This is a genomic window from Pseudomonas sp. TE12234, from assembly GCF_054061835.1.
The window spans coordinates 115,343-172,351 of the sequence record NZ_JBSSEP010000014.1; the positions used below are offsets into that span (position 1 = coordinate 115,343).

The following is a 57,009-nucleotide window of genomic DNA, read 5'->3' on the forward strand; positions in this document are numbered from 1 at the left end:
CCTGATCCTGCATGACGAACTGATTCATAACAGCGTGCTGCAGGGCATCCAGTTGTCCGGTGCGCGGCGCTTGAGCTTTGCCCACAATGACTGGGAAGCGGTCGACCGGGTGCTGAGCGATCAGCGCCAACATTTCGAACGCGTGCTGGTGGTGCTCGAAGGTATTTACAGCATGGACGGCGACTTCCCGGATTTGCCTCGTTTCGTCGAGCTCAGAAGCAAACACCAGGTATTGCTGATGGTGGATGAAGCGCATTCCCTGGGGGTCATGGGGCAGACCGGCAAAGGTATCCGCGAGCATTTCGGCCTGGCCGGTGGTGATGTGGATATCTGGATGGGCACCCTGAGTAAAAGCCTGGCCAGCTGCGGTGGATACATTGCCGGTGAGTCGGCGTTGGTGGAACACCTCAAGTTCCTGGCGCCGGGCTTTCTCTACAGTGTCGGCATGCCGCCATCGGTGGCGGCGGCAGCGCTGGCAGCGTTGCGTTGCCTGCCGGAAGATGGCGAGCGCGTCGCCACCTTGCAGGCACGTGGCCGGCAATTTCTTGAGCTTGCCAGGGAAGCGGGACTGGACACTGGCACCAGCACCGGTCTGGCGGTAGTGCCGGTCATCACGGGCAGTTCGCTCAAGGCCACCCAATTGTCCAGCGCATTGTCCCGTCGTGGCATCAACGCCCAGCCCATCCTGCATCCGGCAGTGCCCGAGAAATCGGCGCGCGTGCGCTTTTTCGTGTCGTGCCTGCACACCCCGGAACAAATCGCCGAGACCGTCGCCATCGTTGCGCAGGAACTGCGCAAGCTCTGAGGCGCGCGGCCGAAGACCAACGCAATCTTCGGCGACGTCTTCGCCGGCAAGCCGGCTTCTACGGGTTTGGCGTGTTCTGCAGGTGTACGCGTTTTTGTAGAGACCGTCTTGCTCGTCACCGGGCAAGCCGGTTCCTGCAAGGGCGGCGACCTCACCATGACAAAGCCTGCCACCCACCCCTCAAGTCCTGCGCGGCATACAGGGTGCGTTGGCTCTCCAATGTGCTGTGATCCATTGATTTTGTGTTCTATCGGCAATAGATCGCAGTCTGCGGCAGCTCCTACATGGAATGTGCTGGAGTGGTATGGGATTTAGGAAAAGTCCTACAGAAAGCTCGTTGGGTCTTCCGTAGCCTTGCGCCCTCACTCATCTGACTCGCTTCCGGGGGCGCACTTTGTCGAACAAGTCGTTACGCATTCTGATCGCCGATGAACAACATTTTAACCGGCTGAGAATCGAGCGTTGGTTCAATCAGCTCGGTTACTACCGGGTGGCGCCAGTGCAAAACCTCGACGAACTGTTGACCCTGGTGGAATACGGTTACGAGCCGTTCGACCTGCTGGTCATCAATGCCGCACTGGCGGGCGGCAAACTCGACCTGCTGGGTTTCTGCCTCGATAACCGGCAACTGGATCGCGTGTTGATCTACGATGGACAGCAGGCGCAGCTGCCACCCATTCCGGCCTGCGAGCAGCAGAAAACCCAGGTAAGTCATGCCGTGCTGCCGGATCTGGCGGCGCTCCAGCGCCTGATGACTATCATTGATCCAGGCATGCCGTTCGTCGGGACTGTCATTTCTGTCAGGTAGTCCGTCAAGGCGTTCCATGCCACAGTTTATGCGCAGCGTTGTGTCCGATCCGGGCCTTGCCCATGGGCAGCCAGTGCCCAATCGTCGTGTTTTTTTGCACAGGGAGTAGCCATGAAGTCAGTGCTGATAGTGGACGATCATCCGGTGATACGCGGCGCCCTCAAAATCGTACTCAAGCAGGAAGGATTCAAGCGAATTCACGAAGCGACCAGTGGAAACGAAGTCCTGCCGATGATTCGTAAGCACACACCGGAACTGGTGGTGCTGGACCTGAACATACCGGCGCTCGACGGCCTCGATGTGCTGGCCAGGATCAAGGCCGGTGAGGTGCCATGCCGGGTCGTGGTGTTCACTTCCCAGGAACCGATGTTTTATCAGGAGCGCTGCATGCGCGCCGGTGCCTCGGCCTACGTGGCCAAGACCAACGACCTGCAGCATTTGCACAAAGCCGTGCACGCCGTGATGTCCGGATACACCTATTTCACCCGGTTACCCTCCAGTTCAGTGTCGTTGAGCACCTTGCAACGCAGTGAAAAACAGATGATCGACAACCTCTCGGACCGAGAACTGACGATCTTCCAGCACCTGTCCCGAGGCATGACCAACAAGGCCATCGCGGAAATCATGCACCTGAGCCACAAGACCGTCAGCACCTACAAATCCCGATTGACGGAAAAGCTCAATGTGGAGTCGTCGGTGCACCTGCGGGACCTGGCCCGGCGCAATCATCTGATCTGAATGAACGCCTTCCGCCCCCTGCGTCTTCTGAAAAACTTCCTGCTGCCTGGGCTTTGCCTCTGGGCATCGAGTGTCTGTGCACAGCCACAGTCACAGACATTGACGTTGCTGGGGCGCTCCGACGTCGAAGGGTACAGCGTCGCGCTGTCAGCGGCCGACTCACGCTGGTTGCAGCAAAAGGGCCGGTTGGTACTGGGCGTCTCTGCTCCGGATTATCCCCCCTTTGACATCACCACCACCGGCCATGCACTGGAAGGGGTAACGGCGGACTATGCCGGATTGCTCGAAAAGCTGTTGCAGGTGCAGATCGTTGTCCAGCGCTATGAGTCCCGCGCTGAGGCGGTCCGGGCGCTCAAGCAAGGTGATGCTGACCTGCTGGGCACGGCCAACAGTTATGAAGCACGGGATTCGCAGTTACGCCTCTCCAGTGCCTATGCGGTTGATCAACCGGTGCTGGTGACCCGCATCGATTCGACTCAAGTGCCGGCCCCGGCGCTGGCCGGCGAGCGACTGGCAATGCTGTACCACTACTTGCCCGAACAAAGCGTGCAGCAGTTCTATCCCGAGGCGAAGGTCCAGCTCTTCCCCTCGACGCTGGCGGCGGTGGGAGCCGTGGCCTTCGGTCAGGCGGATGTCTATCTGGGCGACGCAATCAGTGCCCATTACCTGATCAGCAAAAACTATCTGAACAACGTGCAACTGACCGATTTTTCGCGCATGGAATCGGGGCGCTTTGCCTTTGCGCTGACTCACGAAAACCGGCAATTGCGGCACATCGTCAACCAGGCTCTGGCGGCGATCCCTGCCAATGAACAGATGAACATCTTGCGGCGCTGGGGCGCGGGCGGGGTGTCGATGCCGGGCACTCAGTCACTGCAATTGAGCGTGGCCGAGCAACGCTGGCTCGAACAACACCCGCGGGTCAGCGTGGCGATCAACGCGAATGTGCCGCCGATCACGTTCATCGACAGCGAGGGCAAGTATCGCGGCATCGGTGTCGATGTGCTGGCCAAAATCAGTCTGCGTACCGGGTTGCAATTCGACCTCAAGGCCATGCAGTCGGTGAGCGAAATGATCCAGGGCATACAGAGCCGCCAGGTCGACATGCTGGCCGGGATCGGCCTCAGTTCTCGACGCGAAGAAGCGCTGCTGTTTACCCGGCCCTTCCTGACCAGTCCGTCGGTATTGGTTACGCGGCTATCGCCCTACAGCCCCAAGACACTGGACGAGATGGCCGGAAAAACCCTGGCGCTGACTCAGGGCAACATCGCCAGCGACTACATTCGGGAGCATTTCCCGTTGATCCGCTTTGTCGATGCACCCTTGTCGGCAGAGGCCATGGAGATGGTCGCCCAGGGCAAGGCCGATGGCAGCATCAACTCACTGATCAGCGCCCGTTACCAGATTTCCCGGCAATACCGCGACCGTCTGCAAGTGACCAGCACCGTGGGAACCGATCCTGCCCGCAGCACCCTGGCGACCAGCCGCGAGGCGACCGAGTTGCATTCGATCCTGGACAAGGCGCTGCTGAGTATTCCCCCCGAAGAGATCGACGAACTGACACTCCCCTGGCGAAACGACCAAATGGTGGAGCAGAGCTATTGGTTGCGCTATCGGCAGAGCATTTTCCAGGCGTTCGCTGCGGCCGGCGTCCTGCTCTTGATTGCGCTCGGCGGGATGCTCTGGCAGCGCCGGCAGATTCGCCAGCGCCAGCTGCTGCTGGGGCAATTGCAGGAAGCCAAGGACGCCGCCGAACAGGCCAACCGGGCCAAGACCACGTTTCTGGCGACCATGAGTCATGAAATCCGCACGCCCATGAACGCCTTGATCGGCATGCTCGAGCTGGCGCTGAAACGGGCGGACGAAGGTGTCACCGACCGTTGCGCCATCGAGGTGGCGTCGAACGCCGGACAGCAATTGCTGGCCTTGATTGGCGATATCCTGGACATCGCCCGTATCGAGTCCGGGCATTTGTCACTGACACCGGAGCGGACCAACCTGCAGGCGCTGGTGGTCTCGGTGTGCCGGGTCTTCGAAGGTCTGGCGCGGCAGAAAAACCTGCGATGGCGGGTCGAAGTCGACGCAAACAGCGACTGCGATGTGTTGATCGATCCCGTACGTTTCAAGCAAGTACTGTCCAATCTGTTGAGTAATGCGATCAAGTTCACCGCTGAAGGCGAGGTCAGCCTGAAACTGCGGGTGGATCCGACGTCCTCGCAGCGCCTGGCGGTCAGCGTACAGATACAGGACAGCGGCATCGGCATCAGTGCCTTCGACCAGCAACGCCTGTTCAGCCCCTTCGTGCAGGCCGGCAACAGCCAGCAATCCGGCCGCCAGGGTTCCGGGCTGGGGCTGGTGATCAGCCGCACCCTGTGCGAAATGATGGGCGGCCGCCTGCAACTCGACAGTGCGCTCGGGCGCGGCACCCGTGTCGACATCAACCTTGAACTGATGGCCCTGCAACCGCTGCCCGCCAGCGAGCTGGCGCAGAGCGCTGCGCAGCTGCCCACCCGACCGCTGACGATTCTGGTGGTCGACGATTACCCGGCCAATCGCCTGTTGCTTACGCGACAGCTGAGTTGGCTGGGGCACCAGGTAATGGAGGCGGAGGATGGTCAGCAAGGCTTGGCAAAATGGCGCGAGCACGAGTTCGATCTGGTCATCACCGACTGCAACATGCCGGTGCTTAGTGGTTATGAGTTGGCGGGGGCGATTCGCGATGACGAGCGGTTACAGGGCATGGCGCCGACCGTGATTCTGGGATTTACCGCCAATGCGCAACACGAGGAAAAGATCCGCTGCATCGAGGCGGGCATGGACGATTGCCTGTTCAAGCCGATTCGGCTGGAGGATCTGAGCGGCTGGCTGGGCGCAAGGTTTTTGAGCGAAGCGCAGGACGAAGCACCGTCAGCCGCCGAGATCGATTTGAGTGGCCTGGAGCGTTATGTGGGGGCGGATCGAGAGCTGATCACCCAGTTGTTGCACGATCTGGCGGTGACCAATCGCGATGACCGCGAGCTTCTGCTGCAGGAACACGCCAGTGGCAATCACCCCGCCTTGCAGGATCTGGCGCACCGCATCAAGGGCGGGGCGCTGATGGTTCGGGCGATGACGCTGGTCGAATATTGCGAACAGCTGGAGCGTGCGTGCCGCGAGGGCAACGCCGCACTGATCGACGCTGCCGTCGATCAGTTGCAGCAAGCCATGACGCGCCTGGACCTCAGCCTTGAGCAGGGCTGACCCTTAGTCCCAGTCGGGCGCGATGCCTTTCGGGCTGGTCAGGCGATGGCCGCGATCCAGGCTGGCGATCAATTGCATGTCGGCTTCGCTCAGTGTCAGTCCGCAAGCCTTGAGGTTGCTCTCAAGGTTGGCGCGTTTTGTGGACGAAGGAATCACCGCGTATCCCATTTGCATGGCCCAGGCCAGGGTGACCTGTGCCGGTGTCGCCCGCAGGCGCCCGGCGATCTGCTGGATGGCCGGGTCCTTGAGCACCTCGCCGTAGGCCAGGGTCATGTACGAGGTGATCTGGATGCCCTGGCTCTGCGCGAACCCGACCACTGTGCGGTTTTGCAGATAGGGGTGCAGTTCGATCTGGTTGGTGGCGATGTGCTCGGCGCCGATGGCAGCGATGGCTTGTTGCATCAGGTCGACGGTGAAGTTCGACACACCGATCTGCCGGGTCAGGCCCAGGCGCTTGGCTTCGAGCAGGGCGCCCATGAATTCTTGCACCGGCACCTGATCTTCCGGCGACGGCCAGTGGATGAGCGTCAGGTCAAGGTAGTCGGTCCGCAATTTGCGCAGGCTCTCCCTGAGGCTGTCGATGAGGCGATCCCTGGCGAAGTTGGCCACCCAGATCTTGCTGGTGATGAACAGTTCTTCCCGGGCAATGCCACTGGCGGCGATGGCCTGGCCGACCTCGGCTTCGTTCTCGTAGATTTGCGCGGTATCGATGACCCGGTAGCCCAGTTCGAGGCCGGTGCGCACCGAATCGATGACCACCTGGCCTTGCAAGCGAAAGGTACCCAGGCCGAATGCGGGGATGGACATGTATGACTCCAGAGGTTGCAGTGGGAATGGCCGCGAGTATCCGTGTCTGCATCCGTGGGAAAAACCGCTGCAATGGCAAAGCAATGTTTACCGCAAATCATGAATCGGACAGTCTGATGCAGCGCGGGGGGCTGATCTGGCGGCCTATGAGTCAGATGAGTTGTTATCGTTCCACTGGTAGAACGATCAAGCTGCTTTTTACCGTCTAGCGCATCATTGGCGATGTTTTTAAGCTATGTCCATGGTTTCACTCACCTCTTCAGGAGACACCATGAAAAACATCATCGGTATCTACGCTCGTCCCAATACCCACTGGGTCGGCGACGGTTTTCCGGTTCGTACACTGTTTTCCTACGACAATCTGGCCAAACACATCAGTCCGTTTCTGCTGCTGGATCACGCCGGGCCCGTTGAATTCACCCCGACCACTGAGCGGCGTGGCGTGGGTCAGCACCCGCACCGGGGTTTCGAAACCGTGACCATCGTCTACAAGGGCGAATTGGAACACCGCGATTCCACCGGCAGTGGCGGCAAGATCGGCGCGGGCGATGTGCAATGGATGACCGCCGCTTCCGGCATTCTCCACGAAGAGTTTCATTCCGAAGGCTTTGCCAAAAGCGGTGGCACCCTGGAGATGGTGCAGTTGTGGGTCAACCTGCCGGCCAGGGACAAAATGGCCGACCCCGGTTACCAGACCCTCCTCGACGCTGATATCCCAAACATCGCCCTGAAGAACAACGCCGGCAGCCTGCGCTTGATTGCCGGTGAGTTCGACGGTCACACCGGGCCGGCGCGCACCTTTACGCCGATCGACGTCTGGGACCTGCGTCTCAATGGCGGCCAGGCGCTCACGCTTGACCTGCATGAAGGTCGTAACATGGCGTTGGTGGTCTTGCGTGGCACGGTTCAGGTCAATGGCCTTGCGTCGGTGGGGGAAGGGCAGTTGGCCCTGTTCGAGCGCAAGGGCAAGCAGCTCACCCTGGAAGCCAGCGACGAGGCCGTGGTGCTGTTACTCAGTGGTGAGCCGATTGACGAGCCCATCGTCGGGCACGGTCCGTTCGTGATGAACACCGAGCGAGAAATTCACCAGGCGTTCGCCGACTTCCAGTCCGGCCGCTTCGGCCGCCTGCACGGTTGACGGGAAGACCCGTGACATCACACTGAGCAGCGACGCGTAAATCCGCCAGCTCCCATCCTCTGTGGCAACGGGCACGCACGCTGCCACAGGTTTCTGGACGTCAGGTTCCAGCGAAATCAATTGCTCCTACACTGTGGCCAATGCGATCTTCCGTTCATTGTTCCGGGCTGGAGTTTCTTGATGTTGTCTTTGCTTACCGAACACCCGCTGGTGTGCGCCCTGGTGCTGATCCTGATCGATCTCGGGCTGTGGCGCCTGGTCACGGCCAATCGCAACGGCTGGAAGCTGCTGTTGCGGGTGGTGATTTTCTCGCTGTTCAGCCTGTTGCTGTTCAACGAAGGCTTGAACCCGATGGAGACGGCGCCCTGGGCCGACAACGTGCCGCTGCACCTGGCGGCCACGGGGTTGCAGATCGGTTGGTGGCTGTTCGGCGCGCGCACCCTGACGGTGTTGATTGGCGCGGCGATGATGCAACGGGTCGGGCATACCGGGCGATTGTTGCAAGACCTGCTCGGTGCGGTGATTTTTCTCGTCGCGGTGATCGCCGCCCTGGCGTACGTGCTCGATCTGCCGGTCAAAGGTGTTCTGGCCACGTCCGGCGCGCTGGCGATCATCGTCGGCCTGGCCCTGCAGAGCACCCTTAGTGACGTGTTTTCGGGGATCGTCCTGAACACCACCAAACCCTATCAACTGGATGACTGGATCTCCATCGATGGCACCGAAGGCCGGGTCATCGACATCGATTGGCGCGCCACGCGCCTGCAAACCTCACAAGGCAGCATGGCGGTGATTCCCAATTCGCTGGCGGCCAAGGCCAAGATCGTCAACTTCAGCCGGCCCAGCGATATTTTCGGCATTTCGATCAGTTTGCAGGTGAGCCCCCACGTCCGGCCGAACAAGGTGATCGATGCCCTTGAGCGGGCGATGCAGGGCTGTCGCATGCTGTTGAACAAGCCGGCGCCGAAAGTGGCGCTCAAAAGCTCCTCCAGCGCCGGCGTGGAATACGAAATCAGCGGGTTTGTCGCCTCGATGAACGAACAGCGCGAGGTCCGCAATCAACTCTACGATCTGGCGTACCGGCACTTGCAGGCGTCCGGGGTCAACCTGCTGTCGAGCGTGGAACCCATCGCCTCGACCAACCTTTCACGGGCGCGGGCGCTGCTCGACAGTTCACCGATTTTCTCGACCTTGCGCCAGGAAGAAAAAGAAACCTTCAGCCAGAACATGACCCTGCAAACGTTCCGCGCCGGGGAGACCATCCTGGCGGCGGGGGAGGTCAGCGATCATTTGTTCATCATTGAATCCGGGGTGGTCACGGTAACGCTGAACCGCCACGGCACGCCTTTCGAGTCCGGGCGCATGGGGCCTGGCGAGGTGATTGGCGAGGCCGGCATTCTGGACGACAGTTCGGTGCCCGCCACCTTTGCGGCGAAGACTCCCTGCATGCTTTACCGCATCGAAAAGGAGTACCTCAAACCGTGCCTGGATGCCCGTCACGACATCAACGACGCGATGCAAACCTTGCTGGATTTCCGCCTGCACAAAGCCAAGGCCCTGACTCAGGAGGTGCCGCAGGTGGTACCGAAGACCGGGTTTTTGCACTGGTTGCGTAAACGGGTATGACGGGCCGTTGCAGAGGGCGCGGGTCAGTTGAGCTGTCTTTTCGCCCGTGGAGTGGCCTCCTCGACTTCTGGAAAATTGGCTATTTGTGCAAAGCGCTCCGGGGACTAACTTAGCCACACACCCACTTGCCCTGGAGCATCCCATGCAACCACGTACTGATTTCTACACTGCCAGCCCTGACGCTCTGAAAGCGATGATCGCCCTGGAAACCGCGGTCTCCAAGCTGCCGCTGGAGAAACCCCTGATCGAACTGGTCAAGCTCCGTGCTTCGCAAATCAATGGCTGCGCCTTCTGCATCGACATGCACACCGCCGATGCGATCAAGGGCGGGGAGACTCCGCGTCGTCTGTTCGCCGTGACCGCCTGGCGTGAGGCGCCGTTCTTCACCGAGCGTGAACGCGCTGCGTTGCTCTGGACCGAATCCCTGACCCAGCTCAGCCTGACCCATGCGCCGGATGAAGACTACGAAGTGGTCAGCGCCCAGTTCACACCGAAGGAAATGGTCGACCTGACGGTGGCCATCAGCACGATCAACAGCTGGAACCGCCTGGCGGTAGGCTTTCGCAAAACCCCTCAGGCCTGATCCTCAAGTCATTGCCGATGCGCCTCAATGGGCATCGGCACTCGGCGCGGCCGGTGGTTGCACCTTGCGCATCAAGGGCACCATCGCCGTGGCGATGACGAAGCAGACCCCGATCATCAAAAACGCGTCGCCATAGGTTTGTGTCTGGGCTTCGCGGAAGGTCAACAGCCAGAGCTGATGCAGGCTGGCAGTGACCCCGACATCGCCGCTCTGGCCCAGGGCGGCGAAGTTGTTTCCGACCTGGGACAGCCACTGGTTGAGGGCCTCGTTGGTGCTGTTGAGGTTTTCCGCCAACCTTGTGAAGTGCAGGTTGGTGCGGTCGTTGAGGATGGTCGCACAGGCGGCGATGCCAATCGCGCCGCCCAGGTTGCGCATCAGGTTGAACAACCCCGAAGCATGTTTCAGTCTCGCCGGTGCCAACCCGCCCAGGGTCAAGGTCACCGCGGGCGGCACCGCCAGTTGCTGGGCAATCCCGCGCAGGGCTTGCGGCAGCATCAATTCCCTGGCCCCCCAGTCATGGGTGATCGGGCTGAAATCCCACATCGACAAAGCGAACAGCCCAAGGCCGGTCATCATGATCCAGCGCAGATCGACGCGGTTGGCCAGAAAGGCATACAACGGAATTGCCATGATCTGGAACACGCCGGTGGAGAAAACCGCCAGACCAATGTCCAGTGCGCCGTAGCCACGCACCCGACCGAGAAACAGCGGCGTCAGGTAAATGGTGGCAAACAGGCCGATGCCGGTGACGAACGAGAAGAAGCAGCCGAGGGCGAAATTGCGGTCCTTCAAGGCGCGCAGATCGACGATCGGGTTGGCCACGTTCAAGGTTCGGCCAATGAACGCCAGGCCCGCCAGGCCGCTGATCCAGGCGGTGGTCAGAATCGTGCTGTCGCTGAACCAGTTCCAGCGCGGGCCTTCTTCGAGGGTGTACTCCAGGCAGCCGAGAAACAGTGCGAGAAACACCATGCTTATATAGTCGGCGCCCTTGAGCAGCGAGAGTTCCGGCTGATCGATTTTCACCAGGATCGGCACCGCCACGGCGACAAAAATCCCCGGCACCAGGTTGATGTAGAACAGCCAGTGCCAGGACGAAATGTCGGTGATGTAGCCACCAATCACCGGGCCCAGGGTCGGCGCCAAAGACGCCACGGCGCCGATGGTCGCGGCGGCGATGACCCGTTGCTTGCCGCTGAAGAACACGAAGGCCGTGGTGAACACCATGGGGATCATCGATCCGCCGAGAAAGCCTTGCAGGGCGCGGAAGGCGATCATGCTCTGGATGTTCCACGCCACCCCGCACAACAGGCTGGTCAGGGTGAAGCCCACGGCCGAGGCGCAAAACAGCCAGCGCGTCGAGAACACACGGGAAAGCCAGCCCGACAGCGGAATGACGATGATTTCGGCGATCAGGTAACTGGTTTGCACCCAGGCGGTTTCGTCGGTGCCGGCCGAAAGCCCGCCACCAATGTCACGCAGCGACGCCGAGACGATCTGGATGTCCAGCAGCGCAATGAACATGCCGATGCACATGCTGGCGAAGGCGAAGACCTTGGTCGCTGTCGCCATGTTCGCCGCATTGAACGGTTGCGCCGGGGCGGCGAGGGCGCGGCTCATGGCGCGCTGGCCACGGCTGGCGCTTCAGGCTCCTTGCGTGTGTCCACTTCGGCGGTCACCGACAGGCCGGGGCGCAGGTGGCCGAGTACGCCGTCAGCCGGATCAAGGTGGATACGCACCGGCACCCGTTGCACGATTTTGGTGAAGTTGCCGGTGGCATTTTCTGGCGGGAGCACGCTGAATTGCGCACCACTGGCCGGCGCGAGGCTGTCCAGGTGACCGTGAAACTCCTGACCCGAGAGCACGTCGGCGTGAATCACCACCCGCTGGCCGGGCGTCATGCGCGCCAGTTGGTCTTCCTTGAAGTTGGCATCGACCCACAAGCCGCTGGAAGGCACCACCGACAGCAGTTGCGAACCGGCCTGGGCGTAAGCGCCGAGTCGTGCCCGGCGATTGCCGATCACGCCGTCGACCGGTGCACGCAGTTCGGTGTAGCCAACGTTCAATTGCGCCAGGTCACGTTCGGCCTTGGCCTGGACCAGCGCGGCGCGGGCCTGCTGTTTCTGGGTGGCGATCACGTTCAACTGCCGCTGCGCCGCCAGCAGTTCGGCCTGGGCGCGAGTGCTTTGGGCCTGGGCGGTCTTGAAGGTGGCGTTGGCCCGCTGCGCGCTTTCCACGGAAACGGCGTTGGTGCTGACCAGTTTTTTGTAGCGCGCATCGTCATCCCGCGAACGGGCGGTTTCGGCTCCGGCGGCGTCGATGCCGGCGCGGGCCTGGCCGATGACGGCTTGCTGCAATTGTTCGGTGGCGTCGAGATTGGCGAGCAGGGCTTCCTCGGCTGCTACCGCGCCTTCGGCCTTGGCCAGGTTGGCGCGGTAATCGCGGGCGTCGAGACGAATCAGCACATCGCCAGCCTTGACCTTCTGGTTGTCGGTCACCAGCACTTCGTCGATGTAACCCGCCACTTTCGGCCCGATCACCGTCACGTCGCCGCCAATGTAAGCGTCGTCGGTTGCTTCGATGAAACGGCCGGTCGTCCACCAATGCGCGACGTACACGCCGGCCAGTACCAGCGCAGCCATACCCAGCGTTGGCAGGAACAGGCGCTTGAGCAGGGGAGGCTTGGGGGTGTTCACCGGGACAGCAAGGTCGGGTTCAACGGAGGGCATGCTGGTCATGGAGAATTACCTGTCGGAAACGGCGTTTAATTACGCACGTAATATGACGCATGTAATATTTAGTGGCAAATTATTTTTGCTGCCGGTCGTCAGGTGCTGGGTTGGCTGAGGATTGAGGTCAGAAACAAAACGAAGGAGCTGCCAGCGGCAGCTCCTATCAGGTGTAACGCGGAGGAAAGGGGGGGGATCAAGCGCGTTCGAAGATCGCCGCAATCCCCTGACCGCCGCCGATGCACATGGTCACCAGGGCGTAACGGCCGTTGATGCGATGCAGTTCGTGGATGGCCTTGGTGGCGATGATGGCACCGGTTGCGCCCACCGGGTGACCCAGGGCGATGCCCGAACCGTTCGGGTTGACCTTGGCCGGATCCAGGCCCAGCTCCTGGCTGACCGCGCAGGCTTGGGCGGCGAAGGCGATGTTGGCTTCGATCACGTCCAGGTCGGCGATGGTCAGGCCGGCACGCTTGAGCGCCAGGCGCGTGGCCGGGATCGGGCCCAGGCCCATCAGTTCTGGCTCAACACCGGCGTGGGCGTAGCTGACCAGACGCGCCAGCGGACGCAGGTTGTTGGCCTGGACCGCGTTGCCGGTGGCCATGACCAGTGCAGCCGCGCCGTCGTTCAAGCCCGAAGCGTTGCCGGCGGTCACCGAACCGTCCTTCTTGAACGCCGGCTTCATTGCCGCCAGCTGTTCCAGGGACGTGGCGCGTGGGTGCTCGTCGACGTTGAACAGCTTGGTGCCCTTGCGATCCTGGATTTCCACGGTCGCGATCTGCTCGCTGAAATAGCCGTTGGCGATCGCATGGGCAGCGCGTTTCTGGTCTTCCAGAGCCAGGGCATCCTGCATTTCGCGGGTGATGCCGTTGCGTTCGGCGACGTTCTCGGCGGTGATGCCCATGTGGATGCTGTGGAACGGGTCATGCAGGATGCCCAGCATGTAATCGATGGCCTGGACATTGCCCATGCGCGCGCCCCAGCGGGCCGAAGGCATCAGGTACGGGCCGCGGCTCATGGATTCGGCACCGGCACCGATGGCGATTTCGGCGTCGCCCAGCAGCAGGGTCTGCGCCGCACTGATGATCGCTTGCAGGCCGGAGCCGCAGAGACGGTTGACGTTGTAGGCCGGGGTTTCTTTCGGGATGCCGGCGTTCATCGCGGCGACCCGGGAGATGTAGGCGTCACGGGTTTCAGTCGGGATTACGTTGCCCATGACCAGATGACCGACCAGCGCCGGGTCCACGGCGGCCCGTTGCAGGGCGGCCTTCACGGCGGTGGTTGCCAGGTCGGCCGGTGGCACGTCCTTGAGAGAACCGCCAAAGGTGCCGATGGCGGTACGGGCGGCGCTGACGACGTAGATTTCCGGAGTGTTCATGGCTGGTTTCCTTTCGGTGAATGCTTATCAGTACTGCGATTGAGCAGGGCGTTCAAGGCTGTTTTCGCTTCGTCGCTATTGAGGCGTTCGATGAACAGCAGGTTCTCTTCACGCAGGGTGGTTTGCAGTTCGGCCATGCTGGCCTGTTTCATCAGTTGTCGCGATTGGCGCAGGGCTTGTTGAGGCATTGCCAGCAGTCGATGGGCCAGACGGGTGGCCGCCGCCAGGCATTGCGCCCCGTCGTCGAACACTTCGTTGGCCAGGCCCCATGCCACCGCTTCGCTGCCGTCCAGGCTGTCGCCCAACAGCAACAGGCGCGCGGCGCGGGCCTGGCCGAGCAGGCGTGGCAGCAGCAGGCTGGCGCCGAACTCCGGGCACAGGCCCAGGTTGACGAACGGCATGCGCAGCTTGGCATTGCGGGTGACCAGCACCTGATCGCAATGCAGCAACACGGTGGTGCCGATACCGATGGCGGCCCCGCATACGGCGGCAATCAGTGGTTTTTGCAGATGGGTCACGGCGCGCATCAGGCGAAAGGCCGGGCTGTCCAGATGCGTGGGTGGCTGCTGCAGGAAGTCCACCAGGTCATTACCGCTGGAAAAACAGGTCGGGCCGCCGGTCAGGATGACCACGCCGACCGAGTCGTCCTCGTCCGCCGCGAACAACAGGTCGGCCAGGCGCATGTACATGGCGTTGGTCAACGCATTGAGCTTGTCGGGGCGGTCGATGGTCAGCGTCAGTACGCCATCGCGTTGTTCATGTTTGATCAGGTCAGTCATGGATGGCTCTTGCAGAGTCGGTTCGGTCGCCACTTTAAGCGTCAGGCAAACCCCGCAGCTATGACAAAACGGGTCAACCCGACTGATGCTTTTTGCCATGTGCCGTTGCCGGCCCGGCAGCGGCAGTCGATTCGCACACACCCATTCGGGGTATGGTGCCGCCTGGCGAATCGCCCAATAGTAGGTTCATCCGCTCATCCAGAGCCGAACTCGCTTGATAAGGTGAATGTGCAATGCGCAAGACACTGAAGGTGATTTCCAGTCTGTTTGCTCTTCCGTTGATCATCAATGCCCAAGCCGCCGAAGTGGACGACAGCCAGACGCTGCGGCTCTACAACTGGGCGGATTACATCGGTGAAAAAACCCTGTCGGACTTTGAAAAGTCAACCGGCATCAAAGTGATCTACGACACGTTCGATTCCTACGAAACCGTGCAGGCCAAATTGCTCACCGGCCACTCCGGTTATGACCTGATCGTGCTCAACGCCTCCCTCGCACCGCCGCTGATCCAGGCCAAGGTGTTCCAGCCGCTGGATAAAAAGTTGCTGCCGGGCTGGAACAATCTGGACCCGAAAGTCCTGCACGACCTGCAAGGGTTCGATCCGGGCACCGCCTACTCGGCGCCTTACACCTGGGGTAGCAACGGTGTCACGTACAACGTCGACAAGATCAAGGAACGCATGCCGGACGCGCCGATCGGCTCGCTGGCGATGATCTTCGATCCGAAGATCGTGTCGCGCTTCGCCGACTGCGGCGTGACCCTGCTCGATGCCCCCACCGAAGTCATTCCCATGGCCTTGAAGTACCTGGGACGCGACCCCAGAAGCGCGGCCCCGGCGGATCTGAAAGCGGCCCAGGATTTGTTGCTGTCGGTCAGGCCGTACATCCGCAAGTTCGACTCGGTCAATTACCTGACCAGCCTGCCCAATGGCGACGTGTGCATGGCGATGACCTGGTCCGGCGACTACGCGACGGCCATGGCCCGTGCCGAAGAAGCCAAGAAGCAGATCAACCTGGCGTACTTCATTCCCAAGGAAGGCTCGCTGATCTGGTTCGACAACATGTACATCCCGGCCGATGCGCCCCACGTCGCCAACGCCCACAAGTTTCTGGAATACCTGATGCAGCCGCAGGTGATGGCGGACGTGAGCGACTTCATCAATTACGCCAACAGCAACGCGGCGGCCACGCCATTGCTCAACGCCAGCGTGCGAAACAATCCGGCGATTTATCCCGATGACGACATTCGTCAACGGCTGTTTCCGCAGAAAACCCAGGACGCCAAAGACATGCGAGCCATGACACGCGTCTGGAGCACCGTAAAAAGCGGGATTTGATCGACCCATCGATTCGTTTGAGGTTTTTGTATGGCTACTCCAACTAAAAAAGTGTTCTCGACAGTCGACGCGGCTGAACTGGTCAAGGCCGACAAGGCCCATCACATGCACGGCTATCACGTGTTCGACGAGCATGCCGAGCAGGGTTCGCTGAACATCGTCGCCGGCGACGGCGCCTACATTTATGACACCCAGGGCAACCGTTTTCTCGATGCCGTCGGCGGCATGTGGTGCACCAATATCGGCCTTGGCCGTGAGGAAATGGCCCTGGCCATTGCCGATCAAGTGCGGCAACTGGCGTACTCCAACCCGTTTTCCGACATGTCGAACAACGTGGCGATCGAGCTGTGCGAAAAACTCGCCAGCCTCGCCCCCGGCGACCTCGACCATGTGTTCCTGACCACTGGCGGCTCCACGGCGGTGGACACCGCGTACCGGCTGATCCAGTACTACCAGAACTGCCGCGGCAAGCCGGAAAAGAAACACATCATCGCGCGCTTCAACGCCTATCACGGCTCGACCACCTTGACCATGTCGATCGGCAACAAGGCCGCCGACCGGGTGCCGGAGTTCGATTACGCCAACCCGCTGATCCACCACGTGTCCAACCCCAACCCGTACCGCGCCCCGGATGGCATGAATGAAGCGCAGTTCCTCGAGTTCCTGGTCAAGGAATTCGAAGACAAGATCCTGTCGATCGGCGCAGACAAGGTCGCCGGCTTTTTCGCCGAACCGATCATGGGCTCGGGCGGGGTGATCATTCCGCCGAAGGGTTATCTCAAGCGCATGTGGGACGTGTGCCAGCGCTACGACATTCTGTTCGTTGCCGACGAAGTGGTGACTTCGTTCGGGCGCCTGGGCAAGTTTTTCGCCTCCCTGGACGTGTTCGATGTGCAACCCGACATCATCACCACCGCCAAGGGCCTGACGTCCGCCTATCTGCCATTGGGGGCGTGCATCTTTTCCGACCGCATCTGGAAAGTCATCGCCGAACCCGGCAAGGGCCGCTGCTTTACCCACGGCTTTACCTACAGCGGTCATCCGGTGTGCTGCACGGCGGCACTGAAGAACATTGAAATCATCGAGCGGGAAAACCTGCTGGCCCATGTCGACGATGTCGGCGGTTATCTGGAACAGCGCCTGGCCACGCTCAAGGATTTGCCGTTGGTGGGGGATGTGCGTTGCCAGAAGTTGATGGCCTGCGTGGAGTTCGTCGCCGACAAACGCACCAAGGCGCTGTTCGCCGATGAAATCAACATTGGCGAAAAAATCCATGTGCGGGCACAGGCCCGGGGCTTGCTGGTGCGGCCGATCATGCACCTCAACGTCATGTCGCCGCCGTTGATTCTCAGCTATGCCCAGGTCGACGAAATCGTCGAGATCCTGCGGGTGTGCATCCTGGAAGTGGCGGCCGAGCTGGAGCAGAGCGGCCAGTATTTCGGGCAATGAGTCTTTCAGTCAGGCTTTTACCAAGGGCCTGCTCACCCGCTAGACTGCGGGGCATGAGCAAACCAGACGACGACACACTGATCGCAATGCCCTTCGGGGCCTTGCACAAATGGCATGAGGGCATGCGCGAGGCCTTCGCCCATGTCGACGAGCCTGATGCCCTGCAATACCTGGCGTCAGCATTGGCGCAGCTGGTGTCCATCGAGTCGATGATGATCAGCCTGGAGCGCAAGGACCGTGCGCCTCAGTTGCTGCACCAGCGCGGCATTGCCCAGGAATACCAGGTCTCGATTCTCGACCGCTATTTTTCCGGGGGCTACCTGCTCGACCCGTTTTGTCTGGCGGTGGAGCAAGGCTTGGCGCAAGGCTTCTATCACCTTGAGGAAATTGCCCCGGACAACTTCTTCGACAGTGACTACTACAAGTCCTACTACCTGAAGGCGGGTTGTTCGGAAGACAGCTACTACATCGTCGATACGGGCAACGACACCAAGATATCCGTCAGCCTGTTTCAAGGTTTCGGCGGTGAATGCCTGCAGGTCGAACAACTGAACCTGCTGCGCGCCGTCGAACCGCTGGTGCGCGAATTTGTCAGCGAGTTCAGTCAGCGCGGCCTGTTGCGCAATCACGAAATCCAGAGCGATAACGATCAAGGCCTGCGGGATGATCTCAAGCACCGGGTGCAGTCGGCATTCGAGCAATTCGGGTGCGATGTGCTCACCGAGCGTGAGCGGGAAGTGGCGCACATGGTGCTTCGCGGTCACTCGGTGAAATCCACCGCCAGCCAGATGGGCATCTCCCCGGAAACCGTGCGCATGCACCGCAAGAATCTGTACCTGAAACTGGAAGTGGGGTCGCAGTCGGAGTTGTTTGCGCTGTTTATTGAGTGGTTGCGCAAGCACTGACCACAACACCAAGCCAATGTAGGAGCGAGCTTGCTCGCGAAGAACCTGAGAGCACCGCGTTCATCCAGAAAGCGCGCGCCATTATTCACGTCCATCGCGAGCGAGCTCGCTCCTACAGGTGTTGCATCAGTCTTCGCGTTTTACGACCAAGGTGAGAATGTCGTAGCTGGCCACCAGTTCACCCAACTGATTGGTGACTTCCACGTCCCACGCCACCACCCCTTGCGGGACGCCTTGCGGGCTCTTTTTGCCCTGGTCGATTTTGCGTTTGCAGGTCAGGCGAGCCTGGATGGTGTCGCCGATGCCCACCGGGTTGATGAAGCGCAGGGTGTCCAGGCCGTAGTTAGCCAGCACCGGGCCGACACCCGGGGATACGAACAGACCGGCCGCTGCCGACAGCACGAAATAACCGTGGGCGATGCGCTTGCCGAACTGCGATTCCTTGGCGGCGATGTCGTCGAAGTGCATGTAGAAGTGATCCCCCGACAGGCAGCCGAAGTTCACCAGGTCCGCTTCGGTGACCGTGCGGCGGTGAGTCAGCAGCGACTCGCCGATCTGCAGGTCCTGGAAGTAACGGCGGAACGGGTGCACCTCGGTTTCGATCACCTTGGCGCCACGCACGTATTCACCGGTCACCGCCGCGAGCATGGTGGGCGAACCCTGTACCGCCGCGCGTTGCAGGTAGTGCTTCACCGCGCGCAGGCCGCCCAGTTCCTCACCACCACCTGCACGACCGGGACCGCCATGCTTGAGTTGCGGCAGCGGCGAGCCGTGGCCGGTGGACTCACCCGCGCAGTTGCGGTCCAGCACCAGCAAGCGCCCGTGCAATGCAGCGGCCACCGGAATGGCCTTGGCGGCAATCTGCGGATCCGTGGTCACCAGGCTGGCCACCAGGCTGCCTTTGCCGCGTGCGGCCAGGGCCAGGGCTTCGTCGAGATCGTCATAGGCCATCAGGGTGCTGACCGGGCCGAACGCTTCGATATCGTGAGCGCCGCCTTCGGCATGCGGGTCGCGAGCCTGCAGCAGGGTCGGGGCGAAAAACGCACCCTGGCTGACGTTCTCGCCGCGCGGTTCGAAGCCATCGCGGGCGCCGAACAGCATGTCGCTGCTTTGCAACAGCGCTTCCAGACGTTCGGCCACGTCTTTCTGCTGATCGTGGGACGCCAGTGCCCCCATGCGCACGCCTTCCACCGACGGGTCGCCGACCACCACTTTGGCCAGGCGATCGCGCAGGCGCGTGGCCACGGCGTCGATGTGTCTGGCCGGAACGATGGCGCGGCGAATGGCGGTGCATTTCTGCCCGGCCTTGGTGGTCATTTCCCGGGCGACTTCCTTGATGAACAGCTCGAACTCTTCGTCATCCGGGGTGACATCCGGGGCGAGGATCGCGCAGTTCAGCGAGTCGGCTTCGGCGGTGAACGGCACCGAGTTGCGAATCAGGTTCGGGTTGACCCGCAGCTTGGCCGCGGTGTCGGCGGAACCGGTGAAGGTCACCACGTCCTGGCCTTGCAGACGGTCGAGCAAATCGCCGGTGCCGCCGATGATCAGTTGCAGGCTGCCCGCTGGCAGCAAGCCGGACTCGTCCATCAGGCGCACCACGGCTTCGGTCAGGTAGCTGGTGGCGCTGGCCGGTTTGACGATGCACGGCATGCCGGCCAGAAAGCTCGGGGCGAATTTTTCCAGCATGCCCCAGATCGGGAAGTTGAAGGCGTTGATGTGCACCGCCACGCCGCCCCGAGGCACGAGGATGTGGGTGCCGGCAAAGGTGCCCATTTTGCTCAACTGCAGGGCCGGGCCTTCGTGGACGACGTTGCCCGACGGCAATTCACGGGAGCCGAGGCTGGCGTAGGTAAACAGCGTGCTGTTGCCGCCTTCGATGTCGATCCAGCTGTCGGCGCGGGTGGCGCCGCTGTGGTGGGAGATTGCGTAGAGCTGTTCCTTGCGTTCGCTCAGGTACAGGGCCAGTGCCTTGAGGCGCTGGGCACGCTGCTGGAAATCCAGCGCCATCAGGCCGCTGACGCCTTGGCGGCGGCCGTGTTCGATGGCTTCGGCGAAGTCCGGGCGCTCTTCGTGGGTGCGGGCGATTTCATGGCCATCGATGGCGCTGCGCAGGATTTGTGCGCCGTGTTGGCCGATCCAGCGGCCGGCGATGAAGCTTTGCAGGGTGGGGGCGTGGGACATGTTGTCTCCTTGAAAATAGTCGGGCTTGCCGCAGGCCCCTGTGGGAGCGGGCTTGCCCGCGATGGCTTGATTTCAGACGACATCAATGTTGAATTTGATGGCCTCATCGCGGGCAAGCCCGCTCCCACAGGGTTCAATGCAAATCTGTGGGAACGGGGTCAGAGCTGATCGAAATCCAGCACAACCTTGTCGCTGACCGGAAACGCCTGGCACGACAGCACATAGCCGGCGGCCACTTCGTAGTCTTCCAGGGCGTGGTTGCTGTCCATTTCCACTTCACCCTCGATGACCTTGCATTTGCAGGTCGAGCACACACCGGCCTTGCACGAGTAAGGCAGTTCGGCGCCCTGGGCGTTGCCGGCGTCGAGGATGCTCTGGCTGTTGCGTGGCAGGTCGAAGGCCAGGGCGCGGCCGTCGCTGATCACGGTGATCTGGCTGACGGCGGCGTCCACTTGGCGGGCGGCTTCACGGGCTGCGCGTTTTTGCTGGCTGCCAGCGGCGGCGAACAGTTCGAAGTGGATGCGTTCAGGCGCCATGCCCTTGGTCTTGAGGCTGTCGCGCACGGTCTCGGTCATTTCCTGCGGGCCGCAGATGAAGGCGGCGTCGAGGGCTTTGACATCGATCCAGCGGCTGAACAACTGCTCGCACTTCGCGGCGTTGATCCGGCCGTTGTACAGGTCGACATCCTGCTGTTCACGGCTGAACACGAAGATCAGGTTCAGGCGTTGCAGGTAGCGGTTCTTCAAATCTTCAAGCTGTTCGCGGAACAACGCGCCGGAGCTCGAACGGTTGCCGTACAGCAGGGTGACGCGGCTATGGGGCTCGGTTTCCAGGGTGGTCTTGATGATCGACAGGATCGGCGTGATGCCGCTGCCCGCCGCGACCGCCAGGTAATTGCCGTGGCGCGCCGGATCGAGTTCGACGCAGAAATGCCCGGCGGGCGGCATCACTTCCAGGCTGTGCCCGGCTTTCAAGTGTTCGTTGGCGTAGGCGGAAAAACGCCCACCGGCCACGCGCTTGATGGCGACACGCAGTTCGCCGTCGTTGACCCCGGTGCAGATCGAGTACGAGCGACGCACTTCTTCGCCGTCCAGTTGGGTGCGCATCACCAGGTGCTGGCCCTGGGTGAAGTGAAAACTGTCCTGCAGGTGTTGCGGAATCTCGAAGGCGATGGACACCGCGTCACGGGTCTCGGTGCGCACGTCCTTGATGGTCAGGCTGTGAAATTTACTCATTGTTGTTCTCCAGCTGGGACGGCCGATCGCCGCTCAGATGCACTTGAAATAGTCGAACGGTTCCCGGCAATCGACGCAGCGATACAACGCCTTGCACGCGGTGGAACCGAACTCGCTGAGCACTTCGGTGTGCGCGCTGCCGCATTGCGGGCAGACGACCACCGGGCTTTCACCGAGCAGGCTGCGCTTGCTGGTGCTGCCCTCGGGCGGCGCGATGCCATAGGCGCGCAGGCGTTCCCGGCCGTTGTCGCTGATCCAGTCGGTGGTCCAGGCCGGGGTCAACCGGCGTTCCAGTTGCGGCGCCTGAAAACCGGCCTGCTCCAGCGCCTGGCGAATATCGCCTTCGATCACTTCGGTGGCCGGGCACCCGGAGTAGGTCGGCGTGACCACCACGTGCAGATGGCCGGCCTGCCAATCGAGATCGCGGACGATGCCCAGGTCGACCACGCTGACCACCGGCACTTCCGGGTCCATGACCTCGGCCAGGATCGCCCAGGCAGCGGCCAGGTCGGTCGGTTGTGCCGGCCGGGCGCCGAGGTCGCTGGCGATCAGCTCACCAGGTTGCATTGGGGTACGCTCGTGGCAGGAATTGCATCTCGGCCAGCAGGATGCCCAGGTGTTCGGTGTGCAGGCCCTTGCGTGCATTGAGGTAGAAATAGCTGGGCGCGGCAGGCACGGGCAGGGTCGCGCTGGCGAAAATTGCGTTGACCCTGGCTTGCCAGGCGGCGGCGACTTGCGCGGTGTCCGGGGTGATGCCGGCGGCGTGCAGACGCTGTTCGCTGTCATCGGCGCTGGTCAGTTCGACGGTGAAACGCCAGACCTCAGGGATCGCCGCGAGCATGCGTTTGTGGCTTTCCTCGGTGCCGTCACCCAGACGTTCGACCCACTCGCCGGAGCGGCGCAGGTGATAGGTGACTTCCTTCACGGCCTTGGCGGCAATCCCGGCGATGCGTTCATCGCTGGACTGGCTCAGGCCGCTCAGCACTTGCAGGTGCCAGGCGTCATACAGGAACTGCTTGAGGATGGTCACCGCGTAGTCGCCGTTGGGTTGCTCCACCAGCAGCAGGTTGCGATAGGCGCGCTCGTCGCGACGGAACGCCAGGTCGTCGGCGTCGCGGCCGTCGTCCAGCAGTTCGGCGGCGTAGTCCAGCCAGTTGCGCGCCTGACCTACCAGGTCGAGGCCGACGTTCATCAGCGCCAGCTCTTCTTCCAGGGCCGGGGCCTTGCCACACCACTGGCACAGGCGCTGGCCCTGGATCAGGGCGCTGTCGCCGAGGCGCAGCAGGTATTCGATCAGATCGGTCTTGTTATTCATGGTCGACCTCACATGTGCCCGACTTCGGCCGGCAGCTCGTAGAAGCTGGCGTGGCGGTAGACCTTGTCGTCCGACGGATCGAACAGCGGGTCTTTTTCATCCGGGGAGGAGGCGGTGATCAGCGCCGAAGGCACGACCCACAGGCTGACGCCTTCGCTGCGGCGGGTGTAAAGCTCGCGGGCGTTCTCGATGGCCATGGTGGTGTCGGCGGCATGCACGCTGCCGACGTGCTTGTGGTTGAGACCGTGCTTGCTGCGCACGAAAACTTCGAAGAGGGTCCACTCGGACATTTCAATTACTCCACATCAGGTGGCCGGATCAGGCGGCGTTCTTGTTTTGTTTTTTGCGGGCGTGGGCGACGGCGGCTTCGCGAACCCAGGCACCGTCTTCAATCGCCTTGCGGCGGGTGGCGACGCGTTCGGTGTTGCACGGACCGTTGCCTTTGAGCACTTCGTAGAATTCGCTCCACTGGATCTCGCCGAAATCGTAGTGACCGCGCTCGGCGTTCCACTTCAGGTCCGGATCGGGGCAGGTGCAGCCCAGCAGTTCGAGTTGCGGGATGGTCTGGTCGATGAAGCGCTGGCGCAGTTCGTCGTTGCTCTGGCGCTTGATTTTCCAGGCCATGGACTGGGCGCTGTTGGGCGAGTGTTCGTCGCTTGGACCGAACATCATCAGCGAGGGCCACCACAGGCGGTTGATCGCGTCCTGGACCATGTCTTTTTGCGCCTGAGTACCGTGACGCATCATGGTCAGGAGGATTTCGTAGCCCTGGCGCTGGTGGAAGCTTTCTTCCTTGCAGATACGCACCATGGCGCGGGAGTAGGGGCCGTAGGAGGTGCGCTGCAAAACCACCTGATTAACGATTGCCGCGCCATCCACCAGCCAGCCCACCGCGCCCATGTCGGCCCAGTTCAGCGTCGGGTAATTGAAGATGCTCGAATACTTGGCCTTGCCGCTGTGCAGCTTGGCGATCTCTTCATCGCGGTCGGCGCCCAGGGTTTCCATCGCGCTGTACAGATACAGGCCGTGACCGGCCTCGTCCTGAATCTTGGCCATCAATTGCAGTTTGCGTTTGAGCGTCGGCGCGCGGGTGACCCAGTTGCCTTCGGGCAGCATGCCGACGATCTCGGAGTGAGCGTGCTGGGAAATCTGCCGGATCAGGGTTTGCCGGTAGGCATCTGGCATCCAATTCTTGGCTTCGATCTTGATTTCTGAATCGATTTTTTCCTGGAAGGCGCGTTCCTGATCGGACATTTCCGACAGGTCTTTGATGCGCTTTACGCCTGTTTCTACGAGCTGTGCGTACATTGGGGGTCTCCCGCCGTGAATCTGTTCGAGGGCATGGAGAACTTTATAAGCGATACGGAAATTAATATCAAACAGAAAATGATGTGTCGTATTTGTTTTTTGTATCGCTTTGGAGGGAAGGCTTGGTTTTGGGGGGTATCCATTTCTTCGGTAATGGCGGCTGGCGGTTTCGCCTTACGGTGAATCATTTGGAAAAACGTAACGCCGCCCCTGTAGGAGCGAGCCTGCTCGCGATGGTGGGTAACGATGACGCGGGCTGTCTGAACGCCCGCGTTGTCCCGCAATGCTGTTCAGTTAAGGACGAATACTGCATCTGTGGCGAGCGAGCTTGCTCGCGTTGGGGCGCGAAGTGCCCCCCCAAAAATGGGACTGCTGCGCAGTCCAGCGGGAGCAAGCTCCCTCGCCACAGGTTATTGATTGCTCGCTCTATCTCTAAACTGAACAGCATTGCGCGTTGTCCCGGCGTTTTTCGCGAGCAGGCTCGTTCCCACGGAAAAGCTGATGGGCGTACACCCAAAACAAAAAAAGCCCCGCAAAAGCGGGGCCATAAGGGGTGCAGCAGTCATGCTTCAGGAGGTCATGCTTTCGGACGTTTATCCAATACGTGGCATGCCTTGCCTTCAGATCGCTTGATCGAGTGCAAAGGCTGCAAAACAATCCGCGAACTGATCCCGATATAGGTCTTGATGTGCTTGCTCAGCTCCCCGCAAACAGCCCTCTGCTGTTCGTCGCTCAAGTGCTGATGGTCGGCCTTCAACTCGACATGGACATCAACGCTGTCCAGGTTGCCATTGCGATACAGATGGATCTCATAGCACTCGGCAAGCTGTTTGACTTTCAGCACCTGCTCTTCGATCTGCGTCGGGAACACGTTCACGCCACGGATGATCAGCATGTCATCGCTGCGTCCGGTGATCTTGTCGATGCGTCGCATCGGCCGTGCAGTGCCCGGCAGCAGGCGCGTCAGGTCGCGGGTGCGGTAGCGGATCATCGGCAGGGCTTCTTTGCTCAGGGAGGTGAACACCAGTTCGCCCATCTGCCCGTCCGGCAGTACTTCGCCGGTGACCGGGTCGATGATTTCCGGGTAGAAGTGGTCCTCCCAGATGGTCGGGCCGTCCTTGCTCTCGGCGCACTCCATGGCGACGCCCGGGCCCATGATTTCCGAGAGGCCGTAGATGTCGAGGGCGGTGATGCCCAGGCGGGTTTCGATGGCGCTGCGCAATTCGGCGGTCCAGGGCTCGGCGCCGAAGATGCCCAGGCGCAAGGCCAGTTTGTGCGGGTCGATGCCCTGGCGCTCGATTTCATCGGCGATGTTGAGCATGTACGACGGCGTGACCATGATGATGTCCGGCTGGAAATCCTTGATCAGCTGCACTTGTTTTTCGGTCTGGCCGCCGGACATCGGGATCACCGTGCAACCCAGGCGTTCGGCACCGTAGTGCGCGCCGAGGCCGCCGGTGAACAGGCCGTAGCCATAGGAAATATGCACCTTGTCGCCGCGACGTCCGCCTGCCGCGCGAATCGACCGCGCAACGACGTTGGCCCAGGTATCGATGTCGTTCTGGGTGTAGCCGACGACGGTCGGTTTGCCGGTGGTGCCGCTGGAGGCGTGCAGGCGAACGATGTCATGCATGGGCACGGCGAACATGCCGTACGGGTAGTTGTCACGCAGGTCGGACTTGGTGGTGAACGGGAATTTCGCCAGGTCCTCGAGGGATTTGATGTCGTCCGGGTGCACGCCCAGGGCATCGAAACGCTGGCGGTACAGTGGCACGTTCTCGTAGGCGTGCTTGAGGCTCCAGCGCAGGCGATCCAGCTGATGTTGACGCAACTCGTCGATGCTGGCGGTTTCCAGCGGGTCCAGCACAGGATCAAGCACGGATTGGGCAATTGGCATGTTCATGACTTCACTCGAATTGTTTTTGTGTTCCAGCCCCTGCGCACAGGGGCTTTGAGTGCATGACCCAAGGATACCTCTCGGCTCCCCGGGAATCGCGGTTCTTTAACGGGATAGACGCTCGATGATCAGCGCGATCCCTTGGCCGACGCCGATGCACATGGTGCACAGGGCGTAGCGACCTTGACGTTCTTCCAGCTCATGCAGGGCCGTGGTCACCAGGCGAGCACCGCTCATGCCCAGCGGATGGCCGAGGGCAATCGCGCCGCCATTGGGGTTGACCCGTGGGTCGGTGTCGCTCAAGCCCAGTTCGCGCAGTACCGCCAGGCCTTGTGCGGCGAAGGCTTCGTTGAGTTCGATCACGTTCATGTCTGCCAGGCTCAGATTGGCCAGCTCCAGCACCTTGCGAGTGGCCGGCACCGGGCCGATGCCCATGATGCGTGGCTCGACCCCGGCCGTGGCCATCGCCACCACCCGGCCACGTGCAGTCAAACCGTGACGCTTGGCGACTTCCGGGCTGGCCAGCAATAGCGCGCAGGCACCGTCATTGACCCCGGAAGCGTTGCCGGCGGTGATGCTGCCGCCTTCGCGGAACGGCGTGCCGAGTCTGGCCAGCTGTTCGAGGGTGGTGTCGCCGCGCGGGTGTTCATCCTGCTCGACCACTTTGGCCGGGCCTTTGCGCTGGGGGATTTCCACCGCGACGATCTCCCTGGCCAGGCGTCCGTTGGCCTGGGCGGCAGCGGCGCGTTGCTGGCTGCGCAGGGCGAAGGCGTCCTGGTCGGCCCGGGAGATGTTGAACTGTTCGGCGACGTTCTCTGCGGTTTCCGGCATGGAGTCGATGCCGAAGGCCTTTTTCATCAGTGGATTGACGAAGCGCCAGCCGATGGTGGTGTCGAAAATTTCCGCCTGGCGGGAAAACGCCTGCTCGGCCTTGCCCATCACCATAGGTGCGCGGGACATCGATTCGACGCCGCCGACCAGCATCAACCCGGCCTCGCCACTGCGAATGGCGCGGGCCGCCGTGCCGACCGCGTCCAGCCCCGAACCACACAGGCGATTGAGGGTGGTGCCGGGCACGCTGACCGGCAACCCGGCCAACAGCGCCGACATGCGCGCGACGTTGCGATTGTCTTCGCCGGCCTGGTTGGCGCAGCCGTAGATCACGTCATCGACGCGGCTCCAGTCCACCTGCGGGTGACGGCGCAGCAGTTCGCGCAGCGGCACCGCGCCGAGGTCGTCGGCGCGCACGCTGCTCAAGACTCCGGCATAGCGACCGATCGGGGTCCGTACCGCATCGATGATCAGGGCGTCATTCATTCGGGTTCTCCTGCGTCAGCACCGGGCCGCGCACTTTGTAGGATTTGCCATGGAACAGGGCGATCAACTGGCCCTGCTGGTTTTCAATGCGTACGTCGTAGTTGCCGGTGCGACCCGAGCGGCTCTGCTCGGTGCAATCGGCGTTCAACGTGTCGCCCAGACGCGCCGGGGCGATGTAGTCGATGCTGCAACCGATGGCCACCGTGGCTTCGTTGTAGCTGTTGCAGGCAAAGGCGAACGCCGAGTCGGCGAGGGCGAACAGGTAACCGCCGTGACAGGTGCCGTGGCCCTGGAGCATGTCGGCGCGCACGGTCATGCCCACCCGGGCGCAACCGGGGCCGGCCGAAAGCAGGCGCATGCCCATGGCCTGGCTGGCGCTGTCGCGCTGGAACAGCGCCTGGGCGCAATCGCTGGCCAGGGTCATGGCTTCATGGTTAGTCATGGAAGTTTCTCCCTTCGGCGACCCGGCGGCGCAACAGCAGCGAAGGGCGATAGCGTTCTTCGACATAACCGGCGTGAAGGTTTTCCAGCGTTTCAAGAATGTGCGACAGGCCAATGGCATCGGCCCAGGCCAGCGGGCCTTGCGGGTAGTTGACCCCGGCACGCATGGCCAGATCGATGTCGGCAGCTGACGCCACGCCTTGCAGCAGCGCATCGGCGGCTTCGTTGGCGAGCATCGCCACGGTGCGCAGGACCGCCAGCGCCGGGCTGTCGCTGAGCAGGCTGACCTTGAAGCCGGCCCGTTGCAGCAGGGCCACGCCTTGTTCAAGGGCCAGCGCATCGATGCCCGCCGCGTAGCTGATGGCGATGCGCTGGGCCTTGCTGTAATCGAGGGTCAGATCCAGCAGGATCAGGTTACGCAGCCCGTCTTCTTTGGCCCGCTGACAGGCCATGCGCCCGTCGCTCAAGGCCAGCACGGCGTCACCGACCCGCAGCAGGCCCTGACCATCACGCTGGATCACTTTGACGCCTTGCGTACCAAGGCGTGCAAGCAAACCTTGGGCGATGCCCAGATCACCTTCGGCCACGCACGTCTCGACGGTCGCCGCGCTGCTGATTTCGGCAGGTTGCGGACGTTCACCGGCTTGGGCGTAGCTGTAGAAACCCTGGCCGCTTTTGCGTCCCAGTCGTCCACCGTCCACCAGTTCTTTCTGGATCAGCGATGGCAGGAAACGGGTGTCCTGGTAATAGGCATCGAACACCGAGCAGGTCACGGCATAGTTGACGTCGTGGCCGATCAGGTCAGTCAGTTCGAACGCACCCATGGCAAAACCACCGGCCTCGCGCATCAACGCATCCAGGGTCGGGCAATCGGCGGCGCCTTCCTGCAACAGGCGCAGGCTCTCGGCGTAGAACGGCCGGGCCACGCGGTTGACGATGAAGCCCGGCGTGGAACGGGTGTGCACCGGTTTTTTGCCCCAGGCGTTGGCGGTGTCGTACAGGCACTCGGCCAGGGTCGGGTCGCTGGCCAGGCCGGAGACGATTTCCACCAGCGCCATGACCGGCGCCGGGTTGAAGAAGTGCAGGCCGAGCAGGCGATGTGGGTGTTCAAGTTGCGCGGCGATGCTGGTGATCGACAGCGACGAAGTGTTGCTGGCCAGGATGCAGTGTTCGCCGCAAATGCCTTCGAGCTGGCGGAACAGGGCGCGTTTGACCTCAAGATTCTCGACGATGGCCTCGATGATCAGCTCGCAATCGGCCAGCGCTTCAATGGCTTCCACGGCGTGCAGGCGGGCGATCGTGGCGCTGCGGGATTCGGCCGAGAGTTTGCCGTTCTCGACCCGTTTGCCCAGTTGCCGGTCGATGCCTTCGATGGCCTGGGCGGCGGCGCCGGGGCGGTTGTCCAGCAGCAACACCGGGTGACCGGCCTGCGCGGCGACCTGGGCAATGCCGGCACCCATGGCGCCGGCACCGATCACTGCGATGCGTGCGTTGGTATTCAATGCGGTCATGGCTCAGCGCCCCTTGAAGCTTGGGGTGCGTTTTTCCATGAAGGCGCTGACGCCTTCGCGATAGTCCTCGCTGCGCCCGGCCAGGCGTTGCAGATCGCGCTCCAGTTCCAGCTGTTCGTCGAAGCTATTGCTCAGGCTGGCGTTGAGGCTGCGTTTGATCAGGGCCAGGCCGTAGGTCGGTTGGGTGGCCAGGTGTTGCGCGAGCTTCAGCGCTTCGTCGCGCAGTTCGGTGTCTTCCACGCAGCGGTAGATCAGGCCCCATTGCTCGGCCTGTTCGGCGGTCAGGCGATTGCCGAGCAAGGCCAGGGCCTTGGCGCGCGCCATGCCGACCAGGCGCGGCAGGGTCCAGGTGCCGCCGGAGTCTGGGATCAGGCCGATCTTGCAGAACGCCTGAATGAAGCTGGCCGAACGTGCCGCCAACACCAGGTCGCAAGCCAGCGGAATGTTGGCGCCGGCACCGGCTGCCACGCCGTTGACCGCGCAGATCACCGGCATCGGCAGGTCGCGCAACTGGCGGATCAGCGGGTTGTAGAACTTCTCGATGGATTCGCCCAGGTCCGGCACCGCGCTGCCCGGTGCGACATTGCGGTCGCTGAGGTCTTGTCCGGCGCAGAAGCCACGACCTTCGCCGGTCAACAGCAGCACGCGCACGTCCGGGTTCTGCCGGACTTGCTTGAGCGCTTCCTTCACTTCGCCGTGCATCCGGGTGTTGAAGCTGTTGAGCTGATCCGGGCGATTAAGGCTGAGCAGGGCAACGCCGGCCTCGATGGAAAACAGAATGTGTTCGAAGTTCATGGTCTTGGCGCTCTCTTGGGAGATCGTTCGCTTTTTATAAAAAAGGCGTGGTGATTACTGGCCGGTGAAGGTCGGCGTGCGTTTTTCCTGGAAGGCGGCGATGCCTTCGTCGCGGTCACGGGTGCCGGCCAGCACGGTGAAGGCATGGCGCTCGAAACGCAGGCCGCTGGCCAGGTCGGTGTCCATGGCCTTGAGCAGCGCTTCCTTGGCCAGGCGCACCGCCAGCGGGGCTTTGCCGGCAATGCTGCGGGCGATTTGCACGGCGCGCTCGACCGTGAATTCCGGTTGCGTCACTTCGCTGACCAGCCCGGCGCGCTGGGCCTGACGGGCATCGATCGGCTCGCCGGTCAGGACCATCTGCATGGCCATGGATTTGCCGACGGCGCGCAGCAGGCGTTGGGTGCCACCGGCGCCGGGCATGATCCCGAGGTTGATTTCCGGCTGACCGAAGCGGGCGTCTTCACCGGCAATGATGATGTCGGCGTGCATCGCCAGTTCGCAGCCACCGCCGAGGGCGAAGCCATTGACGGCGGCGATCAGGGGTTTGCTGAAGCGGGTGATGGCCTGCCACGAAGCCTGGCGCGGGTCGTCGAGGATGCCGACCAGGTTGCGTTCGGCCATTTCCTTGATGTCGGCACCGGCGGCGAAAGCCTTGCGGCTACCAGTGAGGACCACGGCACGGGTCTCGGGGTCGGCTTGTGCGGCGCTCAGTTCGTCGGCCAGTTCGCCCAGCAATTGGGTGGTCAGGGCGTTCAGGGCTTGCGGGCGCTGCAGGGTAATCAGGCGCACGCCGGGCTCGATCAGTTCGACGGCAAGGGTTAGAGGCATGGCGGATGCCCTCAGGGTGCACGCTCGGCGGTGATGCCGGCTTGTTATTGGATCGGTCACAGGAACCGGTTTTGTCCGAGTATACCTGCAACGTGATACGCAAATGCAATACAAAAATAGATTTAATGTGTCCTTTTGTCGTTGTGGTAGTTACTGGTTGTCCGTCGGGCATGGGCGTTCATATGCCTGAATGCCCCGGTTTTATTGGCTATTAAGCGGGTATTAGCGGCTGGCGCCTGGCCACGTTCAACGCCCTGTTCAAGTGATACGGTTTTTTGTCTTTGTGCTGGTAAAAGCGATGTGATACAAAATGAGCCATTATTTGCATCGCTTTGTGAAGGAACCTGCCATGACCTGCTACAGCCTTGATGGCCTGACTCCGGTGGTTGACCCCACTGCCTATGTGCATCCGTCCGCCGTGCTGATCGGTGATGTGATCGTCGGTCCTCATTGTTATGTCGGGCCGCTGGCGAGTCTGCGCGGCGACTTTGGCCGGATCGTCCTGGAGGAAGGCGCCAATCTGCAGGACACCTGCGTGATGCACGGCTTTCCCGACAGCGACACGGTGGTCGAGCGCAACGGCCACATCGGTCATGGCGCGGTGCTGCATGGCTGCCGGATCGGCGCCGACGCATTGGTGGGCATGAATGCCGTGGTGATGGACAACGCGCGCATCGGCTCGCGTTCATTCGTCTCGGCGGCAGCGTTCGTCAAGGCCGGTTTCGAATGCCCCGAGCAGTCGCTGGTGATGGGCGCCCCGGCCAGCGTCAAGCGCACACTCAGCGATCAGGAAGTGGCGTGGAAACAGGCAGGCACCCGCGAGTATCAGCAATTGGCCCAGCGTTGCCTGGAACAGATGCAGGTCTGCGAACCGCTGACCGAGCCGGAGCCGGATCGCCCGCGCATCAGCGACAGTGGCTTGCGGCCCAAGGGCACGATTTCGTGAACACCATCTTCCCCTGTGGGAGCGGGCTTGCCCGCGATGGCGTAGTGTCAGATGGCGTAAATTTGTTTGAACCGCCGTTATCGCGGGCAAGCCCGCTCCCACAGGGTTTTCTGTATATTCCTTTTCTTTTTTCGCTCGGTACGCCCATGTCGTCCCTGACACCTTTGAACCACTTGATTACCCGCTTCCAGGAGCAGACGCCGATCCGCGCCAGTTCCTTGATCATCACCTTGTACGGCGATGCCATCGAGCCCCATGGCGGGACGGTGTGGCTGGGCAGCCTGATTCAGTTGCTCGAACCGATCGGCATCAACGAACGGCTGATCCGCACCTCGATTTTCCGCCTGACCAAGGAAGGCTGGCTGACCGCCGAAAAAGTCGGGCGTCGCAGTTACTACAGCCTGACCGGCACCGGTCGCCGACGTTTCGACAAGGCGTTCAAGCGGGTCTACAGCACCAGCATGCCGGCCTGGGACGGTTCCTGGTGCCTGGTGATGCTGTCGCAGTTGACTCAGGACAAGCGCAAACAAGTGCGTGAAGAACTGGAGTGGCAAGGTTTTGGTGCGATTTCACCGGTGGTGCTGGCGTGCCCGCGCAGTGATCGCACCGATGTCAACGCGACCCTGATCGACCTCGGCGCCCAGGAAGACACCATCGTCTTCGAAACCACCGCCCAGGACGTGCTGGCCTCCAAGGCCCTGCGCCTGCAGGTGCGCGAGAGCTGGAACATCGAGGAGCTGGCGACCCATTACAGCGAGTTCATTCAATTGTTCCGGCCGCTCTGGCAAGCGCTTCGCGAGCAGGAGAACCTGCAGCCGGCGGACTGTTTCCTGGCACGGATCCTGCTGATCCATGAATACCGAAAACTGCTGTTGCGCGATCCGCAACTGCCGGACGAGTTGTTGCCCGGCGATTGGGAAGGGCGTGCGGCGCGGCAGTTGTGCCGCAACATTTACCGTTTGATTTACGCCAAGGCCGAGGAATGGCTGAACGCTGCACTGGAAACGGCCGACGGCCCGTTGCCGGATGTGGGGGAAAGTTTTTACCGGCGTTTTGGCGGACTCAAGTAACACGTCATGGTGCAGGGAGCAGGGTTGTTCAGGAGATGCGAAGCACCCCGATGTCGTGTGGATTGACGTAGACAATAAAAATAAGCCTGCGTGAGGCCTGACATGATTTCTACAATTGCACAGCGCCAGGATGGGTTCGATCAGTGGATCCATCAGATCAACCAGATCTGTGGCGCCTTCAACGCACAACCCCTGGGCACCGGGTTTGCCGGGCAGATCCGCGAATACCGCAGCGATGCCCTCAAGCTCAGCTTTGTCGATGCCTGTCAGGCGCGCCTGTACCGCACGCCGCAGGAAGTCGCGGCGGGCGAGGGCGGCAAATACTTTGCGGTGTTCCAGCTCGATGGTACGGCGGGCATGGCCCAGGGCGACGACAAGGTGCTGCTGTCCGCCGGCGACATCACACTGATCGATGCCGCACGCCCGAGCGACTTCACCTACAGCGAAAACTCCCGGCAGTTGTCGCTGATCCTGCCGTATCAATTGGTCGAACAGACCTTGCGCTTCAACCAGGTCAAGTGCGGTCACCGCATCGCCGCGACGTCGCCCATCGCCATGCTGTCGCACCGGTTGGTGCTTAATGCCACCCGCCAGCCAAACCTCGGCCGTCAGGAAAGCGAAGCGACCCTGGAAGCGATTGTCAGCCTGCTGCGTCCAGCCATCAGCCAGACCGACGACTGCACGGATCTGCATGAACGCACCTTCCGCAAGACCCTGAGTTTTATCGACCAGCACATCCGCTCGGAAGAGCTGTGCCCGGAATGGCTGGCGCGGGAAGTCGGCATGTCCACTCGCGGGCTGTACCGGATGTTTGCCAAGAAGGGCCTGGTGGTGGCGCGCTACATCAAGAATCGTCGCCTGGACCTGTGCGCCGAATCCCTGCGCCAGTCGGGCAAGGAGCAAAAGTTGTCGGTGCTGGGCTACTCGTGGGGTTTTTCCGATTCGAGCTACTTTTCCACGGCGTTCAAGTCACGCTTCGGCATCGCGCCGGGGGAGTACCGCAAGCAGCATGCTTGAGTGAAGCGTTTTTCGCAGGGTTTTGTGCCATCCATCCGTGTTTTCAGGCACCGTTCTTGAGCAATTCGCTGAAGGCCTCCAGCTCGCTTTTCTCCAGATCGGAAACCAGCACAAAGCGCATGTGGTTCGCTTGCCAGGACACAACGTTGAAGCCACGGATGGTCTGAGTCTGGCGCGGCTTGTCGGCTTCCGGCGCGGGCAAGATAAACACATTGATGATGTGCTTGGCCCGGCCATAACTCAGCGCCGCCGTGGTCTGGTGTTGCAGATAGTCCAGGCGCCCGCCCAACAGGGGAAAGCCTTGCGCCGCGTAATCGAACACCGGTGGCGAGAAGTCGAGCTTGCCGGTGAACCAGGGCTTGACGGTGTGGCGGTCGGACGAAATCACATCGTTCAGATGCTCGCCCATCAACGAGCGGACATGACTGGAAACCGCCTCGTCCATCAACGGCTGCTCGCTGCCCGGCGTCGCCACATACAGCACCATCGCCAAGGCCAGCGCCGCCGCTGAAAAAACCGGTGCAAACCATTTGCGCCAGCGCTCCAGAGCCCCGGGCGCTGGCACCTCAGGGGCCTTCAGGCGGGCAACCAAGGACGCCGGCGCGGCGTAATACGGCGCCTTGTGCCTGACGCTGTCCTTCAACCGCTGCGCCTGATCCAGTAACCGCGCGCAGTCGGCGCACTCGGCCAGATGCCCGGCCACATTGGCCGCCGTCGCGGGATCGAGTTCCTTGTCCAGATAGCCATGCATCAGCGTCTGGCAAACCGTGCAGTCGAGTTCATTCATGAGCGTGCAACTTCAATAGTTCGAGCTTGAGCATGGCGCGAGCCCTGGCCAGCCTCGACATGACGGTACCGATGGGAATGTCGACCACCAGAGCGATGTCCTTGTAAGCCAGGTCTTCGAGTTCTTTGAGAATGATCACCTCACGAAACGCCGGTGGCAGGGCGCACAGGGCTTGCTGGATCAGCGCCGCATTTTCGGTGTGGATGGCCAGCAGTTCCGGGGTCTGGCTGTGGCTCATCGCAGCCTCGTTTTCACCTGGCTCGTCGTCGAAAGCGACCCAGTGCCGTCCGGCCGAGGCCTTGAGCCAGGTGTAGCTTTCGTTGCGCACGATGGTCAGAAACCAGGCCTTGGCGTTGCCGTCGACGAAGCGGTGCGCAAACCGCAAGGCGCGCAGGGCGCTTTCCTGCACGACATCGTGCGCGGCGCTGTCATTGCCCGTGAGCCAGCGCGCGAGGTTGTAAGCGGCATCCAGGTGCGGCGCAAACAGTTCCTCAAATCGCTTCATAGTGGTTCCCGCACTGTCCCACCCCTATAACTGCGGTGCACGGTCTTTTATTCCCGGGAAAATTTATTTTTTCGACAGGGAATAAAGACCGGTCCTGCAAGGTTTTACCTCGTGTCAGCTACATCACTGTAGTTCTCCAGCGAGGGAATACCGATGGACATTCAAGCAAAACATCCACTGCGCACCGACGGCCCGTTGAATCCCGACCGCCGAACACTGCTCAAATGCTCGGCGTGGGCCGGGGCCGGGGTCCTCTGGGCCTTGAGCGGCGGCATCCCCCGGGCCTTCGCTCTGGACGACACGGGGAACGTCTCCGATCCCAAGGCGCTGGCCAGCACCTTTCACTTCGTGCAGATCAGCGACTCGCACATCGGTTTCAACAAGGAGGCCAATCCGGATCCGGTGAAGACCTTGCAAGTGGCGATCGACAAGGTCGTCGCGCTGCCCAAGCGTCCATCGCTGATCCTGCATACCGGCGATATCACCCACCTGTCCAAACCCGCCGAGTTCGACACCGCCGCACAATTGCTCAAGGGCCTGCCGTCCACCGTGCACTATGTGCCGGGCGAGCACGACACCCTCGACGAGGGCGGCGGCAAGCTTTATCTGGAGCGTTACGGCAAGGGCACCAAAGGCAATGGCTGGTACAGCTTCGACGACCACGGCGTGCATTTCATTGCGCTGGTGAATGTCTTCAACTTCCAGGCTGGCCATGAAGCGACCCTTGGCGCCGATCAACTGGCCTGGCTGGCCGATGACTTGCGCGCGGTGAGCAGCAGCACGCCGATTGTCGTGTTCACCCATATTCCGTTGTGGACCATCTATCAGCCGTGGGGCTGGGGCACCGAGGATGGCGATCAGGCGATTGCCATGCTGCGCAAGTACGGATCGGTGACGGTGCTGAACGGGCATATCCATCAGGTCATCCAGAAGGTCGAGGGCAATATCACCTTCCACACCGCGCGCGGCACGGCTTATCCACAACCGGCACCGGGCACGGCGCCGGCTCCGGGACCGATGACGGTGGCGGCGGATCAATTGCGCAATTACCTGGGGATCACCGATGTGCGTGCGACGCAGGGTGAGCACCCCTTGGCACTGATCGATTCGACACTGGTTTAGCGGAGGAAATGGGAATGAAAGCGCGATTGTTGGCTGTTGTCTGCCTGCTGCTGTCGATGCCGGTGTGGGCTCAGGAGGTGAAAGTCGATATCAAGGAATTCATGTTCGGGCCCAAGGATTTGAACGTGGCGGTGGGCACCAAAGTGACGTGGGTGAACGACGACGAGATTCCGCACACGGTGGCGGAAACCCACAAGCTGTTTCGCTCCGGGGCGCTGGATACCGGTGACAGCTATTCCTGGGTGTTCAATACGCCAGGGGAGTATGAGTATTTTTGTGCGCTGCATCCGCAGATGCTGGGGAAGATTGTGGTCAGCCAATGAGCGGACCGATGTAACCCTGTGGGAGCGAGCAAGCTCGCCCCCACAGGGGATTGGCGCGCCACCTTCGCCGGGTGCTTCCCGTTCGCCGCGAGGGTGGCGTAGGACGTATCCGTATCTTGGTGCGCCGGAGCTGTAGGATTTTTTAGTGGGATGATTGCCAGTGGCGAGGGGGGGCCGCTTCGCAGCCCAGCGGGAGCGAGCTCCCTCGCCACAGATGTTCGTCGCTCAGCGGCTTTCAAGGTTACTTCCCGAAAGCCACAACGCCTTGCGTCGTTGCCTACGGTTACGCCAGAATCCGCCGGCTTGTGCGCCTTGGGGCCGCTCGGTAACTTGATTCGCGTCACTGATGGTCAGTGATCGGGTTTAGTAGCCCGTGGTGTTTCAGCAAGGTGCAAAGCTCCGAAACTCAGGTGTCCCATGCCTGATCTTGATGGTGGCTGTGCGCAGGGCGCTTCGGCGCGCCGGTAAATGCTGATCTCCCCGGTCTACTAACCTGCGTACAGCCACCACCCTTCTTTTAGTAGAGAAGGGTTAGTGGCTCCTTTCAGGAGTAATCAGCCTATGTTCAAGGTGACACCGAATCCGCCGGACACCGACCCGGCAACGCCCTCGGAAACCATCGATTCAAACACTTCCCATGCACCGCCCGAACGCATCCCCTCCGCCGCCGACATCCGCGCCACCCCGCGCAAACTCTGCACCATGTTCATCGTCAACCCGGAACTCGATGTCGAATCCCTGCTGGCCCACGCCTGCGAATCGTTGGCGTCGGCCAATGTCATGACCCTGGATCTGGCGGATCGTACGGAGGGGACCAGTCGCAATACCCTGCTGGGTATCGCGCAAGTGATCATGCTGGGCGAGCTGGCGGTAAACCGGGCGCTGGATCGAATCGATCCGCCCGAGTAGACGTCAAAAGATCGTCCGAACGCGACCCGAGCCTGGGCCAGCTCAGGATTGGCTGACGCGCAAAAATCGGCTGCCCGGCAAAGATCCCTGTAGGAGCGAGCCCGCTCGCGATGGAGTATCAGCAACACAGGTGTCGACTGAAACGCCATCGCGAGCGGGCTCGCTCCCACAGGGGGGGCGTTACTTCGGTGCGTTGAGGTCCAACGTCGGCGTTTCATCGAAGAAGTTCCACGGCTTGAGCAGCACGTGCACCCATTCGGTCGGCATGATCGGCCACTCTTCGGCGCGGGCGATGTGGGTGGTGCCGGTGGTCAGCCACACGACGTCGTCGGTGTTTTCGATGGATTGGTTGTCCTGGGTGAACTGCCCCAGGCCCGAGTCTTTGTCCGAGCGGTTCGGGTACTTGCCTTCCGGGTACTTCTCCTCAGGGTTGTAACGCGTCACCCACAGTTGCTTGTCCATGAAGCTCAGGCGGTGATACAGCCATTCGTCCTTGCCGAAGTTGGCGCCCTTGGCCACCGGGTGCGTGCCGCCGGCATAGGGAATCAACTGATAGGACACCGGGTTGCCGACCTTGTTTTCCTTACCGAAGTTGGTCAGCAGGCGAACGGTCGACGGGTCGAATTTCTGCGCCGCCTGTTGTTCGGTGCTGACCACTCTGGTTTCGGTCTGCATGGTGCTGGTGCGCGGTCCGCCACGGTCGTTCGGGGCAATCACCGGGTTCACCTCCACCAGCGAGTTGCTTTCACCGTCCACGTCCATGTCGAGGCGGAAGTTGTAGATGTGCTGGTGGGTGGTGCCGACGATGTTGTGATCGAGCAGCGTGCCGTAGCGGGTGTCTTCCTTGGCGGTGTCTTCGTGCATGGTCCTGGACTTCACGCCCTTGACCGCTTCGATGCCGGTGGCGCCGGCGTCGATGCCGATGGTGCCGTTCTGCTGGAAGACCCAGTCGAAGATGTAGTCATAGTTGCCGACGGTGCTGATCCAGCGCACCACCAGTTCCCGGCGTTCGGTACTGAGGTTGGGCTGGCCCATTTCCTGGTGTTTGTACTCGGGGCCGGCGTAGCGTTCGAACACTGCCATGGCGCGCGGGATCGCCGTCGGGGCGCCGGTGTAGTCGGCGATGGTGGCGTCCAGCAGCACGGCGTTTTCCGGGGCGTCTTTGCCGCGGGCGATCGGCGAGGTCAGGGTGCCCATGCCGTAGTCGCCCGAATCCAGGTAGGCCTTGAAGTACCAGCCGACATCCGGATCGCCATACGGCACGATCATGCCGCCCAGCGAGCCCTCGTACATGATTTTGCGTTTCTTGCCCTTGTCGTCATAGGTGACGGTGGACAGGATAGGCCCGACCCGCGAGTCGAGGCGCACATGGAAGTCCCAGTTCTGCCAGTGAATGCTGTTGCCGGTGATGGTGTAGTTCTTGCCCTCGGGCTCGATGATCTCCAGCGGCTTGACCGATGTCCCCTTGCGTCCGCGCCCGTCATAGGGGGTCGGCTTCATCGGCACCGGGATGAGCGCTTCGTCTTCGATCTTGATGAGTTTCTTCTGCTCCAGATCGACAATCGCCACCAGGCCTTCGATCGGATGCGCCCAATAGTTGCCGTCATCGGTATTGAGGTAGCTGACGATTTTCAGCAGGCGCTTGTCCTGTGCCAGGCCGTCCTTGCCGTCGAAGTAGCCGACGGTCAGCGGTGTGGCCACGACCTTTTTCACGTCGTTGATGCCGCGCTTGGCCAGTGCCGCTGCGTATTCCGGGCTGTTCTCCACGGCCGATTGCACCGTGGCGAAATCGTCCAGCAGCACCATGCCATGGGCGCCTTCAATCGGTGTCCAGGATTTGAGTGACTTGCTGTCCAGATCCACCAGCGCTTCGATCACGTGCTTGCCGTCCAGCACCACGATATTGGCCTGGCGCGGCTGGTCGACCTTCTGCCCGGTGTAGACGAAGTTCCACACCTGATCCTTCGGCGGCTCCTTGACCGAGACTTCGGTGAAGCGGAAACCGGGTTGGTAATGCCCGGACTTCTTGACGATGTCCACCGCCGCGGTGATTTCGTCCGCGCTCAGCGGGTTGAGCGGGTTAGGGCGGGTTTCGACGACAAAGGTCTTGTCCAGGCCGGACTGGAACACCTGGTTGATGAAGTCCTTGGACATGAATGCGGTCTTGCCCTTGAACACCACCGGCACCGTCAGCGCCATGGGCTTGCCATTGAGCATGGCCACTTTGCTGTTCGGCTTGACCTTGAGGTAGACCCCGTCCTTGGCAATGGTGAACAGGTTGGAATAGTCGTCCCACTTGACCGTGGCGCCGAATTCCTCAAGGCCCGCCTGCAGCGGCACCATTTCGGCGTGACCGCCATGGGCCTGGGCATTTCCGGCCCAATAGGGCAGGCCGAGGGTGCCCAGCGTGATGGCCAGCGCGAGCCGGGCAAGCGGTTTTCTGTTTCGCAACGCAAGGGAGGTGAACATTCTGGGTTCCTTCGAAAAAGCCGGTGACAGCACACCTGTACTTTGCAACAGCCCGACGTTGGCTGCTTTTGGATTCCTGCCAGAATCCTTTGGCTCTGTGCCGCAATCAGCTTTCCCGACTGGCGGGGGCTTGGCAAGCGGATATAGCGCTTTGCCATCGCGCCGCTGCAAATCAACAGCAAGCGTTTGTGAACGACAGGGATTGTCTGCAGTTGGCTTGCCAGCAATGCTTTTCAGACCTTCAACACCTTCCCGCCAATGGCCACCGCCACCAGCAGCACGGCCATCAAGCCGAAGGCAAAGCTCAAACTGCTGCCATGGGCGATGAAGCCGATGACCGCAGGCCCCGCAAGAATGCCGGCGTAACCGAGGGTGGTGATGGCTGGTACGGCGATGCTTTCCGGCATGACGGTCTGCTTGCCGACCGCGGTGTACAGCACTGGCACAATGTTCGAGCAGCCGGCCCCGAGTAACGCATAACCCACCAGCGCCGCTTCCCAGCTGGGGGCCAATGTCGCCATGAACAGACCGGCCGCTGCCGTCAGCCCGCCGAACACCATCACTCGCGTAGCGCCAAGGCGCCGCACGATTGAGTCCCCGGTCAGGCGTCCAGTGGTCATGGTCAGGGCAAACGCCGCATACCCCATGCCGGCATAGGCGGTATCGATCCCGCGTTCCTGGGCCAGGAACACCGCGCTCCAGTCCAGGGCCGCGCCTTCGGCGAGGAACACGATGAAACACATCACGCCGATGAACAGCACGATGCCGTGGGGAATGGCAAACGCCGGTCCCGAGCTGTCACTGCCATAGGGCAGCAGGTGCGGCGCGGCTTTGGCCAGGGCGATCAGCAGGATCACGACCACCACCAGGGTCGCGCCCAGCGGTGAAATACCCAGACCGAGTAGCCCGCTGACACCCGCCGCGCCGACGATCCCGCCGAGGCTGAACAGGCCATGAAACCCCGACATCATGTTCTTGCCGCTGGCCCGTTCGACGATCACCGCTTGCAGGTTCACCGTGGAATCCACCGTGCCGAGGCCGGCACCGAAGATGAACAACGCCGCGATCAGCGCCGGAATCGATGACACCGTTGCCAGCAGCGGCAGCGCCAGGCAGATCAGCAAGGTGCCGCCGGTCGCGACTTTGCGACAACCAAAACGCGAGGCGAGCATCCCGGCCAAAGGCATCGCCAGAATCGAACCCACCCCCAGGCACAGCAGCAACAAACCGAGGGTGCCGTCATCCAGCCCGGCGCGGACCTTGGCGTAGGGCACCAGCGGCGCCCACGCGGCGATGCCAAGCCCGGCGATGAAGAAGGCAATGCGCGTGGACATTTGCTCCAGGCGCCCTGGAACGAAGGGGGATTGGGTCTTGAGGTTGGTCATATCGATCCTTGAACAAAAACGTCGCGTTCCCAAGGGACAGTGATCCACCTGCGAGGGTTCGATCAGGGGAGCCGCAAGGTTTGCGCTGAAACAGGCTGACATCCTTGCACAGCCAGAGCCTGTTTCGCGATATGTTGGGGCAGACCCATCATTTCCAGCAGGGAGGGCGCCATGGCGCGGATGTACGATGCACGAGGCAATATCTACAAGGTGGTGGCGCCTGAGGAACTGCGCCGCAGGGGAATCGCCGTGCCGGATCAGGCCAGTCAGGCCGCACAAAACATTCAGACATGGACCTTGTCGGCCATAGAGGCTTGCTGCCGTTGGGCCGCCGGCACCCAGCCGCCCGGCAGCAAGGAACATTGCAGCGATGGCTTGCTGGTCGGCCCGTTCCAGTCGTCGCAGCCATTCGATCTGTTGATCGTCAACACCGACGGCACCCTGGCCGAGCGCAGTGGCAATGGCCTGACGATTTTTTCCCAGGCCCTCAGCGATCAGGGACTTTGGCCGAAGGATCAAACGTGTGTGCTCAGGGTTCACCATGACAAGGCGGATGTGCGTTCACCGGGGGAGATTTCGGTGAAAGCGGCGCAGGTCGATGGCGTGCAAGGGTTTTGGCTGGACCTGGGCAAGCCGGGGTTTGGCCCTGAGGCGGTCAGTGCGCAGGGGGTTGAAAGCGTGGCCTGCAACGGTCGTGAGCTCAGCCATGTGCAGCCATTGGCAGCCCTCAACGGGGCATGGTCGCGCAGTCAGTTCGTGCGAGTCGGCAATCCGCACTGCGTGACCCTGGTCGACAGCGCCGATGCCTTGCCGGGCAATGAGCAAATGCGCGAGCCAGCGCTGGGCGAGGGGCTGACGCAGATCGCCTACGCCATGCCGACCGGCGCAGGAAAACCCTGCCCGGCGGGGATCAATCTGCAATGGGCGATGCGGCTGTCACCCGGGCACATCGCCGCGCGGGTGTTCGAGCGCGGGGAAGGGCCGACCGCTTCCTCGGGCACCAGTGCCAGTGCGGTGGCGTGTGCGGCCTGGCGGGTGGGTTGGGTCGATGCGGGGGAGGTGAAGGTGACGATGCCGGGTGGGACAGCGCCGATTCTGCTGGAGCAAGAGCGGGGGGAGTTGAGTCGGGTGAGCCTGTTTGGTACGGCTCGGTTGATGGACTGATCCCGAGACAGCCATCGCCGGCAAGCCGGCTCCAGGTTTAATGCAAGTCCCTGTAGAGCCGGCTTGCCGGCGATGGCGTCGACCCGAATTCAGCTCAAGCCATCACCGAACTCCACCACCGGCATCGTCCGTTTCATCAGCACCTTGCCGCCGCGAATCGAATACAGCGGCAGGCCCTGGCTGCGGATCACCTCGTAGTCGCTCTCGGCCGACAATATCAACAAGTTCGCCGGCCGCCCCGGTTCCAGCCCGTAGCGATCACCCAAAGCCATGGCCCTGGCGCTGTTGTCGGTGACCAGGTCCAGCGCGCTTTGCAGGTTGCGGTAACCGAGCATGTGGCAGATGTGCAGGCCTGCTTCGAGGACCCGCAGGATGTTGCCGTTGCCCAGCGGATACCAGGGATCGACGATCGAATCCTGGCCGAAACACACGTTCATGCCGGCTTCGAGCAGTTCGTTGACCCGGGTCACACCACGGCGTTTCGGGAAGTTATCGAAGCGGCCTTGCAGATGAATGCTTTCGGTCGGGCAGGAGACAAAACTGATCCCGGAATGCCCGAGCAGGCGGAACAGTTTGGCGCAGTAGGCGTTGTCATAGGAGCCCATGGCCGTGGTGTGACTGGCGGTGACCCGTGAACCCATGTCGCGGCTGCGGGCTTCTTCGGCCAGCACTTCGAGAAAGCGCGAGTGCGGGTCGTCGGTTTCGTCGCAATGCACATCCACCAGGCAACCGGTGCGTTCGGCCAGGTCCATGAGGAACTTCACCGAACTCACGCCTTGATCACGGGTGTATTCGAAATGCGGGATGCCGCCGACCACGTCGGCGCCCATGTGGATCGCTTCCTCCATCAGGTCCCGACCGTTGCGGTACGACTCGATGCCCTCCTGGGGGAATGCGACGATTTGCAGGTCGATCAGATCACGGCTTTCCTCGCGCACTTCGAGCATGGCCTTCAGCGCGGTCAGTTGCGGATCGGTGACATCGACATGGGTGCGCACATGCTGGATACCGTGGGCGGCGAGGGCCTGGATGGTTTTTTTGGCGCGGGTCTTGGTGTCTTCCTGGGTGATCGTCGCCTTGCGCTCACCCCAGCACTCGATGCCTTCGAACAAGGTACCGCTCATGTTCCAGCGCGGCTCGCCAGCGGTCAGGGTGGCATCGAGGTGGATGTGCGGCTCGACGAAGGGCGGTACCACCAGGTTGCCGCCGGCATCCAGATCGTCGGGGCCCAGGGTCGGAGCCTCGGTTTGCCGGGCGATGTGGCTGATCAGGCCGTTTTCCAGGTGCAATTCATGCAGGCCTTCCTGGTGACGCAGCCGGGCGTTGATGATGTGCATCAGGAGCGTCCTTTTCGATAGACAATGACACTACGTTAGCGCGACGGGGGCGATTCCTGCCAGCGTCATTGATCTCGCCTGTCACGGGCGTGAGTTCCTGGCATGTGAAAGCCAAAAAGCAGGCATAAAAAAACAGCCGTTGAAGGCTGTTTTTTTGCGTCACTGACGAAACGCATTTCCCCTGTAGGAGCGAGCCTGCTCGCGATGGACGTAAACGATAACGCGGTGTATCTGGAGAACCGTGTTGTCTTGACGTCCATCGCGAACGGGCTCGCTCCTACAAGGGTTCTGCTTTACTCGCCGCGATAGATGCAACCGCTGGTGCAGGTCTCGTGGATACGAATCGCACTGAGTTCCGGCAGCAATGGCTTGAGTTCGGCCCAGATGAATTTGGCCAGTACTTCGCTGGTCGGGTTTTCCAGGCCAGGAATATCGTTCAGGTAGTTGTGGTCCAGACGCTCATACAGCGGCTTGAAGATCGCCTTGATTTCCGAAAAGTCGCGGATCCAGCCGGTGTGCGGATCAATATCGCCACTCAGGTGAATCGCCACTTTGAACGAATGGCCGTGCAGGCGACCGCACTTGTGGCCGTCCGGGACGTGGGGCAGGCGGTGGGCGGATTCGAAAGTAAATTCCTTGAAGATTTCCACAGTGTTTTCAGCTCTGTTCAGGTGGCGATCGCCGTGGCGATAGGGGCAGGCGGCGAGTTTAACAGCTTGTCCTGACTAAAGGGTCAGCAAGCGCTCGCCGAGGCGACCGTTGGCGGCCAGTTCGAGGAATTCGTCGCCCAGGCGACGGCTTTCGTCCATCGCCGCACGCCAGTATTTCTGCCGGCTCGGGGCGTCGCCCATGAAGCGTTTGAAGTCATTACGATCCGGCAGTTTGCCGTAGGGCAGGCGCGCCAGGTATTCCCGGGACGGCGCCAGCAACAGCACATTCTGCAGTCGCGCAGGGCAGGCGCGACGCCAGGGCAGGGACTTGTCGAACCAGCCTGGAATCACCCGATCGGTGAAATGCGGGTAGAGCACGATGTCGTCGCCGCTGTAGGGCAGGTCGAGGTGGTAGTCCAGCAGACCGCCGTCGCGGAAGGTCCCGGCGCCTGCACCCGGCAGGTCGCGCACGCCCTCCATGACCATGGGAATCGAGCCCGAGGCGAGCAAGGCCTGGCGCAGATTGCCGGCATTCAGCGCGACGAAGCGCGACGGGAAATCGTTCAGCGGGTTGACCGGTGGAGCCAGGCGCGGGTCGTGGATGATCAGACGTTCGAAGTGCCGCGACAACCGCGCGCGGCCGCGCAGGTTGTCGGCGATCACCGACGACAGGCCCAGGCCCAGGCGGCCGCGATGGTCGTCCGCGAGCAGGCCGTGGCTTTTGACCACCATGATGTTCAGGCGGTAATGGGCGTTGTCGAGCAGGGCGGCGTCGCGGCCGTCGAGCAGTTCATCGAGCATGCGCCGCGAACTCTGGCTGATTTGCGCCATGGTCACGCCTTTGGCGAAGTTCTGTTCGGTGTAGAGCTGGCCGAGGCGGCGGATGCCCTCGGCGGCGTCCGGCAGGCAGGCACTGGCAAAGCGCCAGGAACCGACCGATGCACCGATCAGCGAGCGCTCCCGGGGCGCCGCCGGCAGCCATTGGCCGAACAACGCCAGGTCCAGCCCCTGGATCCCCAGCGCCTTCGGGCCACCGGCGGCACCGGGTAGCGTGCCGACATCGATAGCGCTCAGGCCGTTTTCGCGGATGCGCGCAAAGGCACGAGGACCGGCCTTGAGCGTCAGGGAAGGGAACTTGATGTGGATGGCGGTCATACCGGTCTCGATGTCTGGCAAGCGGGTGGATTATGTGGGAGTGAGCCTGCTCGCGATAGCGCTGGCGCAGCTGCATTGATTTTGGTTGGGCCAGCGTCATCGCGAGCAGGGTTTGGATCTGTGTCTGCTTGCTATTGCAGCCCAATGATGGCCATTCAGTTTCAATTAAGTTCAGCCCGCTAAGGTGGACCCCGTATGCAACACCCAGGGGCCGGACGAAGCCTTGAGGTTGCACGACGCTGGTACCATTGTGCCTTTCGAGAAGCTCACCGCCTCGGCATCGACCGGATCTGCAATTAGACGCGGTCGGCGGCCAGTGACTCAAGGATCATCAGGATTCGTAATGACGCTGCTTTCCTTTTTCACACGGCGCGCGGGCAGCCTGGCGCTGGTGTTGCTGGCTTTCTGCTCGGTGGTCATGGCCCGCGACCTGGACCAGGACGAAGCCCTGCGCTTGCGCCAGCAAGGGATCATTCTGCCGCTCGAGCAAGTGTTGCAGCAGGCGCTGGACCGCTATCCGGGGGCCAGACTGCTGGAAGCCGAGCTGGAAGAGAAGCACGACGTCTACATTTATGACGTCGAAATGCTCACGGCGGCAGGCGTGGTTCGTGAGCTTGAAATCGATGCCGCCACGGGCCGTTTACTGAAAGACAAGGAAGATTGACCGATGCGTTTGCTCCTGGTGGAAGACCACGTACCCCTGGCCGACGAACTGATGGCCGGCCTCAATCGCCAGGGCTACGCCGCGGACTGGCTGGCCGACGGTCGCGATGCGGTCTGTCAGGGCAGCACCGAGCCTTACGACCTGATCGTCCTCGACCTCGGCCTGCCGGGTTTGCCGGGGCTTGAAGTGTTGGCCCACTGGCGTGCCGAAGGTTTGCCCACTCCGGTGCTGATCCTCACCGCCCGCGACTCCTGGGCCGAGCGCATCGAAGGTCTCAAGGCCGGTGCCGACGATTACCTGAGCAAACCCTTTCACCCTGAAGAGTTGCACCTGCGCATCCAGGCGCTGCTGCGTCGCTCCCATGGCCAGGTCAATCAGCCGACGCTCAAGGCCGCCGGTTTGCATCTGGATGAAGGTCGGCAGTGCGTGAACCGTGACGGCACGCAGATCCAGCTGACCGCCGCCGAATTCCGTTTGCTGCGCTATTTCATGCTGCACCCGGATCAGATCCTTTCCAAAGGCCACCTCGCCGAACACCTCTACGACGGCGAGACCGAACGCGATTCCAATGTGCTGGAAGTCCACGTCAATCACCTACGGCGCAAACTCGGGCGCAGCGTGATCGAGACCCGTCGCGGCCAGGGTTACCTGTTCGGTGGGCAAGCCCGGTGAGGTCGATCCAGCGCCGCTTGAGTCTGGGCCTGATCAGCGTGATGGTGGTTGTCGGCCTGGTGCTGGCGCAGACCAGCCTGTGGCTGTTCGAAATGGGTTTGCAGCGCTACCTCGAAGCCGGCCTGCGCAACGACAGCGAAAACCTGCTGGTGGCCCTGGTGCGTGGCCCGCAAGGTTTGCAGCTGGATGAGCGGCACCTGGCACCGGCCTATCAACGACCCTTTTCCGGGCACTATTTCCGCATCGACTTTGCCGACAGCCAATGGCGTTCCCGTTCGTTGTGGGACCAGGAACTGCCACGCCTCGAACAGCCCGGCCTGGACAGCAACCTGCAATTGGGACCCGAAGGGCAGCAGTTGCTGGTGCTGCGCTCGGACTATCGCCGCCTGGGCCAGTCGATCTCCATCAGCGTGGCGCAGGACTACACCCCGGTGCGCGAGAGCTTCCTGCGCATGCAGCAGGTTGGCCTGGGGTTGGGGCTGGCGGGGCTGCTGCTGATTTTGCTGCTGCAACGAATCACCGTGCGGCGTGCCTTGCGCCCGCTGGAAACGGCCCGTGAGCAGATTGCGCAATTGCAACAGGGCCAGCGTTCGCAACTCGATGACCAGGTGCCGGTGGAACTGGAGCCGCTGGTGGCGCAGATCAACCACCTGCTGGCCCACACCGAAGACAGCCTCAAGCGTTCACGCAATGCCCTGGGCAACCTCGGCCACGCCTTGAAAACCCCGCTGGCGGTGTTGTTGAGCCTGGCCTCAAGCGCGCAACTGGACGCGCATCCGGCATTGCGCAAGACCTTCAAGGAACAACTGGAGCAAGTTCAGCGGCGACTCAATCGCGAGCTCAATCGTGCCCGCCTGGCCGGCGATGCGCTGCCGGGGGCACTGTTTGATTGCGCCGGCGAACTGCCGGGATTGTTGGCGACCTTGAACATGATTCACGGTGACCACCTGACGCTGAGCTATCGCGCCGCGGCGGGCCTGCAATTGCCGTGGGATCGCGAGGACGTGCTGGAATTGCTCGGCAATCTGCTGGACAACGCCTGCAAATGGGCGGATGCCGAAGTGCGGCTGAGCGTGCTCAAGACCGTCGAAGGCTTTGAACTGAGTGTGGAAGACGACGGGCCGGGCATCCCCGAAGATCGCCGCGAGCAGGTATTCAGTCGCGGCACCCGGCTGGACGAACAGACTGACGGACACGGCCTGGGTTTGGCGATCGTGCGCGACATCGTCGAGGCGTGGGGCGGGGTATTGCAGCTGCAGGAGAGCGAGTGGGGCGGATTGAAAGTGCTGATCGAATTGCCTGAACGCCTCTGAAGCCGGACCGGCAACCTGTGGGAGCGAGCTTGCTCCCACATTGGTTTGTGTGGTGTCGGGTTCAAGCGTGATGAATCTCCCGATCCTTGGTTTCCGGCATGAAGAAAATGCCGAGGATGGCCGTCATCACCGCAATGACGATCGGGTACCACAGCCCGTAGTAGATATCGCCGGTGGCCGCGACCATGGCGAACGCCACCGTCGGCAGGAAGCCGCCGAACCAGCCATTGCCGATGTGGTAGGGCAGCGACATCGAGGTGTAGCGGATGCGCGCCGGGAACAGTTCCACCAGCCAGGCGGCAATCGGGCCGTAGACCATGGTCACGTAGATCACCAGGATCGTCAGCAACAGCAGCACCATCGGGTAGTTGGTCTTGGCCGGGTCAGCCTTCTCCGGGTAGCCGGCGTCTTTGAGGGATGTGGCGAGCGTGGCGGTAAAGGCGTCGTTGCGGGTCTTGAAGTCGGCGGCCGGCATGCCAGTGCCTTCGAAACTGGGGATTACTTTCTCGCCGATGCGGACCTGCGCGACAGTGCCCGGTTCGGCCGTCACGTTCTTGTAGGGGATGGCCCGTTTTGCCAAGACGGTTTTCGCCAGGTCACAGGAACTGGTGAATTTGGCCTTGCCCACCGGGTCGAACTGGAACGAGCACTGAGCGGGATCGGCGATCACCGTGACCGGATTCTTCTCCTGCGCAATAAAGACATCGGGGTTACCGTATTGGGTCAGCGCATGGAAGATCGGGAAATAGGTCACTGCCGCGAGGATGCAGCCGGCCATGATGATGCCCTTGCGGCCGATGCGGTCGGACAGGCTGCCGAAGATGACGAAGAACGGTGTGCCGATCAGCAGCGAGCCGGCAATCAGCAAGTTGGCGGTCTGCGGGTCGATCTTCAGCGTCTGCAGCAGAAAGAACAGCGCATAGAACTGCCCGGTGTACCAGACCACGGCCTGGCCGGCGGTGCCGCCGAGCAGGGCCATGATCACAATCTTGAGGTTCTCCCAGCGGGCGAAGGATTCGGTCAGCGGCGCCTTGGACGACTTGCCCTCAGCCTTCATTCTCATGAACACCGGCGACTCGCTGAGCTGCAAGCGGATGTACACCGAGACGATCAGCAGCAGGATCGACAGCAGAAAGGGAATCCGCCAGCCCCAGGTTTCGAAGGCTTCAGCGCCCAGCACCGTGCGGCAGCCCAGGATCACCAGCAGCGACAGAAACAGGCCGAGGGTCGCGGTGGTCTGGATCCAAGAGGTGAAGTAGCCGCGCTTGCCTTTGGGCGCGTGCTCGGCCACGTAAGTTGCCGCGCCGCCGTATTCGCCGCCCAGGGCCAGGCCTTGCAACAGGCGCAGGGTGATCAGGATGATCGGCGCCGCCACGCCAATGGTTGCGTAACCGGGCAGAAAACCCACCACGGCGGTTGATAGACCCATGATCACGATGGTGATGAGAAAGGTGTGTTTGCGCCCGATCATGTCGCCCAAACGGCCAAACACAATCGCCCCGAACGGCCGCACGGCGAAGCCCGCGGCGAACGCGAGCAAGGCAAAGATGAATGAGGTGGTCTCGTTGACGCCGGCAAAGAAGTGCTTGGCGATGATCGCGGCGAGGGAGCCGTAAAGGTAGAAGTCGTACCACTCGAACACGGTGCCCAGGGACGAGGCGAAAATGACCTTGCGCTCTTCCCTGGTGATGCCGTGTCCGGGGGCGCTGCCCGAAGTTGCAGTGTCGATGGCTGCCATGAGTGTTCTCCGTCTTGCTCTTGTCGTAGGCCGGAGTTTTTCCTTACCGCTGCCGCACCCTGGCCCTGGGGCTGATGTCGTCGAATGAGCGATTGCGCGAAGCGTGCATGCAGGGTGGACGCCTCGAATCGCTGCAAGGTTCCTTAAAGCATAATCAACGTCTGGGGGATATCCACTCGCCATCATGGTGGCGGACCTTTTAGGAGCGAGCTTGCTCGCGATGGAGTATCAGTTGACACCTCGGTGACTGACACACCATCGCGAGCAAGCTCGCTCCTACAGGGGGGGCGGGGTCAGACGCGGAACTGATCCATCAGACTCTGCTGTTGATTGGCCAGGCTGTTGAGCGACTGGCTGACCCGTGCCGACTCATTGGCCTGGCCCGACAGCGATTCGGTCACATCACGGATGGTCGCCACGTTGTTGTTGATCTCCTCGGCCACCGCGCTCTGTTCTTCGGCGGCGCTGGCAATCTGCAGGTTCATGTCACTGATCACGGTCACGGCATCGCCGATCTGGCGCAGCGCGGTCACGGCCTGGCCGACCTGATCGACACTGCCCTGGGCCAGGCGATGGCTGTTGCCCATCGAACCGACCACATCCTGGGTACCGCTTTGCAGTTGTTCGATCACCAGACGGGTTTCTTCCACCGACTCCTGGGTGCGTCGCGCCAGGTTGCGCACTTCATCGGCGACCACGGCAAAACCGCGGCCGGCCTCACCGGCACGGGCCGCTTCGATGGCCGCGTTGAGCGCCAGCAGGTTGGTCTGTTCGGCGATGGCGCGGATCACTTCCAGCACCGAACCGATTTTCTCGCTGTTGGCCGCCAGGCCTTCGACTTGCACCATTGCCGCGCTCATGTCGGCAGCGAGGTTATCGATGCTGGCGGTGGTGCGGTCGATCACGGTCAGGCCCTGGCGGGTCGCCTGATCGGCATCCCGCGCAGCCTGTGCCGCTTGCGCGGCGCTGCGGGCAACGTCTTGCGCCGTGGCGCTCATTTCGTGGGAAGCGGTCGCAACCTGATCCACCTGCCGGTATTGCTGCTCCATGCCGGCGCTGGTCTGGGTGGCGATGGCGGAGGACTGGTCCGCGGTATTGCGAGCGTCCTGCACCGAGCGTTTGACCTCGGCAATGATCGGCTGCAGCTTGTCGAGGAAGCGGTTGAACCAGCCAGCCAGCTGGCCCAGTTCATCTTTCTTGTCGTAGGCCAGGCGTCGGGTCAGGTCGCCTTCGCCGCTGGCGATGTCTTCGAGCATGTGTGCCACGCCGAGGATCGGTCGGGTCACGCTGCGGGCCATCAGCCAGACCAGGAGCAGGCCGATCAATGCCGCCAGTATGCCCAGTCCGAGTTCTGTCAGGGTACCGGCGGTGTTGCTGTCATCCAGTTGCTTTTTCAGGGCATCGGCGGGGCCGACCAGGACTTTTTCCGGCACGTCGAGCAACACGCCCCAGGTTTTGCCACCGGGAATCGGCTGGAACGGCGACAGCACCTTGAGCTGTTGCTGGCTGTGCAGGCTGGCGGTCTTGCTGCTGGCGGCGAGCATGCGCATCAGCTCGGCACCGTTGGTCTTGTCCACGGCCTCCAGGCGCTGGGCGAGTTTGCTGGCGTCGGGGCTGTAGCCGGCAAGCAAACCGGCCGGGCTGAGAATGCTGACGCTGGTCTGGCCGTCATAGAGCTTTTTGCTGGCGCTCTGGCTGATCGTCTGCAGGCTGTTGAGATTGATGTCCACCGACAGCGAGGCGATCACCTTGCCGTTGACCATCAGCGGAAAAACGATGCTGGTCATCAGCACGTTCTGGCCGTCGATCATATAGAAGTAGGGCTCGATCACGCACGGTTTGAGGGTGGTGCGCGGGCAGGTGAACCAGGCGTTGGCCGCTTCGCCGCTGGGACCGGTACTGGTGTCGGCGATGTCCTTTTCCGGCAGTGGCATGGAAGTCAGCTTGCCTGGGGTCGGTTGCGACCAGTACAGGGCAAAACGCCCTTTCTCATTGCTGCCGACTTCGCTCTGGCCGGCAAACAATTCGTCCTTGCCATCCAGCCCGTTGGGCTCGAACACCAGGGACAGGCCGAGCAGCTCAGGGTTGGCTTGCAGCGCCGACTTGACCTGACGGGTCAGGTCTTCGCGCAAGTCGAAGGCATCGAGAAAGCGCTTTTCGGCCTGGTCGCGCAGAAACAGCACCTGACGGGAAAAGCCGTGGCCATATTGATAGGCGTCCATGAACTGCTGGCGGATGCCCAACGCCTGGTTTTCACCCTGGGACTCGATCCGCGCCTGGGCGGCTTCGGTCAGCATTTCCATGCTCGAGGCTTTCACCAGCGCCGAGCTGTTCTCCATGCGATACAGCGAGAGACCCACCAGCAGGGTCACGATGCCCGCCAGGCAAAGCCCGGCCAGCAGGGTGATTTTCCATTGAATGGACAATTGCTTGAGTGACATGGAGACGTCCTTATTCGATAAATATCTGCGACTTTGCACTGTAACGGCCGGGTTTCTGGTTTCTTTATCCCGTCTATCGTCGATCTCTCTGCAGGAGCTAGTGTGCTCGCGATGGTCGCCAACGATGACGATGGAGACCTGATAGCCTCAGGTGCTCTCATGTGCTTCGCGAGCTGGCTCCCTCCTACTGGTATTCATATGCCGTTACATCTGCGCAGGGCCCGGGCGCTTTGACACGAAGGCAAGTCTGCGGCACAGTGCGCGCCCTCTAATAAGACCCATTCCTTTATCCGCTGGCGGCTCACGCAGACTGCCGGACGGACTCTTTCCGTTTGTCTCGAGGTAATGAAATGAATGCAGTGATTGCCGCGGTCGGCATCATGCTGGTACTCAGCCTGTCCCGCGTGCATGTGGTCATCGCGCTGATCGTCGGTGCCCTGGTGGGCGGCCTGACCGGGGGGCTGGGCATCGAAGCGACGCTCAAGGCCTTCAACAGTGGCCTCGGCGGCGGGGCGACGGTGGCCCTGTCCTACGCGTTACTCGGCGCTTTTGCCGTGGCCATCGCCAAGTCCGGCCTGGCTCATGCCCTGGCCGACAAGGCGTTGGCGATGGTCGATCGCCAGCACGCCAACGGCGGAGGCCAGGTCAAGTGGTTGCTGATCGGCCTGCTGTGGGTGGTGGCCATTGCCTCGCAGAACATTCTGCCGATACATATCGCCTTTATCCCGTTGCTGGTGCCGCCGCTGCTTTATGTACTGACCAAGCTGCAACTGGATCGCCGGCTGATCGCCTGTGTCATGACGTTCGGTTTGATTACGCCGTACATGTTCCTGCCGGTGGGCTTCGGCAACATCTTCCTCAATGAAATCCTGCTGGCCAACGTTGCCCGCAGCGGCGTGGACATCACGGGCATCAATGTCACCCACGCCATGGGCATTCCGGCGCTGGGCATGGTGGCGGGTTTGCTGATCGCGTTTATCAGCTACCGCAAGAAGCGCGTCTACGACCTGGAAAAGATCGAACAAGTCGAGCAGGTCGCGGTGCAATACAACCCGCTGAGCCTGATGGTGGCCGGGGTGGCGATTGCCGCCGCGTTCATCGTGCAGCTGCTGCTGGACTCGATGATCATCGGTGCGCTGGTGGGTTTCCTGATTTTTTCGGTGTCGGGCATCGTCAAATGGCGCGACACCGATGACCTGTTCACCGAAGGCATGAAGATGATGGCGATGATCGGTTTCATCATGATCGCCGCCTCGGGGTTCGCCGAAGTGATGAAGGCCACCGGTGAAGTGCAGACCCTGGTCGAATCGTCGGCGTCCTGGATCGACCACAGCAAGGGCATCGGTGCCTTGTTGATGTTGCTGGTGGGGCTGTTGGTGACCATGGGCATCGGTTCGTCGTTTTCCACCGTGCCCATTCTGGCGGCGATTTTCGTGCCGCTGTGCGTGCAATTGGGCTTCAGCCCGCTGGCGATCGTCTGCATCGTCGGCACCGCCGGCGCCCTCGGTGACGCCGGTTCGCCCGCCTCGGACTCGACCCTCGGCCCGACCTCCGGTCTGAACATCGACGGCCAGCATCACCATATCTGGGACACCGTGGTCCCGACCTTCCTGCACTACAACCTGCCGTTGCTGGCGTTTGGCTGGGTGGCGGCGATGGTGCTGTAACCCCGCAAGCCTTGTGGGAGCCCGCTCGCTCCCACAGGAGGCTCAGTGCGCCTGTCGACCGCGTTCAACTTTTGAATTGGCCTGCCGTTAAAGGCTTTATCCACGCCAATAAAATCAAAAAAGAGTGAACGTCATGCGCATGAGCCTGAAGGCCAAAGTCCTGTCCCTTGCCGTCCTCCCGGTGTTGCTCTTTGCGCTGGTCATCAGCCTGACCACGTTGTTCATCCTGCAAGCGCAGGCACGCCACGAAGTCGAGGAAACCCGCGAACGCCTGCTCAGCGATGCCAAGGCCACCCTGCAAAGTTACGTTGCCGTGGCCATGACCACGATCAAACCGCTGTACGACGCGGCAGCCCCGGGGGATGACGCGGCGCGCGCCCAGGCGATCAAGTTGCTGTCGAGCATCGCCTACGGCAAGGAAGGCTACTTCTTCGGCTACGACTCCAACACCGTGCGCCTATTCAAGGCCAACAGCCCCGAAGGCGTGGGCCAGAGCTTCAAGGACAACCGCGATCCGAACGGTGTCTATGTCAACCGCGACCTGGTGAAAGTCGCCAAGGACGGAACCCACTACCTGCAATACAGCTCGCCGCTGCCGGGTAACAGCCAGGTGCTGGTGCCCAAGCTCGGTTACACCGAATACCTGTCGAAGTGGGACATGGCGGTGGGTACTTCGGTGAACCTGGACGGCATCGAGGCCCAAGTCGCCGTGGTCGAGGCCAAGGTTCAGGAGCGCATGGAAGGTGTGGTGCTGAGTATCGTCGGCGTGGCGTTGGTGGTGTTGCTGGTGATCGCCGCGGCCGGGATGCTGCTGGCCAATACCATTCTGCGTCCGCTGAACCTGATGAAAGCCAACCTCGACGATATCGCGGCGGGCGAGGGCGACCTGACCCGTCGCTTGAACATCACCAGCCAGGATGAACTGGGTCAACTGGCCGGCTCGTTCAACCGTTTTGTCGACAAGATCCATGGCCTGGTGCGCCAGATCACCGAAATGACCACGCAGCTGACCGGTTTGGTGGATCAGGTGTCCGATCAGGCCAATCGTTCGGACCAGGCCATGGAGCGCCAGCGTCACGAGACGGATCAAGTCGCCACGGCGATCAATGAAATGTCGGCGGCCGCCCAGGAAGTGGCCAAGAGCGCGCAAAACGCGGCGGTGGCCGCCCGGCAGACCGATGAAGAAGGCCAGGCGGCCAAGCGTGTGGTGGCTGGCAGTATCGAGAAGATTCATGCGTTGGTGGACGACATTCGCAACAGCGGCGTGTCTCTCGACAGCCTGCAGAAAGACGTGTCGTCGATTGTCAGCGTGCTCGGGGTGATCCGTTCGATTGCCGAACAAACCAATCTGCTGGCGCTCAACGCGGCCATTGAAGCGGCCCGTGCCGGTGAGGCTGGACGTGGTTTCGCGGTGGTGGCCGATGAAGTCAGGGCGCTGGCCAGCCGCACACAAATCAGTACCCAGGAAATCCAGGGCATGATCGACCGCTTGCAGGCCGGCACCCAGTCAGCGGTGGAAGCGATGCGCCGCTCCAGCGAGGCCGGCGACGGTACCTCGGCCCAGGCCAATGAGGCTGGTGCGTCGCTCGATACCATGGCCCAGTTGATTGCCACCATCAATTCGATGAACGCACAGATCGCCAGCGCCGCCGAAGAGCAGACCGCCGTGGCCGAGGAGATCAACCGTAGCGTGCATCAGATAGCAGTGGCAGTGGACAACGTAGCCGATGAAACCCAACTCGGGGCGCAAACCTCGCGCAGCCTGGCGGATCTGGGGCAGCGCCTGGGCAAGCTGGTCGGGCAATTCCGTATCTGATTGGCAACACTTTTGTGGCGAGCGAGCTTGCTCGCGCTTGAGTGCGCAGCGCTCAGCGCTTTTTTGGGGCCGCTACGCAGCCCAGCGGGCGCAAGCTCCCTCGCCACACAAGCGCCGTTTGTGGATTATGGCCTTTCCCAATAGGGCAGTTTACCGACCCGACAGGTTTCGGTTACCGGGCCAGAGCACGGCAATCTGCTGGGTGACCTTGGCGGCCTCTGGGCCGACCAGGCTTTGGGTTGGTTGGGTACATATCCGTTTCTTCGGTAACGGCGGCTTAGGGTTTCGCCCTTACGGCGACTTACTTTTTTTTCAAACCGGAAACGCCAAAAAAAAGATAAGCAAAAAAAGGCTCGCCCCGAGCGTCCGGCCCCTCGCTGGGGCTCGGTGTTCCTTCGCTGCGGTATCCATCCGGGGACACTGCCCTCCGGTCTGCTTCGCGACGACCTACATGCAGCGTGTTCGACTGCGTCGAACGGCGCTGCGCGCCACTCCCCGGATGAACACCTCCACTCAGCCTCCCGAAGGGGCGGGTGGATCAAGATCAAGAGCTACAGGCGAGCTAACGCTCGGCCTGATGAGTGGTGAGGAGCGGGGTGGCGCGCGTTGCTTCTGTAGGAGCGAGCCTGCTCGCGATGAATGACCGGGCAACGCGGGCATTCAGACAGCCCGCTTCATCGTTGACGTCCATCGTCGGAACGCCGCCCGGAGCTGG

The 57,009-nt window shown here is 61.8% G+C and carries 47 protein-coding genes and 3 pseudogenes (1 of these 50 running past the window's edge); 23 read left to right on the forward strand and 27 right to left on the reverse strand.

Translation table 11 applies throughout. From position 1 onward, the window contains the following. The 4 genes from ACVWYU_RS20975 to ACVWYU_RS20990 form a co-directional block, all read left to right on the forward strand. On the forward strand, positions 1-805 hold the 3' portion of the coding sequence (locus ACVWYU_RS20975; RefSeq protein ID WP_457373577.1) for an aminotransferase class I/II-fold pyridoxal phosphate-dependent enzyme. It extends 545 nt beyond the left edge of the window; only the last 805 of its 1,350 coding nucleotides appear in the window; its start codon lies off the left edge, out of view; it ends in the stop codon at positions 803-805. A gap of 394 nt (positions 806-1,199) precedes the next feature. Next, positions 1,200-1,613, forward strand: a complete 414-nt coding sequence (locus tag ACVWYU_RS20980) for a response regulator (protein ID WP_457373578.1) — start codon at positions 1,200-1,202, stop codon at positions 1,611-1,613. A 111-nt stretch (positions 1,614-1,724) separates the two neighbouring features. Then, positions 1,725-2,351, forward strand: a complete 627-nt coding sequence (locus ACVWYU_RS20985) for a response regulator transcription factor (protein ID WP_247256074.1) — start codon at positions 1,725-1,727, stop codon at positions 2,349-2,351. Beyond that, positions 2,352-5,591, forward strand: a complete 3,240-nt coding sequence (locus ACVWYU_RS20990) for a transporter substrate-binding domain-containing protein (protein ID WP_457373579.1) — start codon at positions 2,352-2,354, stop codon at positions 5,589-5,591. It begins immediately after the preceding gene. A gap of 3 nt (positions 5,592-5,594) precedes the next feature. Here the strand turns inward: ACVWYU_RS20990 and dkgB are convergent, their stop codons facing one another. Further along, entirely contained in the window at positions 5,595-6,398 is an 804-nt protein-coding gene (dkgB, locus tag ACVWYU_RS20995; protein WP_090323893.1) for a 2,5-didehydrogluconate reductase DkgB, read from the reverse strand. A 271-nt stretch (positions 6,399-6,669) separates the two neighbouring features. On the opposite strand from dkgB, the gene ACVWYU_RS21000 reads away from it, so the two are divergent. The 3 genes from ACVWYU_RS21000 to ACVWYU_RS21010 all read left to right on the forward strand — a co-directional run bounded on the left by ACVWYU_RS21000 (position 6,670) and on the right by ACVWYU_RS21010 (position 9,742). Further along, positions 6,670-7,536, forward strand: a complete 867-nt coding sequence (locus ACVWYU_RS21000) for a pirin family protein (protein WP_457373580.1) — start codon at positions 6,670-6,672, stop codon at positions 7,534-7,536. Between the two features lie 180 nt (positions 7,537-7,716). Continuing rightward, positions 7,717-9,159: a mechanosensitive ion channel domain-containing protein gene (locus ACVWYU_RS21005; protein WP_457373581.1), complete on the forward strand. Its 1,443-nt coding sequence runs from the start codon at positions 7,717-7,719 to the stop codon at positions 9,157-9,159. Positions 9,160-9,301: 142 nt separating this feature from the next. Next, on the forward strand, positions 9,302-9,742 hold the full coding sequence (locus ACVWYU_RS21010; RefSeq protein ID WP_090323889.1) for a carboxymuconolactone decarboxylase family protein: 441 nt from the start codon (positions 9,302-9,304) through the stop codon (positions 9,740-9,742). Positions 9,743-9,766: 24 nt separating this feature from the next. Here the strand turns inward: ACVWYU_RS21010 and ACVWYU_RS21015 are convergent, their stop codons facing one another. The 4 genes from ACVWYU_RS21015 to ACVWYU_RS21030 all read right to left on the reverse strand — a co-directional run bounded on the left by ACVWYU_RS21015 (position 9,767) and on the right by ACVWYU_RS21030 (position 14,625). Next, positions 9,767-11,359 carry a DHA2 family efflux MFS transporter permease subunit gene (locus ACVWYU_RS21015; protein ID WP_457373582.1) on the reverse strand — a complete coding sequence of 531 codons (1,593 nt, stop codon included), beginning with the start codon at positions 11,357-11,359 and terminating at the stop codon, positions 9,767-9,769. Next, a complete protein-coding gene (locus ACVWYU_RS21020) occupies positions 11,356-12,477 on the reverse strand; it encodes an HlyD family secretion protein (protein ID WP_090323885.1) in 1,122 nt (373 codons plus the stop codon). Before ACVWYU_RS21020 ends, ACVWYU_RS21015 begins: the two co-directional genes overlap by 4 nt. Before the next feature lie 187 nt (positions 12,478-12,664). Then, a complete protein-coding gene (locus ACVWYU_RS21025; RefSeq protein WP_247256068.1) occupies positions 12,665-13,846 on the reverse strand; it encodes an acetyl-CoA C-acyltransferase family protein in 1,182 nt (393 codons plus the stop codon). Then, positions 13,843-14,625: an enoyl-CoA hydratase-related protein gene (locus ACVWYU_RS21030; protein WP_457373583.1), complete on the reverse strand. Its 783-nt coding sequence runs from the start codon at positions 14,623-14,625 to the stop codon at positions 13,843-13,845. The genes ACVWYU_RS21025 and ACVWYU_RS21030 overlap by 4 nt, the downstream gene beginning before the upstream one ends. A gap of 233 nt (positions 14,626-14,858) precedes the next feature. Here ACVWYU_RS21030 and ACVWYU_RS21035 point away from each other — a divergent pair, with 233 nt between their 5' ends. From ACVWYU_RS21035 to ACVWYU_RS21045, 3 genes are read left to right on the forward strand one after another with little or no spacing between them, the layout of a single operon-like run. Further along, entirely contained in the window at positions 14,859-15,962 is a 1,104-nt protein-coding gene (locus tag ACVWYU_RS21035) for a polyamine ABC transporter substrate-binding protein (protein ID WP_090323880.1), read from the forward strand. A gap of 30 nt (positions 15,963-15,992) precedes the next feature. Next, positions 15,993-17,411: an aminotransferase gene (locus tag ACVWYU_RS21040; RefSeq protein WP_247256065.1), complete on the forward strand. Its 1,419-nt coding sequence runs from the start codon at positions 15,993-15,995 to the stop codon at positions 17,409-17,411. Then, positions 17,408-18,316, forward strand: coding sequence for a helix-turn-helix domain-containing protein (locus ACVWYU_RS21045; protein ID WP_090323876.1), 909 nt, complete (start codon positions 17,408-17,410; stop codon positions 18,314-18,316). Before ACVWYU_RS21040 ends, ACVWYU_RS21045 begins: the two co-directional genes overlap by 4 nt. A gap of 126 nt (positions 18,317-18,442) precedes the next feature. Here ACVWYU_RS21045 and paaZ read toward each other — a convergent pair whose 3' ends face one another. From paaZ to paaF, 12 genes are all read right to left on the reverse strand, one after another. Then, positions 18,443-20,497: a phenylacetic acid degradation bifunctional protein PaaZ gene (paaZ, locus tag ACVWYU_RS21050; RefSeq protein WP_457373584.1), complete on the reverse strand. Its 2,055-nt coding sequence runs from the start codon at positions 20,495-20,497 to the stop codon at positions 18,443-18,445. 158 nt (positions 20,498-20,655) lie between these two features. Further along, positions 20,656-21,732: a 1,2-phenylacetyl-CoA epoxidase subunit PaaE gene (gene paaE / locus ACVWYU_RS21055; protein ID WP_457373585.1), complete on the reverse strand. Its 1,077-nt coding sequence runs from the start codon at positions 21,730-21,732 to the stop codon at positions 20,656-20,658. Between the two features lie 33 nt (positions 21,733-21,765). After that, complete coding sequence (paaD, locus tag ACVWYU_RS21060; protein ID WP_090323870.1) at positions 21,766-22,299, reverse strand: 1,2-phenylacetyl-CoA epoxidase subunit PaaD; 534 nt, start codon at positions 22,297-22,299, stop codon at positions 21,766-21,768. Next, positions 22,286-23,047: a 1,2-phenylacetyl-CoA epoxidase subunit PaaC gene (gene paaC / locus ACVWYU_RS21065; RefSeq protein ID WP_457373586.1), complete on the reverse strand. Its 762-nt coding sequence runs from the start codon at positions 23,045-23,047 to the stop codon at positions 22,286-22,288. The genes paaD and paaC overlap by 14 nt, the downstream gene beginning before the upstream one ends. An 8-nt stretch (positions 23,048-23,055) precedes the next feature. Beyond that, a complete protein-coding gene (gene paaB / locus ACVWYU_RS21070; protein WP_007943393.1) occupies positions 23,056-23,337 on the reverse strand; it encodes a 1,2-phenylacetyl-CoA epoxidase subunit PaaB in 282 nt (93 codons plus the stop codon). A 28-nt stretch (positions 23,338-23,365) separates the two neighbouring features. Further along, on the reverse strand, positions 23,366-24,355 hold the full coding sequence (gene paaA / locus ACVWYU_RS21075; RefSeq protein WP_090323867.1) for a 1,2-phenylacetyl-CoA epoxidase subunit PaaA: 990 nt from the start codon (positions 24,353-24,355) through the stop codon (positions 23,366-23,368). Between the two features lie 577 nt (positions 24,356-24,932). Next, positions 24,933-26,258, reverse strand: a complete 1,326-nt coding sequence (gene paaK / locus ACVWYU_RS21080; protein ID WP_457373587.1) for a phenylacetate--CoA ligase PaaK — start codon at positions 26,256-26,258, stop codon at positions 24,933-24,935. A 99-nt stretch (positions 26,259-26,357) separates the two neighbouring features. Next, positions 26,358-27,569, reverse strand: a complete 1,212-nt coding sequence (pcaF, locus tag ACVWYU_RS21085) for a 3-oxoadipyl-CoA thiolase (RefSeq protein WP_457373588.1) — start codon at positions 27,567-27,569, stop codon at positions 26,358-26,360. Further along, positions 27,562-28,011: a hydroxyphenylacetyl-CoA thioesterase PaaI gene (gene paaI / locus ACVWYU_RS21090; protein ID WP_103405841.1), complete on the reverse strand. Its 450-nt coding sequence runs from the start codon at positions 28,009-28,011 to the stop codon at positions 27,562-27,564. The genes pcaF and paaI overlap by 8 nt, the downstream gene beginning before the upstream one ends. Next, on the reverse strand, positions 28,004-29,521 hold the full coding sequence (gene paaH, locus ACVWYU_RS21095) for a 3-hydroxyacyl-CoA dehydrogenase PaaH (protein ID WP_457373589.1): 1,518 nt from the start codon (positions 29,519-29,521) through the stop codon (positions 28,004-28,006). Before paaH ends, paaI begins: the two co-directional genes overlap by 8 nt. A gap of 3 nt (positions 29,522-29,524) precedes the next feature. Next, on the reverse strand, positions 29,525-30,316 hold the full coding sequence (paaG, locus tag ACVWYU_RS21100; RefSeq protein ID WP_457373590.1) for a 2-(1,2-epoxy-1,2-dihydrophenyl)acetyl-CoA isomerase PaaG: 792 nt from the start codon (positions 30,314-30,316) through the stop codon (positions 29,525-29,527). 54 nt (positions 30,317-30,370) lie between these two features. Beyond that, positions 30,371-31,144 carry a 2,3-dehydroadipyl-CoA hydratase PaaF gene (paaF, locus tag ACVWYU_RS21105; RefSeq protein ID WP_090323858.1) on the reverse strand — a complete coding sequence of 258 codons (774 nt, stop codon included), beginning with the start codon at positions 31,142-31,144 and terminating at the stop codon, positions 30,371-30,373. 349 nt (positions 31,145-31,493) lie between these two features. Here paaF and paaY point away from each other — a divergent pair, with 349 nt between their 5' ends. The 3 genes from paaY to feaR all read left to right on the forward strand — a co-directional run bounded on the left by paaY (position 31,494) and on the right by feaR (position 34,177). Continuing rightward, entirely contained in the window at positions 31,494-32,090 is a 597-nt protein-coding gene (paaY, locus tag ACVWYU_RS21110; RefSeq protein ID WP_090323856.1) for a phenylacetic acid degradation protein PaaY, read from the forward strand. A 146-nt stretch (positions 32,091-32,236) separates the two neighbouring features. Continuing rightward, positions 32,237-33,160, forward strand: coding sequence for a phenylacetic acid degradation operon negative regulatory protein PaaX (gene paaX, locus ACVWYU_RS21115; RefSeq protein WP_090323854.1), 924 nt, complete (start codon positions 32,237-32,239; stop codon positions 33,158-33,160). Positions 33,161-33,262: 102 nt separating this feature from the next. Beyond that, positions 33,263-34,177, forward strand: coding sequence for a transcriptional regulator FeaR (gene feaR, locus ACVWYU_RS21120; RefSeq protein WP_457373591.1), 915 nt, complete (start codon positions 33,263-33,265; stop codon positions 34,175-34,177). 43 nt (positions 34,178-34,220) lie between these two features. Here the strand turns inward: feaR and ACVWYU_RS21125 are convergent, their stop codons facing one another. After that, complete coding sequence (locus ACVWYU_RS21125; protein ID WP_457373592.1) at positions 34,221-34,964, reverse strand: anti-sigma factor family protein; 744 nt, start codon at positions 34,962-34,964, stop codon at positions 34,221-34,223. Beyond that, positions 34,957-35,469 carry a sigma-70 family RNA polymerase sigma factor gene (locus ACVWYU_RS21130; RefSeq protein ID WP_090323849.1) on the reverse strand — a complete coding sequence of 171 codons (513 nt, stop codon included), beginning with the start codon at positions 35,467-35,469 and terminating at the stop codon, positions 34,957-34,959. The genes ACVWYU_RS21125 and ACVWYU_RS21130 overlap by 8 nt, the downstream gene beginning before the upstream one ends. 153 nt (positions 35,470-35,622) lie before the next feature. Between ACVWYU_RS21130 and ACVWYU_RS21135 the strand changes: the two genes are divergently transcribed. From ACVWYU_RS21135 to ACVWYU_RS21145, 3 genes are all read left to right on the forward strand, one after another. After that, the gene (locus ACVWYU_RS21135; protein ID WP_247256056.1) at positions 35,623-36,591 is read left to right on the forward strand and encodes a metallophosphoesterase family protein; all 969 of its coding nucleotides are present in this window, start codon (positions 35,623-35,625) and stop codon (positions 36,589-36,591) included. Between the two features lie 14 nt (positions 36,592-36,605). Further along, positions 36,606-36,914 (forward strand): cupredoxin domain-containing protein, encoded by a 309-nt coding sequence (locus ACVWYU_RS21140; RefSeq protein ID WP_090323846.1) that lies wholly within the window; start codon positions 36,606-36,608, stop codon positions 36,912-36,914. Between the two features lie 561 nt (positions 36,915-37,475). Beyond that, the gene (locus tag ACVWYU_RS21145) at positions 37,476-37,823 is read left to right on the forward strand and encodes a DUF6124 family protein (protein ID WP_457373593.1); all 348 of its coding nucleotides are present in this window, start codon (positions 37,476-37,478) and stop codon (positions 37,821-37,823) included. Between the two features lie 180 nt (positions 37,824-38,003). On the opposite strand, the gene tynA is transcribed toward ACVWYU_RS21145, so the two are convergent. Both tynA and ACVWYU_RS21155 read right to left on the reverse strand, forming a co-directional pair. After that, complete coding sequence (tynA, locus tag ACVWYU_RS21150; protein ID WP_457373594.1) at positions 38,004-40,292, reverse strand: primary-amine oxidase; 2,289 nt, start codon at positions 40,290-40,292, stop codon at positions 38,004-38,006. 233 nt (positions 40,293-40,525) lie between these two features. Then, positions 40,526-41,677 (reverse strand): MFS transporter, encoded by a 1,152-nt coding sequence (locus ACVWYU_RS21155; RefSeq protein ID WP_457373595.1) that lies wholly within the window; start codon positions 41,675-41,677, stop codon positions 40,526-40,528. Positions 41,678-41,848: 171 nt separating this feature from the next. On the opposite strand from ACVWYU_RS21155, the gene ACVWYU_RS21160 reads away from it, so the two are divergent. Then, positions 41,849-42,841 (forward strand): diaminopimelate epimerase, encoded by a 993-nt coding sequence (locus ACVWYU_RS21160; RefSeq protein ID WP_457373596.1) that lies wholly within the window; start codon positions 41,849-41,851, stop codon positions 42,839-42,841. Positions 42,842-42,930: 89 nt separating this feature from the next. On the opposite strand, the gene codA is transcribed toward ACVWYU_RS21160, so the two are convergent. The 3 genes from codA to ACVWYU_RS21175 all read right to left on the reverse strand — a co-directional run bounded on the left by codA (position 42,931) and on the right by ACVWYU_RS21175 (position 45,983). Beyond that, positions 42,931-44,178 carry a cytosine deaminase gene (gene codA / locus ACVWYU_RS21165; RefSeq protein WP_090323838.1) on the reverse strand — a complete coding sequence of 416 codons (1,248 nt, stop codon included), beginning with the start codon at positions 44,176-44,178 and terminating at the stop codon, positions 42,931-42,933. A gap of 293 nt (positions 44,179-44,471) precedes the next feature. After that, a complete protein-coding gene (gene queD / locus ACVWYU_RS21170; RefSeq protein WP_047527439.1) occupies positions 44,472-44,828 on the reverse strand; it encodes a 6-carboxytetrahydropterin synthase QueD in 357 nt (118 codons plus the stop codon). Positions 44,829-44,903: 75 nt separating this feature from the next. After that, positions 44,904-45,983 carry a patatin-like phospholipase family protein gene (locus ACVWYU_RS21175; RefSeq protein ID WP_457373597.1) on the reverse strand — a complete coding sequence of 360 codons (1,080 nt, stop codon included), beginning with the start codon at positions 45,981-45,983 and terminating at the stop codon, positions 44,904-44,906. Between the two features lie 343 nt (positions 45,984-46,326). Here ACVWYU_RS21175 and ACVWYU_RS21180 point away from each other — a divergent pair, with 343 nt between their 5' ends. The 3 genes from ACVWYU_RS21180 to ACVWYU_RS21190 are packed head-to-tail and all read left to right on the forward strand — an operon-like array spanning position 46,327 to position 48,632. After that, positions 46,327-46,647 (forward strand): PepSY domain-containing protein, encoded by a 321-nt coding sequence (locus tag ACVWYU_RS21180; protein ID WP_090323834.1) that lies wholly within the window; start codon positions 46,327-46,329, stop codon positions 46,645-46,647. Between the two features lie 3 nt (positions 46,648-46,650). Next, positions 46,651-47,319 (forward strand): response regulator transcription factor, encoded by a 669-nt coding sequence (locus ACVWYU_RS21185; protein ID WP_457373598.1) that lies wholly within the window; start codon positions 46,651-46,653, stop codon positions 47,317-47,319. Beyond that, on the forward strand, positions 47,316-48,632 hold the full coding sequence (locus ACVWYU_RS21190) for an ATP-binding protein (protein WP_457373599.1): 1,317 nt from the start codon (positions 47,316-47,318) through the stop codon (positions 48,630-48,632). The genes ACVWYU_RS21185 and ACVWYU_RS21190 overlap by 4 nt, the downstream gene beginning before the upstream one ends. Before the next feature lie 61 nt (positions 48,633-48,693). Here ACVWYU_RS21190 and ACVWYU_RS21195 read toward each other — a convergent pair whose 3' ends face one another. From ACVWYU_RS21195 to ACVWYU_RS21205, 3 genes and pseudogenes are all read right to left on the reverse strand, one after another. Next, the gene (locus ACVWYU_RS21195) at positions 48,694-50,370 is read right to left on the reverse strand and encodes an MFS transporter (RefSeq protein WP_247256040.1); all 1,677 of its coding nucleotides are present in this window, start codon (positions 50,368-50,370) and stop codon (positions 48,694-48,696) included. A gap of 293 nt (positions 50,371-50,663) precedes the next feature. Then, positions 50,664-51,419, reverse strand: coding sequence for a methyl-accepting chemotaxis protein (locus ACVWYU_RS21200; protein ID WP_404943293.1), 756 nt, complete (start codon positions 51,417-51,419; stop codon positions 50,664-50,666). A 102-nt stretch (positions 51,420-51,521) separates the two neighbouring features. Then, a pseudogene (locus tag ACVWYU_RS21205) lies at positions 51,522-52,811 on the reverse strand (HAMP domain-containing protein); the annotation flags it as partial. 350 nt (positions 52,812-53,161) lie between these two features. Between ACVWYU_RS21205 and ACVWYU_RS21210 the strand changes: the two are divergent. The 3 genes and pseudogenes from ACVWYU_RS21210 to ACVWYU_RS21220 all read left to right on the forward strand — a co-directional run. Further along, on the forward strand, positions 53,162-54,478 hold the full coding sequence (locus ACVWYU_RS21210) for a Na+/H+ antiporter family protein (RefSeq protein WP_090323825.1): 1,317 nt from the start codon (positions 53,162-53,164) through the stop codon (positions 54,476-54,478). A gap of 139 nt (positions 54,479-54,617) precedes the next feature. Next, a pseudogene (locus ACVWYU_RS21215) lies at positions 54,618-55,388 on the forward strand (cache domain-containing protein); the annotation flags it as partial. A 315-nt stretch (positions 55,389-55,703) separates the two neighbouring features. Continuing rightward, positions 55,704-56,294 (forward strand): annotated as a pseudogene (locus ACVWYU_RS21220) (methyl-accepting chemotaxis protein); the annotation flags it as partial. Positions 56,295-57,009 lie beyond the last annotated feature (715 nt).

Excerpts from the sequence above, each read along its gene's own strand:
- ACVWYU_RS21015 (WP_457373582.1), bottom strand. The coding sequence starts at position 11,359 with ATGAGCCGCGCCCTCGCCGCCCCGGCGCAACCGTTCAATGCGGCGAAC.
- ACVWYU_RS21020 (WP_090323885.1), bottom strand. The coding sequence starts at position 12,477 with ATGACCAGCATGCCCTCCGTTGAACCCGACCTTGCTGTCCCGGTGAAC.
- ACVWYU_RS20985 (WP_247256074.1), top strand. The coding sequence starts at position 1,725 with ATGAAGTCAGTGCTGATAGTGGACGATCATCCGGTGATACGCGGCGCC.
- ACVWYU_RS21000 (WP_457373580.1), top strand. The coding sequence starts at position 6,670 with ATGAAAAACATCATCGGTATCTACGCTCGTCCCAATACCCACTGGGTC.
- pcaF (WP_457373588.1), bottom strand. The coding sequence starts at position 27,569 with ATGAATGACGCCCTGATCATCGATGCGGTACGGACCCCGATCGGTCGC.
- ACVWYU_RS21200 (WP_404943293.1), bottom strand. The coding sequence starts at position 51,419 with ATGGAGCAGCAATACCGGCAGGTGGATCAGGTTGCGACCGCTTCCCAC.
- paaF (WP_090323858.1), bottom strand. The coding sequence starts at position 31,144 with ATGCCTCTAACCCTTGCCGTCGAACTGATCGAGCCCGGCGTGCGCCTG.
- dkgB (WP_090323893.1), bottom strand. The coding sequence starts at position 6,398 with ATGTCCATCCCCGCATTCGGCCTGGGTACCTTTCGCTTGCAAGGCCAG.
- ACVWYU_RS21030 (WP_457373583.1), bottom strand. The coding sequence starts at position 14,625 with ATGACTGACCTGATCAAACATGAACAACGCGATGGCGTACTGACGCTG.
- ACVWYU_RS21155 (WP_457373595.1), bottom strand. The coding sequence starts at position 41,677 with ATGACCAACCTCAAGACCCAATCCCCCTTCGTTCCAGGGCGCCTGGAG.
- ACVWYU_RS21210 (WP_090323825.1), top strand. The coding sequence starts at position 53,162 with ATGAATGCAGTGATTGCCGCGGTCGGCATCATGCTGGTACTCAGCCTG.
- ACVWYU_RS21130 (WP_090323849.1), bottom strand. The coding sequence starts at position 35,469 with ATGAAGCGATTTGAGGAACTGTTTGCGCCGCACCTGGATGCCGCTTAC.
- tynA (WP_457373594.1), bottom strand. The coding sequence starts at position 40,292 with ATGTTCACCTCCCTTGCGTTGCGAAACAGAAAACCGCTTGCCCGGCTC.
- paaY (WP_090323856.1), top strand. The coding sequence starts at position 31,494 with ATGACCTGCTACAGCCTTGATGGCCTGACTCCGGTGGTTGACCCCACT.
- ACVWYU_RS21005 (WP_457373581.1), top strand. The coding sequence starts at position 7,717 with ATGTTGTCTTTGCTTACCGAACACCCGCTGGTGTGCGCCCTGGTGCTG.
- ACVWYU_RS21045 (WP_090323876.1), top strand. The coding sequence starts at position 17,408 with ATGAGTCTTTCAGTCAGGCTTTTACCAAGGGCCTGCTCACCCGCTAGA.
- ACVWYU_RS21010 (WP_090323889.1), top strand. The coding sequence starts at position 9,302 with ATGCAACCACGTACTGATTTCTACACTGCCAGCCCTGACGCTCTGAAA.
- ACVWYU_RS21175 (WP_457373597.1), bottom strand. The coding sequence starts at position 45,983 with ATGACCGCCATCCACATCAAGTTCCCTTCCCTGACGCTCAAGGCCGGT.
- paaB (WP_007943393.1), bottom strand. The coding sequence starts at position 23,337 with ATGTCCGAGTGGACCCTCTTCGAAGTTTTCGTGCGCAGCAAGCACGGT.
- paaA (WP_090323867.1), bottom strand. The coding sequence starts at position 24,355 with ATGTACGCACAGCTCGTAGAAACAGGCGTAAAGCGCATCAAAGACCTG.
- paaX (WP_090323854.1), top strand. The coding sequence starts at position 32,237 with ATGTCGTCCCTGACACCTTTGAACCACTTGATTACCCGCTTCCAGGAG.
- ACVWYU_RS21160 (WP_457373596.1), top strand. The coding sequence starts at position 41,849 with ATGGCGCGGATGTACGATGCACGAGGCAATATCTACAAGGTGGTGGCG.
- paaZ (WP_457373584.1), bottom strand. The coding sequence starts at position 20,497 with ATGTCCCACGCCCCCACCCTGCAAAGCTTCATCGCCGGCCGCTGGATC.
- ACVWYU_RS21125 (WP_457373592.1), bottom strand. The coding sequence starts at position 34,964 with ATGAATGAACTCGACTGCACGGTTTGCCAGACGCTGATGCATGGCTAT.
- ACVWYU_RS21135 (WP_247256056.1), top strand. The coding sequence starts at position 35,623 with ATGGACATTCAAGCAAAACATCCACTGCGCACCGACGGCCCGTTGAAT.
- ACVWYU_RS21140 (WP_090323846.1), top strand. The coding sequence starts at position 36,606 with ATGAAAGCGCGATTGTTGGCTGTTGTCTGCCTGCTGCTGTCGATGCCG.
- ACVWYU_RS21195 (WP_247256040.1), bottom strand. The coding sequence starts at position 50,370 with ATGGCAGCCATCGACACTGCAACTTCGGGCAGCGCCCCCGGACACGGC.
- ACVWYU_RS21180 (WP_090323834.1), top strand. The coding sequence starts at position 46,327 with ATGACGCTGCTTTCCTTTTTCACACGGCGCGCGGGCAGCCTGGCGCTG.
- paaI (WP_103405841.1), bottom strand. The coding sequence starts at position 28,011 with ATGACTAACCATGAAGCCATGACCCTGGCCAGCGATTGCGCCCAGGCG.
- ACVWYU_RS21035 (WP_090323880.1), top strand. The coding sequence starts at position 14,859 with ATGCGCAAGACACTGAAGGTGATTTCCAGTCTGTTTGCTCTTCCGTTG.
- ACVWYU_RS20990 (WP_457373579.1), top strand. The coding sequence starts at position 2,352 with ATGAACGCCTTCCGCCCCCTGCGTCTTCTGAAAAACTTCCTGCTGCCT.
- paaK (WP_457373587.1), bottom strand. The coding sequence starts at position 26,258 with ATGAACATGCCAATTGCCCAATCCGTGCTTGATCCTGTGCTGGACCCG.
- ACVWYU_RS21025 (WP_247256068.1), bottom strand. The coding sequence starts at position 13,846 with ATGAACACTCCGGAAATCTACGTCGTCAGCGCCGCCCGTACCGCCATC.
- paaC (WP_457373586.1), bottom strand. The coding sequence starts at position 23,047 with ATGAATAACAAGACCGATCTGATCGAATACCTGCTGCGCCTCGGCGAC.
- paaD (WP_090323870.1), bottom strand. The coding sequence starts at position 22,299 with ATGCAACCTGGTGAGCTGATCGCCAGCGACCTCGGCGCCCGGCCGGCA.
- ACVWYU_RS21145 (WP_457373593.1), top strand. The coding sequence starts at position 37,476 with ATGTTCAAGGTGACACCGAATCCGCCGGACACCGACCCGGCAACGCCC.
- paaG (WP_457373590.1), bottom strand. The coding sequence starts at position 30,316 with ATGAACTTCGAACACATTCTGTTTTCCATCGAGGCCGGCGTTGCCCTG.
- ACVWYU_RS21185 (WP_457373598.1), top strand. The coding sequence starts at position 46,651 with ATGCGTTTGCTCCTGGTGGAAGACCACGTACCCCTGGCCGACGAACTG.
- paaH (WP_457373589.1), bottom strand. The coding sequence starts at position 29,521 with ATGACCGCATTGAATACCAACGCACGCATCGCAGTGATCGGTGCCGGC.
- ACVWYU_RS21040 (WP_247256065.1), top strand. The coding sequence starts at position 15,993 with ATGGCTACTCCAACTAAAAAAGTGTTCTCGACAGTCGACGCGGCTGAA.
- paaE (WP_457373585.1), bottom strand. The coding sequence starts at position 21,732 with ATGAGTAAATTTCACAGCCTGACCATCAAGGACGTGCGCACCGAGACC.
- codA (WP_090323838.1), bottom strand. The coding sequence starts at position 44,178 with ATGCACATCATCAACGCCCGGCTGCGTCACCAGGAAGGCCTGCATGAA.
- feaR (WP_457373591.1), top strand. The coding sequence starts at position 33,263 with ATGATTTCTACAATTGCACAGCGCCAGGATGGGTTCGATCAGTGGATC.